Here is a 56,080-nt window from a genome sequence, read left to right on the forward strand (position 1 = left end):
ATGGGCGGGCAGATCTTTGGCCGGCTGTTGTTTCGCAACGACGACGAGGTGGGCCGCGCCCGCAAGGCCGGGATCGAGGATCTCGACCGGATCTACGCGCGTGATGAGCTTGTCACCGGCGACGTGATCTTTGCCGCGACCGGCGTCACCGACGGCAACCTCGTGCCGGGCATCCGCCGCGAGGGTGGATACCTGACCGCCGAGACGGTTCTGATGCGCTCCAAGACCGGCTCGATGCGCCGCATGAGCTACCGCAACCCGATCGAGCGCAGCCAGCCGGGTCGCTGAGCCCGTCCAAAGGCAGGGGGCGCTGCCCCCCGCCCCTCTGGGGCGCCCCCCGGAGTATTTCAAGAGCAAAGTGGCCCGCCCGTCGCGCGTGCGTGACAGGGCGGCGTCGCGTCCGGGCTTGCCATGAGAGCCGGTTTCGCGCGACACCCGCCGCATGCCCGATTTTCTGAATGTCACCACCTCGCTCACCGGCCGTCGCTGGGTGGGCCCCGCCGCAGAGGCCGACCGCCTCGCCCAGGCCATGGCCCAGGGCTGCGACCTGCCGCTGCCGCTGTGTCATGCCCTCGTCGGGCGCGGTGTCGCCGCCGAGGACATGGCAAGCTTTCTCGCCCCCACCCTGCGCGACCTGCTGCCCGATCCGCTGTCCCTGCGCGATATGGGTGTCGCGGCCGAGCGCGTCATGCAGGCGGTGGAGCGGCGCGAACGTATCGCGATCTTTGCCGATTACGACGTGGATGGCGGATCTTCCGCGGCACTGCTGCTGGTCTGGCTGCGGCAGATGGGGCTGCGCGCCACGCTATATATCCCCGACCGGATCGAGGAGGGCTATGGCCCCAACACCCCCGCGATGGAGCGGCTCGCGCGCGATCACGACCTGATTCTCTGCGTCGATTGCGGCACGCTTTCCCACGAGCCGATCGCCGCCGCCAAGGGGGCCGATGTCATCGTGCTCGACCACCATCTGGGCGGTGAGACCCTGCCCGATGCCCTTGCCGTGGTGAACCCCAATCGGCAGGACGAAAGCGGCGATCTGGCGCATCTGTGCGCCGCGGGCGTGGTGTTCCTGCTGCTGGTGGAGCTGAACCGGCGGCTGCGCGAGACGGGCAAGCGCGGCCCCGATCTGATGTCGATGCTCGACCTCGTGGCATTGGCCACCGTGGCCGACGTGGCGCCGCTCATCGGGGTCAACCGCGCACTGGTGCGCACCGGGCTTCAGGTCATGGCCAAGCGGCAGCGCGCGGGCGTCGTGGCGCTGGCCGATGTGGCGGGTCTCGACGTGCCGCCCACCGCCTATCACTTGGGCTACCTTCTGGGGCCGCGCGTCAACGCGGGCGGACGCATCGGCAAGTCCGACCTCGGCGCGCGGCTTCTGGCCACCGATGATCCGCATGAGGCGGCGGCTTTGGCCGAGAAGCTCGATCACCTCAACCGCGAACGCCGCGAGATCGAGGCACGGGTGCGCGACGCGGCGCTGGAGCAGGCCGAAGCACGCGGCACCGAAGGCCCGCTTGCCTGGGCCGCGGGCGCGGGCTGGCATCCCGGCGTCGTCGGCATCGCGGCGGCCCGGATGAAGGAGGCCACCAACCGCCCCGCCGTGGTGATCGGCGTCGAGGACGGTATCGGCAAGGGCTCGGCCCGCTCGGTGCCCGGCATCGACCTCGGGGCCGCGATCCATCGCGTCGCCGCCGAAGGCCTCCTGCTGCGGGGCGGCGGCCACAAGATGGCGGCGGGCCTCACCGTCGAGGAGAGCAAGATCGAGGCGGCGATGGCGCGGCTCTCGGAGCTCTTGGAGAAGCAGGGCGCGGGGGCGGGCGGTCCGCGCGACCTGCGTCTCGATTCGGTGCTGATGCCCGGGGCGGCCACGGTCGAGCTGATCGAGCGGATCGAGACGGCGGGGCCTTTCGGGGCGGCCGCCCCCGCGCCGCGCTTTGCCTTTCCGGACGTGATGATCCTGCACGTGCGCGAGGTGGGGCAAGGCCACCTCAAGATCTCCTTCGGCGATGGCCTCGGCGCCAAGCTCGACGGCATCGCCTTTGGCGCGATGGACAGCCCGATGGGGGCGGCGCTGGCCCGTCATGGCGGCGCGCGGTTCCACCTCGCGGGCAAGCTCGATCTCAATATCTGGAAAGGTCGCCGCTCGGTTCAGCTCAGGCTCGACGACGCCGCTCCGGCCGGTTGATTGCTGGGGTTTTTTGCCCCCACGGCAATTTCACGGATCGGCGATTTTCCCCTTGCGACGCCGAGGCGGTTTCCCTAAACACCGCCTCACCGACGAGCGGCCCGTTCGTCTATCGGTTAGGACGCTAGGTTTTCAACCTAGAAAGAGGGGTTCGATTCCCCTACGGGCTGCCATCGGTCTCCGCAAGGAGCACATACGGTTCTAGGTCGCGCGAGCGAAACCGGGACTGTCGTCAGAGTGGCCCGTTCGTCTATCGGTTAGGACGCTAGGTTTTCAACCTAGAAAGAGGGGTTCGATTCCCCTACGGGCTGCCACGACGCCTCCCTGCCCTCCCCCTGCCCTTGCGCCAATACCTGCGATGATGCCGCGAGCTTGGTTGTTCCCGTGCGCACGCGGGGATAAAGCTGCCCCGGTATACCAGACAGGGAGGCCGCGTCGTGGCTCAGCAGGACAAAGCGAAGATCGGCCTGATCGGCCTTGGCACCATGGGCAGCGCGCTCGCGCTCAACATCGCCGAAAAGGGCTTTCCCATCGCGGTCTGGAACCGCCGTGCGGATGTCACTCGCGCCTTTCACGCCGAGGCCGGTGAGCTCGCCGATCGCATCACCCCGACCGAGAGCTACGAAGACCTGGTCGCTGCCATCGCAAAGCCGCGCGCGATCATCCTCATGGTGCCCGCGGGCGCGCCGGTGGACGAGCAGATCGCGGCGCTGCGGCCCCTTCTCGACGATGACGACATGATCATCGATGCGGGCAATGCCAATTTCCATGACACCAACCGCCGGTCGCGCGAGGCGGAGGGCAAGCCGTTCTTGGGCATCGGCGTGTCGGGAGGCGAGGCCGGTGCGCGCCATGGCCCCGCGATCATGGGCGGCGGCGAAAAAGAGCATTGGGACCGGGTCGAGCCGATCCTCACCGCCATCGCCGCCAAGTTCAACGGCGAGGCCTGCTCCGACTGGATGGGCCGCGAGGGGGCCGGCCATTTCGTAAAGGCGGTCCACAACGGCATCGAATACGCCGACATGCAGATGATCGCCGAGGTCTACGGCGTGATGCGCGACGGGCTGGGCCTTGAGGCCTCCGCCATCGGCGAGGCCTTCGCGCGCTTCAACGAGGGCGCGCTGAAGTCCTACCTGATCGAGATTTCCTCGATCGTGACATCGGCTGCCGACAAGCACACCGGTCAGCCGATGATCGATCTGATCCTCGACAAGGCGGGTCAGAAAGGCACCGGCCGCTGGACCGCGATCGAGGCGCAGCATCTCGCCGCGCCGATTCCCGCGATCGAGGCCGCCGTGGTGGCGCGCAACCTGTCGAGCCGCGTGGCTGCACGGCAAGAGGGCGAAGACCTGTTCGGCGCGGCCCCGACCAAGATCCCCGAAGGCGCCGTCTCCGACGAGATGCTGGAGCGCGCCCTGATCGCGGGCAAGGTGCTGTGCTACGCGCAGGGCTTCGACATGATTGCGGCGGCCTCCGAGCAGTTCGGCTGGGCGTTGCCGCTTCCGGCGATAGCGCGGGTCTGGCGCGAGGGCTGCATCATCCGCTCGGCGATGCTCGACGACATGGCCGCCGCCCTGTCCGAGGACGAGGACCGCAACCTGATGCTGGCCCCGGTCTTTGCGCGCCACCTGCGCGAAGGCCACGTGGCGCTGCGCGAGCTGGTGGCCATCGGCGCGCGCTTCGGCCACCCGATGCCGGCGCTATCCTCGGGGCTGAGCTACTTCGATAGCATGCGCACCGCGCGCGGCACCGCCAACATGATCCAGGCGCAGCGCGACTACTTCGGCGAGCACGGCTTCGAGCGCCTCGATGGCATCGAGGATCAGCACGGGCCGTGGCACGGCCACGGCGTCTGAGGCCCCGCACAGACCAACGCCGCCCGCCCTTTCGGGCGCGCGGCGTCTAACCGGATCCGCCGGGCCACCCTATCGGGCGCCCGGCGTTTTCATGCGTGGATCAGGCGTCGAACGATGTGGAGAACACGTCCCACAGCACCAAGGCCACCGTCACGGCGAGCACCGCGCCGAGGTCGAGGCGCGGGATGTGCCACAGCATGATACCCAGAAAGCTCAGGAAAAAGGCCAGTGCCACGTAGGTCATGATACGGCTGATCATTGGTCGGTCTCCTCGGACATGAGCCCTTCGAGCCAGCGCGCGGTGCGCAAGAGCCGGGCGTCGTCGCCACGCCGACCGATGAGCTGCGCGCCCATCGGCAGGCCGGTTTCGGATTGCAGGATCGGCACGGTCACGGCTGGGGTACCGCACAATGTCCAGAGCCCGTTGAAGATCGCGTCGCCGGTGCTGGCGTGGCCTTCCGGCGCGGGGCCGAGGGCGGCAGGCGCCAGGATCGCGTCGCAGCGCTCGAAGATCTCGTCGAGGCCGGCATAGAGCACATCTGACCAGTCGAGCGCCGAGATATAATCGCGCGCGGGGATGTCCTTGCCCCGGTCGATGGCGCGGCGCACCTCGTCCGACAGCTGGTCCCTGCCCCGTTTTTCATAGCCGTAATAGGATTTGGCCATTTCGGCGAGATTGATGCGCTCGCGAATCTCCGCGGCCTCGTCGAAAATTCCCGGCAGCGCCGTCTCGAAGCACTGCTCTCCCAGCGCCTCGACCAGCTCTTCGAGCGCGGCCGTGGTGTCGGCGTCGGCCCGCTCCCAGCCCGGCGGGCGCAGGAAGGCCAGTGTCGGGCGCACCGGCGGCTTGGTCATCGCGGTGGCATGCAGGCGCGGCGGCGGCGCGAGGCTGGTCGCGCGGTCGCCTGCGTCAAAGCCATAGAGCGCCTCGGCCAGAAGCGCCGCATCCTCGATGGTGCGGGCAAAAACGCCGATCGTGTCGAGGGTCGGCGACTGGCTCAGCACGCCGGTGCGAGGGATCGCTCCAAAGCTCGGCTTGAAGCCCACCGTGCCGCAGAAAGCGGCGGGGCGGATCACCGAGCCGCCCGTTTGCGTGCCCACCGCGAGCGGCACCATGCCCGCCGCCACGGCCGCCGCCGAGCCGGAGGAGGAGCCGCCCGGCGTGCGGGTGGCGTCATGCGGGTTGCGGGTCTTGCCGGGATGCTGGAACGCCAGCTCCGCCGTTACCGTCTTGCCGATGATGATGGCCCCCGCCGCGCGCAGGCGCGTGACGATGGCGGCATCGGTTTCGGGCACGCGGCCTTCGTCGAGCAGGGTGCCGTTCTGCGTCGGCACCTTCGCCGTATCGATCACGTCCTTGAGGGCCACGGGCAGCCCATGCAGCGGCCCGGTAGGCCGCCCCGAACGCCGCAGCGCGTCGAGCGCCTCGGCCTGCTTCATCGCATAGCCGCCGTCGAGCCAGGCCCAGGCTTGGATCTCGGGCTCCAGCGCCGCGATCCGCTCGAGGCAGGCCTGGACCAGATCGGTGGCGTTGAGGGCGCCACTCGCCATCCGGTCGCGCAACTCGCGCGCCGAAAGGTCGAGCATCGACACATGGCCCTTCGGCATCGCGGCCATCTTCGGCTCACTTCCCATAGAACAGCTCCGGCAGGCCGAAGACCAGCTGCGGGAAGATATAGACCAGAACCATCGAGACCATGACCATGGCAAGGAACGGCATGATGCCCTTGAAGATCTGCGTCAGGCGCACTTCCGGCGGGGCGATGCCCTTGAGGTAGTAGGCCGACATCGCCATCGGCGGCGTCAGGAACGAGGTCTGCAGGTTCAGCGCCACGAGGATACCGAAGAACAGCGGATCGACCCCGAAGATCTCCAGCAGCGGCAGGAAGATCGGCACGAAGATGATGATGATCTCCGACCATTCCAGCGGCCAGCCGAGCAGGAAGATGATCAGCTGCGCGAGGATCAGGAACTGGATCGGGGTCAGGTCGAGGCCCGTCACGAACTCCGAGATCAGGTGCTCGCCGCCCAAGTAGGAGAAGACCGAGGAGAAGATGTAGGAGCCGACGAAGAGCCAGCACACCATCGCGGTGGTCCGCACCGTGAGATAGACGCTCTCGCGCAGTCGCTGGAAGGTCATGGCGCGGTAGAGCACCGCGAGGATCATGCCGCCCAGCGCGCCGATCGCGGCGGCTTCGGTCGGGGTGGCGAGGCCGAACAGGATCGAGCCCAGCACCGACAGGATCAGCACCGCCAGCGGGAAGAACGAGGTGAAGAGCATCCACAGGAGCTTGCCCAGCGGCACGTCGGGCACTTCTTCCTTGGTCGGACGCGGTGCGACCGAGGGCTGCAGGATCGAGCGGCCGATCACATAGGTGAGATACAGCCCCACGAGCACGAGGCCCGGCAGGAGCGCACCGGCATAGAGCCGCACGATCGACACGCCCGAGGCCGCCGCATAGACGATCAGCATGATCGACGGCGGGATCAGGATGCCCAGCGTGCCGCCCGCGCAGATGATGCCGGTGGCAAACGAGGTGTCGTAGCGCGCCTTGAGCATGGCGGGCAGCGCCAGAAGGCCCATCAGCGTCACCACGGCGCCGACGATGCCGGTGGCGGTGGCAAAGAGCGCGCAGGTGATCAGCGCGGCCACACCCATGGAGCCCGGCACGTTCTTGGAGGCGATGTTTAGCGTGGTGAACAGCCGGTCGACGATGTTGGCGCGCTCGACGATGTAGCCCATGAACAGGAACAGCGGCACCGCGGTCAGCACTTCGTTCGACATCACCGTATAGGTCTGGTTGATGAAGAGGTCGAAGACGCGGTTGTTGAGAAAGCCGTCGATCCAGGTCGATGTGCTCTCCCACCAGCTGGCGATCTCGGGGTCGAGCCGGTCGTAGTCGCGCCACATGCGACCGGCGTCGAAATAGGCGAAATAGCCAAAGCCGATGCCAAGCGCCATCAGCGTGAAGGCAATGGGGAAGCCCAGGAACACCAGGCCGATGAAGACCCCGAGCATGGTCAGGGCGATTTGCGGGTCGGTCACGTGCGTGCGCTCCGTATCAGTTCAACGCGGGGCGAGCGCGTCATTTCATGTCCGGGTGTTCGTGTTGCTGCTCGAGCTGCTTCATCAGCAGGGCCTCGGTCTCCTCGACGTCCTCGGCGGCCTCGAGCCAGACACCGTCGCGCATCGCGAGGATGCAGCGAAACAGCTGGGCCAGGCCCTGGATCGCCAGCAGCACACCGGCGACGACGATCACCGATTTGAACTGGTAGATCGGCACGCCCGCCGGGCTGTTCACCGAAACCTCGCCAAAGCGCCAGGATTTCTCGGCGTACTTCCAGCCCGCAAAGATGAGGGCGAACACACCGGGAAAGAAGAAGATGATGTAGAGAAAGCCGTCGACCGCCGCCTGCACTCTGACCGGCCAGAGCCGGTAGAGAAAGTCGCCGCGGACATGGCCGCCGCGCGACAGCGTATAGGCGCCGCCCAGCATGAACAGCGTGCCGTACATGATGAAGGAGACGTCCAGGGCCCATGGCGTGGGCGATCCCAGCACGTAGCGCACGAAGACCTCGTAGCTGACCCCGAAGGTCATCAGCACGATGAGCCAGCCGAAGACCTTGCCGAAGGCAGCCGAAAGGGCGTCGGCGAATTTGATATATCCGAGCATTCGTGTCCCGTATGGATGAGGGCCCGGCGACGCAGGCGCGTCGCCGGGCGGTCAGGTCAGGCTCAGAGGGCGAGCTTGCCGGGGTAGTAGTGCTCGTAGGCGAGCTGGTAGTCCGGCGAGTTCATCAGCGTGTAGTAGGTCACGCGCTCGACCCATTCGCGCTGGCTGTCGAGCACGCGCTTCATGAAGTCGTCCTCTTCAAGCTGCGGGATCAGCGCGTCCCAGGCATCGAGCTGTGCCGAGAGGATCTCCTTGGGGGTGCGGCGCACGGTGACGCCACCCTCGGAGAGGGCCTGCAGGTCGCGCGAGTACTGGTCCAGCGCCTGGGCGCTGTTCGCGGTGGAGGCGGCTTCGACCGAGTGGCGCAGGATCGCCTGCAGATCGGGGTCGAGATCTTCGAGGAAGCTCTTGGAGAACAGGAACTCGAAGCTCTCGGAGGCCTGGTGGTAGGACGAGAGGTAGTAGTTCTTGGCCACGTCCTGCGCGCCGAAGCGGCTGTCGGAGGTCGGGTTGTTGAACTCGAAGGCGTCGATCACGCCGCGCTCCATGGCGGGGACGATCTCGCCACCCGGAAGCTGTGCGACCGACATGCCCATCGACTGCATCAGGTCGGCCGCCAGGCCCACCGTGCGGTACTTCAGGCCCTTGATGTCGTCGACCGAGGCGACCTCTTTCTTGAACCAGCCAAAGGGCTGCGCCGGCATCGGGAAGCCGAGCATGCCCACCACGTCGAGGCCCATCGTTTCCATCAGCTCGGCGTAGAACTGCTCGCCGCCGCCGGCGTAGAACCAGCCCAGCATGGTGTCGGCGGAGCCTCCGAACACGGGGCCGGTGCCGAACAGCGAGGCGGCCTTGTTCTTGCCGTACCAGTAGACCGGCACCGAGTGGGCCATGTCGATGAGACCGTCACTCACCGCGTCCATCACCTGGAACGCCGCGACCACGGCGCCCGCGGGCAGCACGTCGACCTTGAGACGGCCGCCGGACATCGCCTCGACGCGATCCGCATAGGCCTGCGCCATTTCCTGCCAGATGTCGGAGGCCGGCCACGAGGTCTGAAGCTTGACCACGATCGGGCTCTGCGCGAGCACCGCCGGTGCCGCGAGACCGCCTGCCGCGGTGACACCCGCACCGAGCGCGCCTTTGCGCAGGAACGAACGCCGCGAGACCTGCGTGGTCTTCTTAGGGGTAACTGTCATGAACTCCTCCCAGATATTCTCACTGTGCCACGCACTCCCCCGCATGGCTCAAGCGATCATCTTGGTTTGGGTCTGCAAAGGCAACTGGTAATTTTTGTTGACCACTTCGCGATGTCGTCTACGCCTTGTTCCTCCGCGCGTGTCCGATATATCTGGCAGGCTCGCATTTTCGGAGGACAGCCGCATGGGTGTCGACATCAGCGCAGTCTTCGAATCGGCCCCCACGGCCTACATGCTGCTCGACCGCGAGTTGCGCTACGTCTGGGCGAACCGGGCCTATTACGACGTGACGCAGCGTCGTCCCGAACAGCTGATCGGTCAGCTCTACAGCGATGTCTTTCCGGCCGAGGGGGAGGCCGACACGATGCTGCGCGGCTCTTTCGACCGCGTGTTTGCAACGGCTCAGATGGATCATCTGCCATTGATCCCCTACCCGATCGCGGATGCGGCGGGTCAAATCGCGCACCGCTACTGGAGCGCCACCCATCTGCCGATCCTCGATCCGTCGGGCGAGGTCGAGTTCCTGCTGCAGAACACGCATGACGTGACCGAGCTGTATCAGAAGGCTCACAACGCGGGGGGGAAGACCTCCGGAGCCGACGCGTCCGAGACACGCGGGGAATCCGGCACCGAGAGCGGCGTCCTGTTGCGGGCCGAAACCGTGGCGCAGCAGAATTTCGAGCTCGGCATGGCCACTCGGTTCTTCGAGACCGTGTTCGATCAGGCCCCGAGCATCATCGCGATCCATTCCGATACCGATCATGTCTACCGACTCGCCAACCGCGAATATCTGAGGATCGTCGGCGCGCATCGGGATCTGATCGGCCGGCCCGCCGCGGAGGCGCTGCCAGAGATTCGCGAGCAGGGCTTCATCGATCTTCTCGACCGCGTTTACCAGACCGGCGAGGCGATCACGCTGCACGGTGTGCAGGCCTACGTCAACGTCGAGAACGGCCCGCCCCGCGAGGTCTTTGTCGACTTTGTCTACCAGCCCCTGTCGAACCCCAAGGGTGAGACCATCGGCATCCTGGTGCAGGGCCACGACGTGACCGCGCAAAAGCGCGCCGAGCGGGAGCTGCGCGAGGCCGAAGAACAGTTTCGGATGATGGCGCAGAACATGCCGTCGCATGTCTGGAGCGCCCTGCCCGACGGCGACCTCGACTGGGCCAGCGACCGGGTCTACGAATTCACCGGACGCGGTGCGGAGGACGTCCTTGGCGCGCGCTGGACCGAGGTGATCCATCCGGGTGACGTCGATCGCGTGTCCAAGGTCTGGCAGGTATCGCTCGAGACCGAGACGACCTATGAGACCGAATTCCGCCTGCGCGCCGCCGATGGGCGGTATCGGTGGTTTCTGGTACGCGCTGTGCCGGTGCGCGACGCCGAAGGCAAGATCTCGCGCTGGATCGGCACCAACACCGACATCGAGGACCGCAAGAGCACCGAGGCCGCGCTGGCCAATCTGAACGCCACGCTCGAGGAGCGGGTAGAGCAGCGCAACCAGACGCTCGAGCGGGTCAACGCCACCTTGCGCCAGAGCCAGAAGATGGAGGCCATCGGCAACCTTGCGGGTGGCGTCGCGCATGACTTCAACAACCTGCTTCAGGCGATCACCGGCAGCCTGCAACTGGCCCAGCGCGAGCTGTCGCAGGGCCGGCTCGCGGCGACGCGGCTCGATCAGGCGATGGGGGCCGTGGAGCGCGGCGCCACGCTCGCGGCGCAGCTTCTGGCCTTCGGACGACGCCAGCCGCTCGAGCCGCGCGCTGTCGATCTGGGGCGGATGCTGCGCGAGGTCGGGCCGATCCTGCATTCGGCAGTGGGCGAAGGCGTGCGGATCGAGACCGCTACCGCGCGGAGCCTGTGGAACACGCTGGTCGACATCACCAACCTTGAAAACGCGCTGATCAACCTTGTGGTCAACGCCCGCGACGCGATGGAGGGCCGCGGCCGCCTGCGCATCGAGCTCGACAATTGCGAACTCGATTCCGAGACCGCGCGCGTTCTGACCGATGTGGTGCCGGGCGAATACGTGCGGTTGTCGATCATCGACGAAGGCTGCGGCATGCCTCCCGAGGTGATCGAGAAGATCTTCGAACCGTTCTTCACCACCAAGCCCGAAGGTCGCGGCACCGGGCTGGGCATGGCGATGGTCTACGGCTTCGTCAAACAGTCGGGCGGCCATGTCGCGATCGAGAGCGCGCCGGGTGCTGGCACGACGGTGCGGCTTTACCTACCGCGGTCGCTGCGCACCGAAAAGCCGGTGCCATTGCGCCACGCGGGACCGGTCACGGGCGGCACCGAGACGGTGCTTCTGGTCGAGGACGACGCGGATGTGCGCCGCGTCGGTGCCGAGATGCTGCGGGATCTGGGCTACCGGGTGATCGAGGCTGAGGACGCCGACGCCGGTCTCGAGGCGATCGAGAGCGATCAGCGCTTCGATCTGCTGCTCACCGACGTGGTAATGCCTGGACGGCTGACCAGCCGCGCTATGGCCTCGCGTGCGCAGGATCTGCGTCCGGGCCTGCCGGTGCTCTTCGCCTCGGGCTATTCACGCGATGCCATCGTGCATGACGGCCGCCTCGACGAGGGCATCCAGCTTCTGCCCAAGCCATACCGCCGCGAAACCCTTGCGCGGCGGTTGCGCGAACTGCTCGATCCGATGGCGCTTGCCAACGGCGTGGCCATGACGTCGGACGATGTCGTCAGTGTCTCGGCTCCGGCGACACCCGCCGCCCCTGCGACCTCCGCACCGGAGGACATCTCCGGGCTCAGGATCGTCGTATGCGAGGATGACACCTTCATCCGGCTCGATCTGGTGGAGATGCTGCTTGCCGCCGGGGCCGACGTGCGCGAGGCCGCGACCGGCGCGCAGGCCTTGGCGCTCATCAAGGAGGCCCCCACCGACCGGCTGCTCATCGACGTGGGCCTGCCGGATCGCTCGGGCCTCGACGTGGCGCGCGACGCCGTGGCGCTGCAGCCGGGCCTGCCGGTGATCTTCGCCACCGGGCGCGAACGCGTGCCCGGCTCGGAGGATCTGCCCGGCGCGCGGGTGTTGACCAAGCCCTTTGGCCAAGAAGCCCTGCTGCGCATCGTGCTCGAGACACATGGTGGCGCAAAAGCAAGCTGAACGCAAAACGGGGGCGGCCTATAGCCGCCCCCGCTTGAGGGTCCGTCGAAACATGAGCTTCGTCGAGACAGGGGCTCAGTCGGTGAGCGACGCCTCACGCTCGGCGGCACCGCGCATCCGCGCCTTGACCACGCCGCCCACGAAGATCGGCAGGATGAAACCGATGATCGCCACGGCCCAGAGTGACAGCGTCAGCCAAGAGCCGAACAGCACCGAGTAGTCGCCATCGGCAATGGTCACGGCGCGGCGCATGTTGACCTCCATCGCGTTGCCCAAAAGCGTGCCGAGGATCACCGGCACCAACGGCACGTCGAGCTTCCTGAGCAGCCAGCCCGCGACACCGAAGGCCACCATCACCATCAGATCGAAGCTCGAGCCCGAGATGCCGTAGATGCCGACGAAGGAGACCATCGCCACCACCGGCATCAGGATCCGCGGCGGCACCATCAGCACCCGCACGAACAGGCCCACCATCGGAATGTTCATCGCCAAAAGCATGACGTTGCCGATGAAAAGCGCCGCGATCAGGCCCCAGACCACGTCGGGGTTCTGCGTGAACAGGAGCGGGCCGGGCGTGATGTTGAGCGACAACAATACCGCGAGCAGCACGGCGGTCGTGCCGGACCCCGGCACGCCCAGCGCCAGCATCGGCACCAAGGCCCCACCGGCGGCGGCGTTGTTGCCCGCCTCGGGGGCGGCCACGCCGCGCGGATCGCCGGTGCCGAAGGTGCCCTCCTTGTCGACCAGCTTCTTCTCCATCGAATAGCTGATGAAGGAGCCGAGCGAGGCCCCCGCGCCGGGCAGCACGCCCGCGATGAAGCCCAGCACGGTCGTGCGCAGCATCGTCGGCGTGCAGTATTTCAGCATCGCCCAGGAGGGCGTGATGCGGCCGATGTCCATCTTGGGCGCGGTGGAGGCGTCCTTGTCGGTGCCGCGATGCTCGAGGAAGATGAACACTTCGGACAGTGCGAACAGGCCGACGATGGCCACGAGGAAATCGATGCCGTCGTAGAGATGCACCTCGCCGAAGGTAAAGCGCGGCACGCCGGTCTGGGTGTCGACGCCGACCATGGCAAGGCCGAGGCCGAGGGCCGCGGCAAAGGCTGCCTTGGCCTGGTTGGTCGAGGACACGCCGCCCAGCGTCATGAAAGCCAGCGCGAAGAGCGCGAAGTATTCGGCCGGGCCGAACAGCAGCGCCACGCGGACGAGCTGCGGCGCCAGAAACACGAGGCCCCAGGTGGCAAAGAACGCGCCCACGAAGGAGGCAACGCCCGACAGGGCCAGCGCCTCGCCCGCCCGCCCCTGACGTGCCATCGGGTGGCCGTCGAGACAGGTCATCATCGCCGGTTCGTCACCGGGGATGTTCAGCAGGATCGACGATATGCGCCCGCCATACATCGCGCCGTAATAGACGCTTGTGAGCAGGATCAGCGATGGCGTGGCGCCGAGCCCCAGCGTGAAGGCGAGCGGGATCAGGATGGCGACGCCGTTCGACGGGCCGAGGCCCGGCAGCGCCCCCATGATGGTGCCCAGAAAGCAGCCCATCAGCGCAAGGCCGATGTTCTGGAAGGTCAGTGCGACGGCGAAGCCGTCCGCGAGGGATGCAAGGGTGTCCATGGCGCGCTCCTCAGATGCCCAAGGGCCCGCGGGCAAGGCTGAGCCCGAGGACGAGGTGGAAGATGACGTAGATCCCGAGCGAGGTGGCCACGCCGATGATCACGCTTTGCAGCAGCGTCGAGCCCAGCCGCCATGTCAGGTAGGCCGCCGCGAAGGCGGTCGCGATGACAAAGCCCACCTCGGGCAGCAGCTGCGCGTAGGCGATCATCACGGCGGCGGCGAGGCCGATCTCAGCCAGACGCCCCATCTGCGGCCACTCGGGCTCGGGGTCCGGCTTGAACAGGAACCACAGCGAGGCCAGCGCCATGATCGTGGCGATGCCATAGGGAAAGGCGCGCGGGCCGACGGCGTCGGACATGAAGCTGTCGGGGATGATCGTGGCGCGCCAGACATAGAGCAGCGCAAGCATCAGACCGATGCCACCGAAGATGCGATCGCTCATGCGATCCCTCCCTCAAATTGAAAGCGGGGCGCGCCCGTGGCACGCCCCACCCGACCGCGTGGGGCCGTTTACTGGATGATGCCGATCTCTTTCGACAGGTCGGTGATGCTCTGGACCGACTCGGTCACGAAGCTCTGGAACTCCTCGCCCTGCAGGTCGAGCGGCGCGAGACCGTTGGTCGCCATCGTCGTCTTCCACTCTTCGCTGTCATAGAGTTGGTCGATCGCCGAGACCCAGTAGTCATAGGCCTCCTTCGACATCTCGCCCGGACCGTAGAAGCCGCGCCAGTTGGCGCCGACCGCGTCGATGCCCTGCTCCTTGGCGGTAGGAATGTCCGAGAACTCGCCGTCCAGACGCTCGGGCGCCAGCACCGCCAGCACGCGGATGTCGCCCGATTCCACGAAGCCGGTGGATTCCGACAAGTCACCGGTGAAGGCCTGCAGCGAGCCGCCCAAGAGCTGCGTCACCGCCTCGCCGCCACCGTCGAAGGCGATGTACTTGACCGAGCGCACGTCCTCGATGCCGGATTTCTGCGCCGCGATCAGCACCTTGAGGTGGTCCCAGCCGCCCACGGCCGAGCCGCCGCCGATCGACACCGAGGTCGGATCGTTCTTGATCATCTCCATCAGCGCTGGCAGGTCCTGCACCTCGCTGTCGGCGGCCACGGCGATGACGCCGTAATCCGCGCCCAGCGCGCCGAGCCAGCGGACCTGATCCATGGTGTTGCCCGGATAGGCGTTTTGCGCAAGGCGGGTTGCGGTGGCCGAAGAGGCCGCGACGATCAGGTCGTTGTCATCCTTGCGCTTGTTGACGACCTCGGCGAAGGCCACGCCGCCGCCGCCGCCGGCGAGGTTCACCACCTGCATGGTCGAGGGGATCAGGTCGAGGTCCTGCAGAGTCTTGCCCGCCTGACGGCAGGTGAAGTCCCATCCGCCGCCCGGGTTGGCAGGGGCGATGCATTCCGGGTTCTCGGGCGTGAAGCCCTGCGCCAGAAGTGCGGCCGGGGCGGTGCCCAGAAGCGCGGCGGCGATCAGGCCGCGGCGGAACGTGTTGGTCATATCTGTCCTCCCAAAGGTCAGGGCCGTCCGGAACTCCCCCCGGCAGCCTCGTCCGCCCTTGTGACCCTCCAAGCTGTCATCAAGCTGTCATCGCGCGCGTCTGGGCTTCTTAATGCGGCGGAGCGCCCCTATGGTGGGCTGCCGGAGGATGCATGCGGATACTGATCGTCGAGGACACGTCGGATGTCGCCGAAGCCGCGAGCGCGAGCCTCGGGCGCGCGGGCTTTGCCTGCGACATCGCGCCGACGCTGGCGGATGCGCGCGCCTGCGCCGACATCACCGGCTATGCCGCCATCGTGCTCGACCTGAACCTGCCCGACGGCTCGGGCCGCGATTTCCTGCGCGAACGCCGCCGCGCCGGCGACCGGACCCCGGTGCTGGTGCTCACCGCGCAGTTCTCGGTCGAGGACCGTGTCGGCGCGCTCGACGAGGGCGCGGACGACTATCTCGTCAAGCCCTTCGATCTGCGCGAGCTTGAGGCGCGGCTGCGCGCGCTCACGCGGCGTGAGGCGGGGCGGGCCGAAAACCGGGTGACCTTGGGCGGCCTCGACTTCGACGCCGGCGCGCAGAGCCTGCGGGTGGGCGGCGCTGCCGTCACCGCGACGCGGCGCGAACTGGCGCTGTTGAATTTGCTCATCGCCAACCGAGGCCGGATCATGTCGAAGGATCGCCTGTTCGACGGGCTGTTCGGCTTTGAGAACGCCGATGTCGGTACCAACACCATCGAGCTTTACGTGGCGCGTCTGCGCAAGAAGCTTTCAGGGTCCGGCGTGGCCATCGAAACGCATCGGGGGCTCGGCTACCGGCTCGATCTCGATGGCTGAAACGCGGACCTGGTCCTTGAAGTCGCGCGTAGCGCTTGCCGTGGGCGCGGTGCTGCTCTTGGGCGGCGTCGTGGTGCTGTCGGTGGCCCTCGCCTATGGCGGCCGCGCGGCGCGTGAGGCCTATGACCGGCTGTTGCTGGGGGCGGCAAACGACATCGCCGCCTCGATCACCATCCGCGACGGGGCGGCGGTGGTCGACATGCCCGCCTCCGCGTTCCAGATGCTGGCGCTGGCTCCCGAGGACCGCATCCGCTACCGCGTCACCGGCCCGGATGGCACCACGCTCACAGGATCGGACGCGGCCCCGGCCCCGCCGCGACGCGATGCGCCGGGGCCGGTGTTCTACGACGGCGATCTCGGGGCCGAACCGGGCCGCTACGTGGCCCTGACCCGCCGATTTGCGGAACGCAGTTTTTCGGGGCCGGTGCGCGTAACCGTGGGTCAGACCCTGCGCGCGCGGCAGGCGCTGGCGCGGGACATTGCGGGCGGGGCGCTGGCGGTGCTCGCTGCCGCCGGTCTCGCCATCGGGCTCTTTGCCTGGCTCGCGACCCGCTCGGCGCTCAGGCCGCTGCAGCGGTTGGGCCGGGCGCTGGCGCGGCGCGATCCCACCGATCTCACGCCGATCACCTTGCCGATGCCCTCCGAGATCGCGCCCGTGCTGGGCGCGCTCAACGGTTTCATGGGGCGGCTCGACCGACAGGCGACGGCGAGCCGCAACCTGATCGGCGACGCGGCGCATCAGCTGCGCACGCCCGTAGCGGCGATCCGCGCGCAGGCGCAGGACGCGCAGGACGAGGCCGACCCCGAACGCCGCGCCCGGCTGCTCGCGCGCATCCACGAGCGCAGCGTCGGGCTGTCACGGCTGCTCGACCGGATGCTCGACCGCGCGATGACGATCCACCGCACCGACACCGCGCCGCGCAGCGCCTTGGACCTGCGCGACGTGGCGCTCGAGATCTATGAGGCGCTCGAGGACGTGCCGGGCGGGGCCGCGATCCGGCTCGACCTGCCCCCCGCCCCGGTGGTGGTGCGCGGCGACGCGCTGTCGCTGGTGGAGGCGGGCAAGAACCTCGCGGCCAATGCGCTGTCGCATGGCCGCGCGCCAATCCGCATCGGTGTGGCGCGCGAGAACGGCAGCGTACGGCTGTTCGCGCGCGACGCGGGCCCTGGCCCCGCGCCCGCGATCCTCGCGGGCATGGGCGCGCGCTTTGCCGCCCATGCGCCCGGCGGCGCGGGGCTCGGCCTCGCCATCGCGCGCGAGGTGGCACAGAGCCACGGCGGCGCGCTCGTGCTCGGGCCGCGCGATGATGGCTTCGAGGCGGCGCTGCGCCTGCCAAGGATCGGCGCATGATCCGCGCGGGCCTCATGGCGCTGGCGCTCTTCGCCGCACCTGTGCAGGCGCAGGAGCTGACGCGCGACTTTGGCCCCGACACCGCGACCGAGGTGCTGCGGCTGCGCTCGACCACCGACATCGCGGTGCTGGGACCGGTGGTCGAGGCGTTTCTGGACAGCCGCCCGAACATCGCGATCCGCTATGAGCAATGGGGGTCGAACGCCCTCTACCGCCTGCAGGCCGAGGACTGCGCCAGCGGGCGCGCGGGCGCGGATCTGGTGATCTCCTCGGCGGTGCACCAGATGGTCGATCTGGTGAACGAAGGCTGCGCCCGCCCGCACCGCTCGGCCCTGACCGCCGCGCTGCCCGACGCGCTGATCTGGCGCGACGAGCTGTGGGGCGTCACCCGCGAGCCCGCCGTCATGGTCTACAACCGCGATCTCGTGCAGCCCGCGCAGGTGCCGCGCTCGCGCTTCGATCTGCTCGACCTGCTGCGCCCGACCGAAAGCCCGTTTCGGGGCCGCGTCGCCACCTATGACATCGAGCGGTCGGGCTTGGGCTTTCTCTTTGCCTTCGCGGACTCGACCGAGGCCACGACCTTCGGCGGCCTGATGGAGAGCTTTGGGCGATCCGGCGCGATCGCCACCTGCTGTTCGGCCGAGATCATCGACGGCGTCGCCGAGGGGCAATATCTCGTGGCCTACAACGTGCTGGGCTCCTATGCGCTGGTGCGGGCGCGGCGCGACCCGCGGCTCGGGGTCATCGCGCCTCAGGATTACACGCTAGTGCTGTCGCGCGCCGCGATGATCCCGCGCGAGGCCGGGCAGCCGCGCGCCGCCTCGCAATTCGTGGATTTCCTGCTTTCGAGCGAGGGCCGCCGCGCGCTCGAGGCCGCCCTGCTGATCGTGCGGCTGGAGAGCGAGGACGGCACCGCCTTGGAATTAGGCGAGGCCACCGAGACGCTGCAACGCCCCATCGCCCTCACGCCTGCGTTGCTCATTGCGCTCGACGCGCACAAGCGGGCGCTGTTTCAGGCGCGCTGGCGCGATGCCTTCCCGAGGATCGGCGCCGCCGCGCCCTGAGGTTCATTTCAGATCGTCGGGCACCGTCGCCGTAATTTCGATCGCCGCGAAATAGGCCGCGATGTCGTCGATCTCGTCGTCTTCGAGGCTCTGCGCGATGAGCGTCATCTGCTCGTGTTCGCGCTCGCCCGAGCGATAGGCTTGGATCTGTTCGACGAGATAGCTCTCGGGCTGACCGGCTAGGTTGGGCGCGTCGGGGGCCATGGCGATGCCGTCGCGCCCGTGGCAGGTGGCGCAGGCGCCGACCGCCTCCCGGCCTAGCTGCGGGTCGCCCGCATAGGCCATGGGCGCGATAAGAAGAAGCGCGGCCAAGCCTGCCGCGAACTGGGTCGATGTCATGCTGGTCTCCGAGGAAAACGGGGGATCGCGGCCGCCAAAGCGGCCACGAGGGTCAGGCTTCAGTTCGAGGTTTCGGTTTCCTCGCTCTCCATCTCCATGTGCTCCATGTTTTCCATGTTCTCTTCCATGTGTTCGTCCATGGCCTCCATGTTCGCCTCTCCCATGCCGGTCCCGCCAGCCTGCGCGCCGCCGTCCGAGCCAGTGTAGGAGATCCGGTAGATCGCGCCCGCGAAGTCGTCGGACACCAATAGCGAGCCGTCCTTCATGACGGCGACATCGACGGGCCGCCCAAGGTATTCGCCGTTGTCGGTGAGCCAGCCTTCGGCAAAGACCTCGGCCTCGCCCGCCGAGCCGTCCTCGCCCACCGGGGTGAACATCACCCGTGCGCCAACAGGCGTGGTGCGGTTCCAAGAGCCGTGCTGCGCCGAGAAGATGCCGCCGTGGTATTTACTGGGAAAGCTGTCGGCCCCGTAGAAGGCCATGCCGAGATCAGCGGCATGGGCGGTCAGTTCGACCTCCGGGTTCACCACGTCGGCGGGGATCTCCGCGTCCATGTATTCATTGGTGCGCGTCGTGCCGCCGCCGTACCACGGAAAGCCGAAGTTCTGGTTGGCCGCAGTGATGCGGTTGATCTCGCCCGGCGGGATGTCGTCGCCCATGCCGTCGACCTGATTGTCGGTGAACCACAACTCGTCATTGGCGGGGTTGAAATCCATGCCGACCGAGTTGCGGATGCCGCGCGCATAGACCTCGCGGCCCGAGCCGTCGGTGTTCATGCGGATGATCCCGCCCATGCCGACCTCGTTGTAGAGGTCCATCTTCTCGGCGGGCGGCACGTTGTGCGGCTGGCCCATCGAGATGTAGAGCATGCCATCGGGGCCGATGTCGCAGACCCGGGCACCGTGGTTGAAGCTTTCCTCCTCGACCGGGATCAGCTCGCCCTGCGGGACGACTTCGGCCACGGCCACGTCGGGGGATTCGTAGAAGAATTCCGCCGCCGGGAACATCAGCACCCGGTTGTGTTCGGCCAGAACGAGAAAGCCGTCCTTGGTCATGCAAGGTCCGTTCGGCACCGCAAGGTCGAGCGCGGGGGCGAATTCCTTGACCTCGTCGGCGACGCGGTCGCCGTCACGGTCGGTCACGGCCCAGAACTTGTCCTTGCGGGTGCCCACGAAAACCACCGGCACCGAGTTGCCCAGCGCCATGTGCCGCGCATCGGGCACTACCGCGAAGAGGTCGATCTGAAAGCCCTCGGGCATCTCGATGTTCTCGAGGATGCCGCGCAGGCGGTCGGCGTTTTCGCCCTTCTGGTCGATCACAGGTATGTCGAGCGAAGTTCCCGTAGTCCGGAACTCCCGCATCTTGGACAGGCTGTCGTCGCTGCTCTGGGCCAGCGCCGACACCGGCAAGGCCGTCGCCATCAGCAGCGCGGCCGTCATTCTGGAAATACGCATCGGGTCCTCCCTCACCTTACGTTAGGTCAAGAGTAGCAATGCTCAAAAATTGGTCAACAAGTATTACCGCCTAGCCGATCAGCGCCACGCCAAGGCCAAGAAACAGCGCGAGGAACACCGTCTGCGCGGTCAGCAGCGCAATCGCTCGGCCGCCGACGTCGAGCAGTTTTCTCAGCGAGGTCTTCATGCCGACGGCGGCGATGGCGGTCAGCAGCGCCCAGCGTGAGACGGCGCTCAGGGCCTCGATGCTCCAGCCGGGCAGAAGCTGCATCGAGTTGAGCGCGGCAAGCGCGAGAAACCCCAGCACGAAGCCCGGCACCAGCGGCGGCCGCGCGGCCCCTTGCGGTGCGCGGCGGCGCATCACGAGGGCGGCCACGAGCACGATCGGAGCCAGCATGGTGACGCGGATGAGCTTCACCAGCGTCGCGATGTCGCCCGTTTCCTCGGAGACCGAGTAGCCTGCACCCACCACCTGCGCCACGTCGTGGATCGTGCCGCCCAGAAACACGCCGGTCTGGCGCGCATCGAAGCCCAGCCGCGCGGCGAGGATCGGATAGGCGATCATCGCCAGCGTCGAGAGCATGGTGACCGAGACCACGGTGAAAATCAGATCGCGTTCGCCCCCCTCGCGGCGGGGCAGCACCGAGGCGATGGCCATCGCCGCAGAGGCTCCGCAGATCGCCACCGCGCCGCCCGAGAGAAACGCAAAGAGCCTGTCGCGTCCGGTGGCCCATGCAAAGGCCAGCGACGCGCCGATGGTGGCAAAGACACCGCCGACGATGAGCGCGAAGAGCCCCAGACCCAGCTCCTGCACCATGCCGACGCTGATCCGCACGCCCAACAGCGCCACGCCGATGCGCAGCAGCATGCGCGAGGCAAAGCCGATGCCGGGGGCCGAGCGCGGCTCTTCGGAGAGGAACTGCAAAGCGATGCCCAGAAGGATCGCCATCAGCATCGCGGGCGCGCCGTAATGCTCGGACAGGAACTGCGCCGCCATCGCCACCAGCACCGCGAGGGCAAGGCCCGGAAAGAGGGTCCGGGACTGCTCGGCAAGACGGGTCATGGTGGCTCCTGAAGACAAAGGGGAGGTGTCCGGGCGATGGCCCGGCTGGGAGAGGCATCGGAATGTCGGGAAAAGCGCCTGCCTTGGATCGGTCCAAGGCAGGCGCGGGACCAAGGGGCGCCGTTGCGTCCCCCGGTCAGGTCAGAAGCGCAGGCTCACTTCATGTCGGCGGCGCGCGCGGCCTCGAGATCGCTCTCGGCCTCGGCCACGGCGGCGGTCAGCGCATCATAGATCTCCTGCCCGCCGTCGACATTGGCGGTGAACCATTCGTAGACCGGCTGCGCGGCCTCGGCGAAGGCGGCCTTTTCGTCGGGGCTCGGCACGTAGAGATCGCCACCACCGGCCACGAAATCTTCATAGGCCTGGATCGACTTGCGCTTCGGCGAGGCAAAGGTCGCCTGCTGCAGCTGGTAGAAGCCGTCGACCACGACGCGCTTGAGATCGTCGGGCAGCTCTTGGAAGCGCTGGTTCGACATCCACCACAGCGCACCCATGTAGGCGTGGCCGTCGAGGGTGACGTATTGCAGGCCCGCGTCCGGGAACTTCATCGACATGATGTCGGTGATGCCGTTCTTGGTGCCCTCGACCACGCCGGTCTGCAGCGAGGTGAACAGTTCGGGCCACGGGATCGGCGTCGGCGAGGCGCCCAGCGCGCGCACCAGCTCTTGCGGCAGATCGGCGACCACGGTGCGGATCTTCAGGCCCTCGATGTCCGAGGGTTGGGCGATGCGGCGCTTGGTGTTGGCAAAGTTGCGCCAGCCGCCGGTGTTGCCGATGGTCATGAGCCGGATCGTGTCGTCCGAATCCGCCAGAGCCATGTCGCGCATGGTGCGGGTGAAATCGCCCGACAGCACGGCTTCGGCTACGCGGTCGTCGGCCATCACGTAAGGCAGGTCGAGCACCTGCACGTAGGGAAACAGCCCCGAGGCGCCGCCCGAGGTCGAGATATAGACATCGATCGAGCCGTCGGCCACGCCTTGCAGGCACTCCGCGCCGTTCGAGCACAGCTGCGTGCCCATGAAGATCTCGACCGCCATGGCGCCGTTCGAGGCGGCCTCGACGTAGTTCTTGAAGACCACGAGGCCGTCGTAATCCTCGTCGTTCTCGTTGGAGTTGGCGGTGACGCGCAGGGTGACGTCCTGTGCCATGACGGGCAGCGCGGTGCCGGCCATGAGTGCGGCCAGTCCGGCAGCCTTGAGGGTTTTCGCGAGCATGGTGTCCTCCCTTTTGCTCATCTTCTTGTTCAGTCGGCGAAGCCCGTCAGGCGCGGGATCGTCATGGAAATCTCAGGTACGAAGGTGATCAGCATGATCACGAGGATCTCGACCGCGAGAAACGGCAGGATCGCCTTGGAAATGGTCTCGACCTTTTCGCCCGAGACCGAGGCTGCGACGAAGAGCACGAGGCCCATCGGTGGCGTTGCCAGCCCCACGGTCAGGTTCACGCACATGATGATCGCGAAATGCACCGAGTCGACGCCGAGCGAGGTGAACACCGGCCCGAGGATCGGCCCGAGAATGATGATTGCCGGGCCCGCGTCGAGGAACATGCCCACCGCGAACAGCAGCAGGTTGATCAGGAACAGCAGCAAGAGCGGGTTCTCGGTCAACGTCAGGATGAAGTCGGCCAGAAGCTCGGGCGCGTGGGAGAGCGAGACCACCGTCTTGAACGACATCGCGGCCCCCACCAAAAGCAGCACCACGGCGGAGGTGATGCCTGCCTTGGCGAGCACGTCGGGCAGTTCGGAGAGCTTCAGCGTGCGCAACACGAAGATCCCGATGATGAGCGCATAGGCCACGGCGACGGCGGCGGCCTCGGTGGGCGTGAACACGCCCGACAGGATGCCGCCGAGGATGATCACCGGCGTCAGCAGCGGGAAGAAGGCCTTGATCGAGGCCTGACCGCGTTCGCCCCAAGTGTGGCGGCGCGAGGCGACGGGAAAATCATAGCGATCTGCCATGAGCTTCACGAGCACCATCAGCCCGACGCCCACGAGGATGCCCGGCACGATGCCCGCGAGGAACAGCGCTGCGACGCTTTCGCCCATGACATAGGCATAGATGATCATGATGCCCGAGGGCGGGATGATCGGACCGATGACCGAAGATGCGGCGGTGATCGCGGCGGCGAAGCGGCGGGTGTAGCCCTGCTTTTCCATCGCCGGGATCAGCATCGAGCCCAGCGCCGAAGTATCGGCCACCGCCGAGCCCGAGAGCCCCGCGAAGAGCATCGACGACAGGATGTTCACATGCGCCAGACCGCCCCGGAAGTGCCCCATGAGGGCTTGGGAGAACTCAACCAGCCGCAAGGTGATGCCGCCGCGGTTCATCAGCTCGCCCGCGAGCATGAAGAACGGGATCGCCATCAGCGGGAAGCTGTCCATGCCGTTGTAGAGGTTGCGGTAGAGCAGCGTGATGTCGCGCTCCTGCCCGTTGAGCCACAAGAGGATGCCGGGCGCGAACAGCAGGCCGAAGAACACCGGCAGACCGACCATCAGAAAGAACAGGAACACCGGAAGGAACAGGACCAGCATTATTCGGCGCTCCCCAGAACGGGATTTCTAACCATGGGCAGCCGGTCGGCGGCCCCGAACAGCCCCATGACGGCGCGCAGCATCAATTCGAGATTGACGAGGATCAGCAGCGCGAAGCCCACCACCATCGACAGCAACATCCAGCTGCGCGGGATTCGGTACCAGCTCTCGAGGTTCCACGAGGTTGGCAGGTAGAGCGAGGCGGTGTCGAAGCGTCCGCCCAGCCCGTTCACCTCGGCCCAGCCGATGGTCAGCCCCATCACCAGCACCAGCATGGCGATGGACAAAAGGATCAGCGACAGCAGCGCAGAGAGCCGCACCGGCAGCGCCATCAGCAGGCTGTCGATCGCGACGAAGCCGCCGTGGCGCAGCGCCGTCGGGGCCATCAGCCCGGTCATCCACAGCATGCAAAAGCGCGCCGCCTCGTCAGGCCAAGGCAGCGCGTTGTTGAACACGTAGCGCATGACGACCTGCAACAGCGTCACCGCCACCATGATGGCGATGGCCACGACGCCGATGCCGCGGCCCGCGGCACACAGCACCGCGTTGAGCCGCCCCAGCGGCCCCAGCACGGCCAGAACTCCTCCCATCGATCTCCCCTTCCCTCTCGGGTTGCCGCTCCTCCCCAGGATGCGGCGATGTCTCAGTCCTGCGCGAGCCGCACGGTCTTGCCCGCGTAGAACACAAGCGGCGCGCCGTCGCGCAGCTCGCATCGATCGACCCGGCCCACCACGATCACATGGTCACCGCCCTCATGCGTGGCCTCGCGCGTGCAGTCGAACCGCGCCAACGCGCCGGGGATCACCGGCACGCCCGCCTCGTTCAGCTCCAGATCGTGCTCGCCCAGCTTCCACGCGTCTTTCGAGACACCAAAGCACAGCTCGGCCTGGCCCTCGGCCAGCACATGTATCACGTAATTCGTCGCATGGGCGAAATGCTCGAAGCGGCGCGAGCCCCGATCGGGCGACCACAGCACCAAGGGCGGGTCGAGCGACAGGCTCGAGAAGCTGTTGGCGGTGATCGCCACCGGCCCCTCCTCACCCGCCACTGTGACGATGGTGACGCCGGTGGCAAAGCGGCCGAAGGCATCGCGCAGAAGCCGGGTGTTCCCTGCGTCCGGCACAAAGCCCGTGATCTCGGCCGATGCGCTCACGGCACCTCCGCGCCGAGCGCGGCCTCGTAGAGCGAGAACCAGGCCTGACGGTCGAGATCGACCTTCAGCGCGTCGCCGATTTTGGCGATCCGCTCCACGTTGTTGGTGCCCAGCACCGGCAGGATGCCCGCCGGATGCGCCAGCAGGAAGGCCACGGCCACGGCGGCGCGGTCGACGCCCTGCGCCTCGGCGATGGCGTCGAGCTTTTCGGCCACCGGCCCCTGCCCGGTCATCAGCTCGCCGCCGCCCAACGGCGACCACGCCATGAGCGGGATGTTGCGGCGCTGATGAAAGGCGAGATCGCCGTCGGTGAAGGGATCGAGCCGCTTCAGCGAAATCTCGATCTGGTTGGTGGCGATGGGCGTCTCCATCGCGGATTGCAAAAGCTCCACGTCCCAGGGGCGGAAGTTCGACACGCCGACGGCGCGGACCTTGCCGCTCGCCACGAGGGCGTCGAGTGCGGCCCCGGTCTCGCGCGGATCCATCATCGGGTCGGGGCGGTGGATTAGCAGCAGGTCGAGATGCTCGATGTGCATGTCGCGCAGGCTCGTCTCGACCGCCTGCTCGATATAGGCGCGAGAGGTGTCGTAATGCTTGACCGTCTTGTCGGCATGGCGGCCCATGGGGGCCACGATGCCGCATTTGCTGACGATCTCGATTTGGTCACGCAGCGAAGGGTCTTCCTTCAGCGCCGCGCCCAGCACCGCCTCGGCGCCGTAGCCGCCATAGATGTCGGCCTGATCCATGGTGGTGATGCCCTGCGCGAGGCACGCGTCGATCTTGGCGCGGACGTGTTTGGGGCTGGTGTCGGCGTCGTCGGCGATGCGCCACATGCCATAAACGAGGCGGCTCAGCGCCACCTCCTTCGAAATCTCGATCCGGTTCATCAACGTCGTTCTCCCACGCCCAGCGGCGTTTTCGGTGTCTCGGCCGGCACGCGCCCATAGGCTTCGGGCAGCGAGCAGGTCTTCATCATCGGCAACACGCGCGCGCCGAAGTGCTTGGCTTCCTCGATATGCGGATAGCCCGAGAGGATGAAGGCCCGCATGCCCATCTTGCGGTAGTCTTCGAGCTTGGAGAACACCTGATCGGTGGAACCGACCAAAGCCGCGCCGCATCCCGACCGCGCTCGTCCAACGCCGGTCCACAGGTTCGGTTCGATGAAGCCGTCCATATCCGCCAGTTCGCGGTTGCGCGCCTGATGCGACACGCCGAGCGATGTAGCGTCGAGCGCGCGCTCGCGGATCGCGCGGCCCTGTTCGTCGTCAAGCTCGGAGACGAGGTGCTGGGCATACTCGCGGGCCTCGGCCTCGGTGTCGCGCACGATCACATGCACGCGCAGCCCGTAATCCAGAGTGCGGTCGTATTTCGCCGCGACCTCGTGCACGGCGCGCATCCGCCCCGCCAGCTCGTCGCGCTTTTCGGGCCACATCAGATAGACATCGCAATGCTGGCCGCACAGCTCCAGCGCGTCGGGGGAGTAACCGCCGAAGTAAAGAAGCGGCCCACCCGTCTGATAGGGCTTTGCCGGATCGGTGGTGAGGCCCGAAAAGTCATAGACCTCGCCCTTGTAGTTGATCTCATCCTGGGTCCAGGCCTGTTTGAGGATCTCGACCACCTCGCGCGAGCGCTGGTAGCGGAACTTGCTGTCGGCTTTCTCGCCCGGAAAGTCCGAAGAGATCACGTTGAGCGTCAGTCGGCCTTCGAGCATGTGATCGAGCGTCGCCACCGTGCGCGCGAGCATGATGGGCTGCATCTCGCCGCAGCGGATCGCGGCCAGCAGGTTGATCTTCGAGGTGATCGGCGCGCAGCCCGCGACGAAGCTCAGCGTGTCCTGCCCGACCTGATAGGACGAAGGGCACAGGATGTTGCGAAAGCCCTGCGCTTCGGCGGTCTTCACGATGTCCGAGCAATGCGCCCAGGAAGAGCGCAGATCGCCCTCGGGCTTGCCCAGAAGCCGGAAATCATCCGAGCAGAGCGCTGCGAACCACGACACTTCGACCGCGTCGAGATCGGGCGAGGTGATGGGGACGACGGTCATGCGGGGCTCCTCCGGGCTTTGCGATTTCCACTTGCGTAGCAGCGGGTCAAATGCAAATCAATGGTGCATCAATTTGGATCGCGAGATTTTCGAGCCGATGCCCGACGCCCCCGCCGCCCTGCCCCTGCACCTTCAGATCAGCGAGCTGCTGATCCGCGAGATCGCTTCCGGGCGGCTGGTGGACGGCGAACGCCTGCCGCCCGAACGCGGCCTCGCGGTGCGTCTGGGCACCTCGGTGCGCACGCTGCGCAAGGCGCTGGCGGACCTGTCGGACAAGGGGATGCTTGAGCGGGTGCAGGGCTCGGGCAACTATGTGCGCCGCAGCGCACGGGTCGAGAGCGTCTACTCGATGTTCCGTCTGGAGCTGCCCGAGGGTGGCGGCCTGCCGCGGGCCGAGGCGCTCGACATCACCCGGATGGACAAGCCCGCCGACCTGCCGCGCTTCGGCACGGCCGCGCAGGCCACCCGCGTTCGCCGTCTGCGGCGTCTGAACCAGACCGTAATGGCGGTCGAGGAGATCTGGCTCGACGGGGCGGCGGGGATGATCGACCCGGCGAAACTCGGCGACTCCCTCTACCTCTATTACAAGACCCACCTCGGTTTCTGGATCACCCGCGCCGAGGATCGGGTCACGATGGACGCGGTGCCCGACTGGTCGCCGGACGCCTTCGGCGTCCGGCCCGGCGCCCCCACCGGATATATCGAGCGACTGAGCTGGGCGCAGGGGCCCGCACCGGTCGAGTTCTCGCGCACATGGTTCGACACGACGCGCGCCCATTACGTGCAACGCCTGATCTGAGGGAGATCACATGACCAAGGTCACCAATTACGGAATTATCGGCTGCGGCATGATGGGCCAGGAGCATCTGCGCAACATCGCGCTGCTGCCCGGCGCCTGCGTCGCCGCGATCTTCGAACCTGACGCCGAGATGGCGATGCAGGCGCAGGCCTTGGCCCCCGAGGCGCGGATGTGCGGATCGGTCGCCGAGCTAATGGCGGTGCCGGAACTCGACTGCCTGCTGATCGCCAGCCCCAATTTCCGCCATCTTGAACAGATGGAGGAGATCGCCCGTTTGAAACCGCTGCCGATTCTCGTCGAGAAGCCGCTGTTCACCGACCCGGCCGAAACCGCCCGGCTCGCGGCGTTCCGCGACAACTATCCCGCGCCCGTATGGGTAGCGATGGAGTATCGCTACATGCCGCCCATCGCGGCCTTTTTGAAAGAGGCGCAGGCGACCACGGGCGGCATCCGCATGCTCACCATCCGCGAGCACCGCTTTCCCTTCCTGCACAAGGTCGGCGGCTGGAACCGGTTCAACCGCTACACGGGTGGCACCTTCGTCGAAAAATGCTGCCATTTCTTCGACCTGATGCGGCTCACGCTGAATGACGAGCCGGTGCGGGTGATGGCCTCGGGCAGCCAGGCTGTGAACCATCAGGACGAGAACTACGAGGGCGTGGCCCCCGACGTGCTCGACAACGGCTATGTCATCGTCGATTTCGCGCGTGGCGGGCGGGCGATGCTGGAGCTGTGCATGTTCGCGGAAGGTGCGCGCTATCAGGAGGAAGTGACGGCGGTCGGCCCATTGGCGCGGATCGAGGCGCTGGTGCCGGGGCCGGGCCGGTTCTGGCCCGAGCATCTTGGCGCGCCGCCGGTGCCGCAGCTCATCGTCAGCCCGCGCGAGCCCAAGGGCCCCGAAGTGCGCGAGATCCCCGTCGATCCGGCGCTTCTCGAGGCTGGCGATCACAACGGATCGACCTTCTACCAACACGCGCGCTTTCTCGAACTGGTACGCGGTCAACGGGCGCGGGCCGAGGTGACGCTCGAGGATGGCTGGGCCGCCGTGGCGATGGGCATCGCCGCGCAGATGTCGATCCGCGAGGGCCGCGCCGTGTCGATGGACGAAACCGGGCTGATGCCCGCGCGGCTGCGCGCCGCCTGAACCGGGCGGGGCCGTTTCAGGCCCCGCCACCTCCCTACTTACTCCGCCGCTTCGCGCATCCGCGCGTTCGCCAAAAGCGCCGCGATCTCGGGGCGACAGGAGCCGCAGTTCGTCCCCGCCCCCAGCGCCGCGCCGATCGCCTCGACGCTGAGCGCGGCACCGCTTTCGATCGCGGTCAGGATCGTGTTCACCCCGACGTTCAGACAGGCGCAAAGCACCTGGCCGGGGTCGGGCATGTCGGCCCCGGGACGGCCGCTGAGCGGCTGTGCGCCCTCGCCGCCCAAAAGCGACGCCAGATGCTCGCGCGAGACGGCGACGGGCTTGGGCGACACGAACAGCGCCGCGACCAGCCGTCCACCTTCGTGAAACGCGAGCCGCTCGATCCCGCGCGCGGGATCGCTCACCCGCGACAGACGCGCCTCGGGCAGCCCGAACAGGGTGCGGGCCTCGGCCTCCCAATCCTCGGGGGACTTCGCCCCGGCCAGTTCCAGCCGCCAGCCGCCCTCGCTGCGCGACCGGGCCCAGTATCCGGCCTCAGGCGCGGGCTTGGTCGTCGAGACGGCAAAGCCGAACCACGCTGCCGAAAACGGAGCGACCGAGACCGCCGCCGCCTTGGCTTCGGGCTGGCCCGAGAGCGGATCGACATGGCCGGCCACCAGCGCGTCGATGCGCCCCGTCGGCGCGGTCTCGCCGCTCCAATGGATCGGCGCGAAGACCTCGCCGCGCCGGGCCCTGTCGCTCACCAGCACCCGCAGCACGGCGCATGCGCCCTGCCCACGCAGCTCGGCGAGGCTGGCGGGGGCAAGCCCGAGGTCGCGCGCGTCCTCGGGGTGGATCTCTAGGAAAGGCTCGCCCATGTGACGGTTGAGCCGGGCCGAGCGGCCCGTTCGGGTCATGGTGTGCCACTGGTCGCGGATGCGCCCGGTGTTGAGCCGGAAGGGATACTCGGACGTCAGCGCCGCCACCGGCGCACGGGCACTGACGGCGATCATCCGGCCCCGCCCGGTCGGGGTGAAGAAGCGCCCGTCGCCGAAGAAGCGCCCGCCGCGCTGGGCACGGCTGATCGGCCAGCGCTGCGGGGCCAGCGCGTCGTAGGCGGCGGCGTCGAGATCGGCCAGACCCGAGATGTCGAAGTCGCGCCCGAAGCCACCTGCGATCCCCGATAGAGCCGCGTGTTCGCGCAACACCTCGGCCGGGCTCTCCCAGTCGAAGGCAGCAGCCCAGCCCATGCGCCGCCCCACTTCGGCCAAGATCGCCCAATCGGGCCGCGCCTCTCCCGGCACGTCGAGCAGCTTGCGCTGACGACTGATGGTGCGGTCGGAATTGGTCACCGTGCCGTCACGCTCGCCCCAGCCGGCGGCGGGCAGCAGCACATGCGCGAGGCGCGCGGTGTCGGTGTCTGCGGTGATGTCGCTCACCGCCACGAAATCGCAGCCCGCGATGGCGTCGCGTACACGGTCGGCCTCGGGCATGGAGACGGCCGGGTTGGTGCAGATGATCCAGATCGCCTTGATCTCGCCGCGCCCCACCGCGCGGAACATGTCGACGGCCTTGAGGCCCGGTTTTTCCGGCATCGCAGGTGCGGCCCAGAACCCCTGCACCGCGGCGCGATGCGCGGGGTCCTCGATGTCGAGATGACAGGCCAGCGTGTTGGCGAGCCCGCCAACCTCGCGCCCGCCCATGGCGTTGGGCTGACCGGTGACCGAAAACGGCCCCATGCCGGGTCGCCCGATGCGACCCGTGGCGAGGTGGCAGTTGATGATGGCGTTCACCTTGTCGGTGCCTGCGCTCGACTGGTTCACGCCTTGGCTGAACACGGTAACGACTTTCTCGGTGCCGATCCACATGTCGCAGAAGGCGTCGATCTGCGAAGCACTCAGACCGGTGACCGACGCGTCCTCGGCATGGGCCGCGGCGAGCGCCTCGTCCATGCCATCGAGGTGGCGTGCGAAGCGGGCGTCGCGCGCGCCGCGTGCGTCGATCTGCGTGAGTAGCGCGTTGAACAGCGCCACGTCAGAGCCCGCCGCGATGGGCAGGTGCAAATCGGCAATGTCGCAGCTCGCGGTGCGGCGCGGATCAATCACCACGACGCGCATTTCGGGGCGCGCGGCCTTGGCCGCGGCGATGCGCTGATAGAGCACCGGGTGACACCAAGCGAGGTTGGAGCCCGTGAGCACCACGAGATCGGCGAGTTCGAGATCCTCGTAGGTGCCGGGCACGGTATCGGTGCCGAAGGCGCGCTTGTGCCCCGCCACGGTCGAGGCCATGCAAAGCCGGGAATTGGTGTCGATGTTGGCCGAGCCGATGAAGCCCTTCATCAGCTTGTTAGCGACGTAGTAATCCTCGGTCGTCATCTGGCCCGAGACGTAGAAGGCAACGCTGTCGGGGCCATGTTCGGCTATGGTCTCGCGGAACCGGTCGGCGACGTGGCTCAGCGCCTCGTCCCAGCCCGTCCGCGCGCCGTTCACCAGCGGGTGCAGCAGCCGATCCTCGTGCCCCATCGTCTCGCCCAGCGCCGTGCCCTTGGAGCACAGCCGCCCATAGTTGGCCTGGTGTTCGGGATCGCCGCGCACCGAAAGCCCGCCCTGCCCGTCCGGCTTGGCGAGAACCCCGCAGCCTACCCCGCAATAGGCGCAGGTGGTGCGGATCTCGCCCGGCTGGGCAGAGAGATGCGCGGGCCCGGTCATGCCGCCGCCCTGCGGCCCACCGCGTCGCCGTCGAGCAGGAGACGACCGTTCTCGACCCGCAGCGGATAGGTCGGGATTGAGCCTTCGTCCGCGCCCTGCGCCACGCCAGTCTCGAGGCTGAACACCCAGTTGTGCAGCGGGCAGGTCACGGCACGGCCATGCACGATGCCCTCCGACAGCGGCCCGCCCTTGTGCGGGCAGCGGTCGGAGGCTGCGAAAACCTCGTCCTCCGCCGTGCGAAACAGCGCCACGCAGCCCACATGCGTCTTGACCAGCCGCGAGCCACGCAGCGGGATGTCGTCGAGAGCGCCCACATCGATCCAGTTCATTCCGCAGCCTCCAGCGTGAGATCGGCCAGCGGCTGGAACCGGCGCGCCGCTGCCGGTTCGGCCCGTTCGGCCCAAGGGTCTTTTTGATAGATCGTCTGGCTCAGATCGAAACGCGCCACGAGCGCCGCGCGCTCCTCTGCGTCCGACAGCGCCGCGCGCACCCAGTCCATGCCGACCTTGGCGATCCACTTGTAGGGCCGGTCGAGATACTTGGCGTGCTCGCGGTAGAGCTGCACGAAGGCCACCGACCATTCCTCGGCCTCGGCCTCGGTCGCGACCTTTACCAAGGGCTGGATCTCCTTGAGATCCATGCCGGCCGCGCCACCGACCCCGATCTCGAAGCCCGAATCCACGCAGATGATGCCCAGATCCTTGCAGGTCGCCTCAGCGCAGTTGCGCGGGCAGCCCGACACGCCCAGCTTGACCTTGTGCGGCGTCCACGAGCCCCAGAGCCGCTTTTCGAGCTTCACCCCGAGGCCGGTGCTGTCCTGCGTGCCGAAGCGGCAATGCTCGCGGCCGACGCAGGTCTTCACCGTCCTGAGCCCCTTGGAATAGGCGTGTCCCGACACGAGGCCCGCCTCGTTCAGATCGGCCCACATAGCGGGTAGATCCTCCTTGCGCACGCCTAAGAGATCGATGCGCTGGCCGCCGGTGACCTTGACGGTCGGCACGCCGTACTTGTCGGCGGCATCGGCGATCGCGCGCAGTTCGCGCGGGTTGGTCAGCCCGCCCCACATGCGCGGCACCACGCTATAGGTGCCGTCCTTCTGGATGTTGGCGTGGTTGCGCTCGTTGACGAAGCGCGACTGCGGGTCGTCCTGGTATTCGAGCGGCCAGTCGGCGAGCAGGTAGTAGTTCACCGCCGGACGGCAGACATGGCAGCCATTGGGCGTGGTCCAGCCCAGCTCCTGCCAGACCGCGGGCTGGGATTTCAGCTCCTGCGCCTTGATCAGGCGGCGCACGTCCTCATGGGTGAGGTCGGTGCAGCCGCAGACCGGCTTGGCGGTCGGCATGACGAAATCATCACCAAGCGAAAGCGCCATGACCTGTTCGACCAGCCCGGTGCAGGTGCCGCAGGAGCCCGATGCCTTGGTCACGGCGCGCACGTCCTCAATGGTCGTGGCGCCGCCTTCGACGGCCTCCACGATCCGGCCCTTGCACACGCCGTTGCAGCCGCAGATTTCTGCGTCAGCCGGTAAGGCTGCAACGGCCGCCATAGGGTCCGCTTGGGCACCCCCCTGGAAGGCGGGCCCGAAGATCAGCGTGTCGCGCATCTCCGAGACGTCCTCGCGGTCCTTGATCAGCCCGTGGAACCACGCCCCGTCGGCGGTGTCGCCATACATCACCGCGCCGATCAGCCGTTCGCCCTCCAGCACGAGGCGCTTGTAGACGCCGCGCGCCGGGTCGCGGAACACGATGTCCTCGCGCCCCTCGCCTTCGGCGAAGTCACCTGCCGAAAACAGGTCGCATCCGGTGACCTTGAGCTTGGTCGCGACTTCCTTGGGCTGGAACGCGGCCTCCTGGCTCAGCAGTGTCTGGGCCATGACTTTGGCCTGATCGTAAAGCGGGGCGACGAGGCCGAAGACCGCGCCGTTGTGCTCGACGCATTCGCCAAGCGCCAGCACGTCCCGATCGGAGGTGACCATCTGGTCGTCGACATGCACGCCGCGCCCGACGGCGAGGCCCGCGGATTTGGCAAGCGCGACGCTGGGCCGGATGCCCACGGCCATCACCAGCAGGTCGCAGGGCAGCTCGGTCCCGTCGTCGAGCAAGAGCGCCTTCACATGACCGTTTTCGCCCAGGATTTCCTTGGAGTTGGCCGAGCAGCGCACGGTGATGCCCTTGTCGATGAGCGCGCGACGCAGCAAATACCCCGCCGCCTCGTCGAGCTGGCGCTCCATCAGATGGCCCATGATGTGCACCACGGTGACATCGACGCCCCGCGCGGCCATGCCGGCGGCGGCCTCAAGCCCGAGGAGCCCGCCGCCAATGACCACCGCCTTCGCGTCCGGCTTGGCCGAGAGGCCCATCATCCGCTCGGTGTCTTCGAGATCGCGATAGGGGATCACGCCTTCGAGGTCGTGGCCCGGCAGCGGGATCATGAAGGGGTCGGAGCCGGTGGCGACGACGAGCTTGTCGTAAGCCACCTCGCCCTTCTCGCCGACGACGATCTTGCGCCCTCGGTCGATCTCGATCACCCGCTCGCCAAAGCGGCAGGTGACGCCATGGCTCTCGTACCATTGGTCGTCATGGGTGACGATCTCGGCATAGGTCTTGTCGCCAGACAGCACCGGCGAGAGCATCAGCCGGTTGTAGTTGCCGCGCGGCTCGGCGTTGAACAGGGTGATCTCATAGGCGGAGGGATCGCTTTCGATCAGGCTTTCCAGCATCCGGCCCGAGGCCATGCCGGCGCCGATGACGACGAGTTTCTTGGTCATGGCGGTCACTCCGCTGCGATGGCGCTTTGCGCCGGTTTGGAGGGGGTGCGGCCGTGCTCGTATTCCTCAAGGAAATCGAGCACCTCTTGCCGGTAGTGGTAGTAGTCCGCGTGCTCCAGCAGCGCCTTGCGAGTGCGCGGGCGCGGCAGCTTCACATCGACGATCTTGCCGATGGTGGCGCGCGGGCCGTTGGTCATCATCACCACGCGGTCGGCCAGAAGGATCGCCTCGTCGACGTCATGGGTGACGCAGACGGCGGTGGTCTTGGTGCGGTCCCACACCTCCATGAGAACCTCCTGAAGCTCCCAGCGGGTGAGTGAGTCGAGCATCCCGAAGGGCTCGTCGAGTAGCAGCAGCTTCGGGGAGAGCGCGAAGGCGCGGGCGATGCCGACGCGCTGGCGCATGCCGTTCGACATCTCGGACGCCATCCGGTCCATCGCGTTGCCCAATCCGACCCGCTCGAGATAGTGCTCAACCACCTCCTGCCGTTCGGACTGCGAGGCGCGGGGATAGACCCGGTCGACGCCCACCGCGACGTTCTCGCGCGCGGTGAGCCAAGGAAACAGCGAGGGGCTCTGGAACACCACGGCGCGCTCGGGGTCGGCGCCCTCGACATGGCGACCGTCGAGCTTGATCGCGCCCTTGGATATCTCGTTGAGACCGGCGGCCATGGTCAGCACGGTGGACTTGCCGCAGCCGGAGTGGCCGATCAGCGAGATGAACTCGCCCCGGTTCATCTTGAGATTGAAGTCCTCGACCACCGTGAGCGGCCCCTTGGGGGTCGGGTAGACCTTGTGGAGCTGGGAGAAATCGAGAAATCGCTCATCGATCAGCCCCTCTTGCGCCTGCTTCTGCGCGGCGGGGAGGCCGTGGATCGGCGTGACGTTGGGCAGGCGGCGCGTGCCCTCGATCTTGGAGGCAATGCCGACATCCATGAGATAGCCCGTGACCTGCGCGCGCAGCGCCTTGAAGGCCGGATCGGTGTTCATCGCGGAGCGGTCGCGCGGACGCGGCAGCGTGACCTTCACCGCCTCGCCCAAGGTGCCATCGGGGTTCAGCGGCACGATCCGGTCGGCGAGCAGGATCGCCTCGTCGACGTCGTTGGTGATCAGCACGCAGGTGGTGCGCTCGCGCTCCCAGATCTCGAGGATCTCGTCGGCGAGGTTGGCCCGCGTCAGCGCGTCGAGCGCCGAGAGCGGCTCGTCGAGAAGCAGCACCTCGGGCTCCATGGCGAGCGCGCGGGCCACCGAGACACGCTGGCGCATACCCCCCGAAAGCTCTGCCGGACGCCGCCCCGTGGCATGGCCCAGCCCCACCATCTCGATGTAGCGCTGGGCCTTGGCGGCCTTCTCGGCGCGGGGCAGTTTGGGGTGCACCGCCTCGACCGCGAGCATCACGTTGCCCGCGACCGTGAGCCACGGCATCAGCGAGTAGCTCTGGAACACCAGCCCGCGCTCGGGGCCAGGGCCGGTGACGGGCGCGCCCTTGAAGGTGACGGCGCCTTTGTCGGGCGTCACCAGACCGGCCATCAGGTTCATCAGCGTCGACTTGCCGCTGCCCGAAAAGCCCAAGATCGCCACGAATTCGCCCTGTGCTACGTCGAGGTCGATGCCTTTCAGCACTTCCTTGCGCGCTTTGCCCTCGCCGAAGCCCTTGGAGACGTTGTCGAATGTGAGAATGCTGTTCATGGCGATCACCGGTTCGGGGCGTAGGTGAAGAGCGATTGCAGCGCGAACATCACCCTATCGAGCAGGAAGCCGATGATGCCGATGGTCAGCACCGCGACGATGATCCGCGCCAGCGAGGACGACGAGCCGTTCTGGAACTCGTCCCAGACGAATTTTCCAAGGCCGGGGTTCTGCGCCAGCATCTCGGCGGCGATCAGTACCATCCAGCCGACGCCAAGCGACAGGCGGAGCCCGGTGAAGATCAGCGGCAGCGCCGAGGGCAGCACCAGCTTGGTGATCTTGGCGTAGGGCGACATCTTGAGCACCTTGGAGACGTTCACCAGATCGCGGTCGACCTGCGCCACGCCGAGCGAGGTATTGATCAGCGTCGGCCAGAGCGAGCAGAGCGTCACGGTGATCGCCGAGACGAGGAACGACTTGGCGAAGAGCCCGTCGCCGCCCGCCGAGGCGGCGGAGACGACCATGGTGACGATCGGCAGCCAGGCCAGCGGCGAGACCGGTTTGAAGATCTGGATCAGCGGGTTCAGGGCGGCGTTGGCGGTGGCCGAAAGGCCCGCCATGATCCCGAGCGGGATCGCCACGGCGCTGGCCACCAGAAAGCCGAAGAACACGGTGACGATCGAAGTGCCGATCTGGTCGTAGTAAGAGGGCGAGCCGGTGAAGGCGATCTCCTTGACCTCGTCGGCGCGGCCCGCCTCGATCAGCCGCTCGTTGCGCAGGTCCACCTGCGCTTCGAACTTGGCCTTCTTTTCGGCGGTGCGCACCGCGTCCTCGTGCAGGCCCACGGCCTCGGTCCAGACCTGCGCCGGTCCCGGGATCGCGCCGAGCGAGGTCTGCACCTGCGGCGCCAGCACCGACCAAAGCGCCAGAAAGCCCGCGATGGCCAGAAGTGGCACGCCCAGGAGACGCCAGACATCGCGCATCTGGGCGCGCGGGTTGTCGCCCGCGGCGGCCTTGATGAGCGGGGTGAGCCAGGCCAGGCCGAGAACCTGGAACCAGCGATCGGCAACTCCGAGGCGGGCAAAGAGCTTGGCGCGGCGCGCCTCGCGCTGGCCGGTCTCGAGGGCGGTGGGATCGACTGCGGTCATGGGGTGTCTCCGGGGGGTTCGCTGCGCGGAAAAGGGGTGCGGGGCCTAGGGGCGGCCCCGCATGGGGGGCCTCAGCCTTGGATCTCGGAGCCGACGACCGTCTGGTCGCCCTTCAGCCCGATCGGCAGGCTGTCGAGATAAGCGTTGGGGGTGCGGCCGTCGTAGCCGATGCCGTCGATGATGTCGGCGGCGGGCGTCGGCGCCTTGTAGCCATCGCTGTCCCAAGGGAAGTCGGCTTCGGAGGCGAGGCCCTCATCGACCAGCATCCGCGCGGCTTCGAGATAGATCTCGGGCTTGTAGACGGATTTGGCGACCTCGTCGTACCAGCCGTCGTCCTTGGCCTCGGCGATCTGACCCCAGCGGCGCATCTGGGTGAGGTACCACACCGCGTCCGAATAGAAGGGATAGGTGGCGTGGTGGCGGAAGAAGGTGTTGAAGTCGGGCACCTCGCGGATGTCGCCCTTCTCGTATTCGAAGGTGCCGGTCATCGAGGCGGCGATCACCTCCGGGTCGGCGCCGACGTAATCGGGGCGCGACAGGATCTCGACCGCTTCTTCACGGTTGGCGTTGTCGTTCTCGTCGAGCCAGATCGCCGCGCGGATCAGCGCCTTGGTCAGCGCGATGGTGGTGTTGGGGTTGGCTTCGACGAATTCGGCGGTCAGGCCGAAGACCTTCTCGGGGTTGTTCTTCCAAAGCTCGTAATCGGTGATCACCGGCACGCCGATGCCCTTGGCCACGGCCTGCTGGTTCCACGGCTCGCCCACGGAGTAGCCGTGGATCGTGCCGGCTTCGAGCGTCGCGGGCATCTGCGGCGGCGGCGTCACCGACAGGTAGACATCCGCACCCACGGTGCCGGTGGCGTCGCCATTGCCGTAAAATCCCGGGTTCAGGCCACCGGCGGCGAGCCAGTAGCGGATCTCGTAATTGTGGGTCGAGACCGGGAACACCATGCCCATGTCGAAACGCTCGCCGCGCGCGGCAAAGGATTCGACCACCGGAGCCAGCGCCTCGGCCGAAATCGGGTGCTGCGGACGGCCTTCGGCGTCGGTGGGAATGTTGGGCTTCATCTCGGCCCAGACCGCGTTCGACACGGTGATGCCATTGCCGTTGAGGTCCATCGAGAAGGGCGTGACGATATGTGCCTCGGTGCCATAGCCGATGGTCGCGGCAAGCGGCTGACCGGCGAGCATATGCGCCCCGTCGAGCTGGCCGTCGATGACGCCGTCGAGCAGCACCTTCCAATTGGCCTGCGCCTCGAGCGTGACGAAGAGCCCCTCGTCCATGAAATAGCCCTGCTCATAGGCGATCGCGAGCGGCGCCATGTCGGTGAGCTTGATGAAACCGAAGGTCAGCTCGTCCTTTTCCAAGGGCAACATCTCGGCCATGGCGGGGCTCGCCAGAAGGGTCGTGGTGGCGAGGATGGCGGAAAGCCTGGTCATGCGCGTCGTTCCCGTCTCAGGGCCCGGGGGGAAGCACCGGGCAAATATCAAAAAAGCCGCCGACTCCGTTCGCGGGACCGCCCCGAAGGGAGGTCGCGAAGAGTCGAGCGGCTTTGCTCGGATCACCCAGCGTGGTGGGGGATATCTGTCGACCGTGCCCCGTTGCCCGGCCTGTATGTTGATCTGACCGTCTTCTCCGCGATGCCGCAAGGGCAATGCTGCAAAGCAGCGTAGCCTCGGGGCCGGAGTCCGCGAACTGCCGATTTTTCGGTCAGTCCGGGAGCGAAAGGTCGAAAACGCGGCCATCGAAGAACCGATCGCGCCGCAGCACCAGCCGACCCGATTCCGACGACGCAGGCGTATCAGCGAGAATCGTGCCTTCGAGCTTTTCGGAGGCGCCGGGCATTTCGGCCCCGGTGCCTTGAAGCAGGCGGCGATACAGATCGGTGCGAAACACGGCCCGCGCCTGCCCCATCGCGGCCTGCGGGTCCTGTCCCGCGCGTTCGGCCAACCGCTCCGCGATCCAAGCGGCCTGACTGCGCCAGGGAAAGCTCGCGGCGCCCGCGTGAAACTCGACGAAGGCCTCCACCCGCCGCGTCTCGCCGCGCGGAGAGACGGTGAGCCGTCCCGACAGGGCGCGGTCGATCACCTCGGCGGGCAGGTTGAGATGCTCGCGCCGTGCCATGATCTCGGCTGCCGTGGTGCGGCTTCCGGGCCGGTCGAGCCAGCGCCCCGCGCGCCAGACCGCGCGCATCAGCCGACCCAAGCTGTCTTCCTCGCGCGCGGCCCAATCGGTGCGCACCGCGAGCACCTTGCCCGGCGCAAAGGCCCAGATCGCGGCACCGGGCAGCAAAAGCTCGCCCACCCCGTTCTCGACCGCGATCGACCCCCATGGCTCGCCCACGCAAAAAGCGTCGATCTCACCGGCGGCGATGGCCTCGGCCATCAGCGGCGGTGGCACGGTGCGGATGTCGATGGCGGGCATGCCCGGCTCGGAAAGCCAGTAGTGCAGAAGCTCGGCATGCATGGAGAAGGGAAACGGCACGCCGATGCGCAGCCCCGTTCCCGCCGCCGCGCGCAACGCCGCACGCGCGGCCACCGCATCCGCGAAATCGAAATTGAACCCTTGGTCGCGCATCCGCTCGGCCAGCGCGCGGCTGACGCCGATCACGTCGCCGTTCACCGCCAGCACCGACACTGCCGAAAGCGGCACCGACACGCCGCCCAGCCCCAGCGCCATGGCGATGGGCACCGGCGACAGCATATGCGCCGCCTCGACGCCGCCAAAGGCCAGCATGTCGCGCAAGGTCGACCACGAGGGCGCGCGCTCCAGCCGAAGCGCGAGGCCCTCCTCGCGCGCAAAGCCCATCTCATGCGCCGCGATCAGCGGGGCCGCGTCGACCAGAGGCATGAAGCCGATTGAAAGCTCGATGCTCATGACAACAGCCCCGCCGCCGTGACCAGCGCCTCGGCCACGTCGGCGACGCGGCGGCCCTGATCCATCGCGGTGCGGCGCAGCAGCGCATAGGCCTCGCCCTCGTCGATGCCGCGCGCCTTCATCAACAGCCCCTTGGCGCGGTCGATCACCTTGCGCTCCTCAAGCGCGCGGCGCGTCGTGGCCAGCTCTGTACGCATCTGGCGGAACACGTGAAAACGGGTGACGGCGGCGTCGATCACCGGCTTGAGCCGCTCTGCGCGCAGCCCGTCGACGACATAGGCCGACACGCCCGCCTCGATCGCGGCCTTGGTCAGCCCGGCTTCGCTGCGGTCGACGAACATAGCCACTGGCCGGTCGAGGGGGCTCGAGGCCAGCGTCAGTTCCTCGAGCGTGTCGCGCGACGGGTTTGCGATGTCGATCAGCACGATGTCGGGGTCGCGTTCGGAAATGCGCCGCGCGAGGCCGGTCTGCTCGCCGATGACATGAATGTCGTAATCGCCCGCCTCACGCAGGCTGTCGACGATCAGCAACGCGCGATCGCGGTCCTTTTCGACCACGACGATAGAAAGCCTGTCCTTGCCTTGGCGTGCCAGAGCCCCGCCTCCCCGATGAGATCAGCCCTCTCCTGCCCGATCCTTGCGCAAAGACCCACGCGCACGCACGAGCGAGAGGCGATCCCGCGCGACGTCGCTCGATTAACAGGCACAGCGGCGAGCATCTGCCTGATTAGCAGGACATTGAAGGATCAGCGCGGGATCAGCGCAGCGCGTAGCCGTGCTTGAGCCGCAGCCGCAAGATCCGGGTCGCGAGATCTTGCGCTTCGCGCACCGTGCCCGAACCCGCGATACGGACCCGCCCGCGCCCGCCGATCCGGCCCCAGCGCACCACCAGCGCGGTCTGCGCAAAGAGATCGGGCTCGAGGCTGATCTCGTAGAAGCGGTAGCAGTTGCGCGCCGCGTCGATCTTTTCGAGGTGGATCTCCATGAAGGCGCCCTGCCCTGCGATGCCACCCCATAAGAAGGGCCCGCCCCCTGTCTGGCAAGGGGCGGGCCGGTCACGTTCGCGCAACGGGCTCGAGGTTTGGCGATCAGCGTCGCGACGCCAGCGTCGGTTCAAGAGGTCAATGCCGAGGAGACCGGCCTGTCATGCCCCTCGCGCCGGGGCATGCGAGAGCGCCGAGGGGCAGGCCCGGCACCGTCGGACCCGGCTGGGCCAGTGTCAGTTCAGGCCGAACAACACGCCGCCCAAGCTCAGCGAGCGGTCGAAGCCTCCCTCGCGCAGGAAGGCCAGCACCTGCGCCATGACCAGCGGGTTGTTCATCATGAAGGTGTGGCTGACCGGCAGGACGATGTGGTCGCGCGCCCCTTCGAGCCGGGTCGATGCGACCGAGACCTTGCCGTCGTCCGGCCCCTCGATCAGCCCCGAGAACACCGGGTTGAGCGAGGAATCCCCCGCGATGATGCCGACCTCGTAGGACGGCAGTGGTTCGAGCCGGTTGGGCAGGCTGCCCGGACCGGTGCCGAGTTGCAGCCCGGCGGGGCCGTTGATCCATTCGAACGGTTCGAATTCGCCGAAGATGTCGACCAGCTCGGAGCCCTTGTTGGGCGGGGCCAGCATGACCACGCGACCCATCTTGGCAGGGCGATGGTCGGTGAGCCAGAGCCGCGCGAGGATGCCGCCCATCGAATGCGTGACGAAATGCACGGTGCGGTCGCCGCAAGCCCGCACGTCGTCGGGCAGAGCATTGACCAGATCCTCGATCCGTGCCTCGGTAGAGGGATAGCCACGGTTGACCACCCGGTAGCCATTGGCCTCGATCACCTCGGCCATCGGCGCGAACGACAGGTCGGTGCGCGCCAGACCGTGCAGGAACACGACGCAGTCCTGCGCCTCCTCGGGGGCGGCGCGCAGGCATCCCGCGAGCAGCGCGAGACAGGCGGTCAGAAGGATCAAGGGGCGTTTCATGGCGTTGATCTAGGCGGCGCGGCGCGCGCGAACAGGGCAGACTTGCCTGCGCCGCGCGCCTTGGCCATGGTCGCGCCATGACAGCCCCCGTCCGCCTTGCCGTGCGCGCGATCCTGATGCGCGAGAACCGCCTGCTTCTGGTCAACGCCTACAAGGGGCGCGACGACCTGTGGTGCGCGCCGGGCGGCGGCGTCGAGCCGCATGCCTCGCTGCCAGACAACCTCGCGCGTGAGTTGCGCGAGGAATGCGGGCTGGAGATCTCGGTGGGCGCACCGTGCCTCGTGAACGAGTTTCATCATGCCCGGCGCGGCTTTCATCAGGTCGATCTCTATTTTCGCTGCGACATCGTCGCGGGCGATCCCGAGGGCGACTGGATCGACCCCGAGGGCGTGGTGAGCCACCGCCGCTGGGTCACGCGCGGCGAAATGGCGGGTCTGCGGGCCAAACCCGACAGCCTCGCCGCCGTGGCATGGAATGATGCGGATGCGCCGGGCTATGATCCTCTGGAACCGATCGTGCTCTAGAGCGCGAAGAACAGCACCGTCATCACGAGGCCGACGCCGGTGATGCCGAGGCGCAAATACTGCATCGGCACGCGCTTGGCCCCGCGCGCGCCGAGGTAGCCGCCGATGGTCGTCGCCACTGCCATGATCAGCGCCGCGTCCCACTCGATCAGCCCCGCGGCGGCATAGGCCACGGCCGAGACCAGCGAAAGCACCGCCGAGAGCAGCACCTTGAGCCCGTTCATGCCGTGCAGGTTCACAAAGCCGATCAGGCCGAGCATCGCCAGAAGCAGGATGCCCAACCCGCCGTTGAAATAGCCGCCATAGATCGACACCGCGAGCACCGCCCCCCCCGAGAGCACCGGCCCCGCCGGGCCAAAGCCGCGCGCCCGCACGAAGGCCAGCACGCGTGGACCGGTGGCGAAGAGGAGCGTGGCGATGAGCAGCAGCCAAGGCACCAGCCCCTCGAACACGGCCCCCGGCGTGACCAGCAACAGCCCCGCCCCGATCAGACCGCCCAATGCCCCGAGCGCGATGATCATGCGCAGCCGCAGCGTGCCCTCGGCCGCCACGTCCGCGCGGTAGCCCCAAGCCGAGCTGGCGTAGCCCGGCAGCGCGCCGATGGTGGCGGTGGCGTTTGCGGCGATGGGCGGCACGCCAAGCCAGATCAGCGCCGGAAAGGTCAGGAAGGTGCCGCCGCCCGCGACGGCGTTGAGCGCGCCTGCGAGGATGCCCGCGACAGTGAGCGTGACAAAGAACAGCATGAGACCTCCCGGCGGCCCCGTCCGATACTCGACCGGGGCCGGGTGATGCATGACGCGCGCATGCACCGGGCGCAAGGCCGTTTGCGCAAACGGAAAAAGGGGGCCTTTCGGCCCCCTTCCCCAGTCTGGATCGATGGTTGATCCGGCAGATTACATCATGCCGCCCATGCCACCCATGCCGCCCATTCCGCCCATGTCCGGGGCACCGCCCTCGTCCTTCTTGGGCTTGTCGGCGATCATGGCTTCGGTGGTGATCAGCAGGCCGGCGACCGAGGAGGCATCCTCGAGCGCGGTGCGGGTCACCTTGGCCGGGTCGATCACGCCGAACTTGAACATGTCGCCATATTCTTCGGTCTGCGCGTTGAAGCCGAAGGTCAGGTCGGTCGACTCGCGGACCTTGCCGGCCACCACGGCGCCGTCGACGCCGGCGTTTTCGGCGATCTGACGCAGCGGCGCTTCGAGCGCACGGCGCACGATGGCGATGCCGGCGTTCTGGTCCGAGTTCTCGCCGGTGAGGCCTTCGAGCGACTTGCCAGCCTGAACGAGAGCGACACCGCCGCCGACGATCACGCCTTCCTGAACCGCGGCGCGGGTCGCGTTGAGCGCGTCATCGACGCGGTCCTTGCGCTCCTTGACCTCGATTTCGGTCATGCCGCCGACGCGGATGACAGCGACGCCGCCGGCGAGCTTGGCAACACGCTCCTGCAGCTTCTCTTTGTCGTAGTCCGAGGTGGTCTCTTCGATCTGGGTCCGGATCTGGGCGACGCGCGCTTCGATCTCGGCCTTCTCGCCGTGGCCGTCGACGATGGTGGTCTCGTCCTTGGTGATCGTCACCTTCTTGGCGGTGCCGAGCATGTCCATGGTGACGTTCTCGAGCTTCATGCCGAGATCTTCCGAGATCACCTGGCCGCCGGTCAGGATCGCGAGGTCCTGCAGCATGGCCTTGCGGCGATCACCGAAGCCCGGCGCCTTGACGGCGGCGATCTTCAGGCCGCCACGCAGCTTGTTGACGACCAGCGTGGCCAAAGCCTCGCCCTCGACGTCCTCGGCGATGATGAGCAGCGGCTTTTGCGACTGGATCACCTGCTCGAGCAGCGGCACCATCGGCTGCAGCGACGAGAGCTTCTTCTCGTGCAGCAGGATCATGCAGTCTTCGAGATCCGCGATCATCTTGTCGGGGTTGGTCACGAAGTAAGGCGACAGGTAACCGCGATCGAACTGCATGCCCTCGACGACCTCGGTCTCGGTCTCAAGGCCCTTGTTCTCTTCGACGGTGATGACACCCTCGTTGCCGACCTTCTGCATCGCGTCGGCGATCTGGCGGCCGATGGCGGCTTCGCCGTTGGCCGAGATGGTGCCGACCTGGGCGACTTCGTCGCTGTCGTTGACGGGACGTGCGGCGGCCTTGATGGCCTCGACGACCTTGGCGGTGGCGAGATCGATGCCGCGCTTGAGGTCCATCGGGTTCATGCCGGCGGCGACCGACTTCAGGCCTTCGCGGATGATCGCCTGGGCCAGAACGGTGGCGGTGGTGGTGCCGTCACCCGCTTCGTCGTTGGTGCGGGAAGCGACTTCCTTCACCATCTGCGCGCCCATGTTCTCGAACTTGTCTTCCAGTTCGATTTCCTTGGCGACGGTGACGCCGTCCTTGGTGATGCGGGGCGCACCGAAGGATTTCTCGATGACCACGTTGCGGCCCTTGGGGCCGAGGGTCACCTTGACCGCGTTCGCGAGCGTGTTGACGCCCTTGAGCATGCGGTTACGGGCATCGGTGTCGAACTTGACGTCCTTGGAAGCCATGTGAGTGCTCCTTGATCTGAATTCAGGTGGGAAAGGTCAGCGAGGGTCTCAGGCGATGATGCCGAGAATGTCGCTTTCCTTCATGATCAGCAGCTCTTCGCCGTTGACGGTGACCTCGGTGCCGGACCACTTGCCGAACAGGACGCGATCGCCTTCCTTGACGGCCATCGCGATCAGTTCGCCGTTGTCCTTGCGGGCGCCGTCGCCACAGGCGATCACTTCGCCTTCGGCCGGCTTTTCCTTGGCGTTGTCGGGGATGATCAGACCGCCCTTGGTCTTCTCTTCGCCCTCGACGCGACGCACCAGGACCCGGTCGTGAAGCGGTTTGAATGCCATCTCTGCAGCTCCTCAGCAGTATTATGTGTTCTCATGCCCCCGATGTCGGGGGCATTAGCACTCCCATCAGGTGAGTGCCAACGACGAGAGAGGTAAGCAGCGCTCACGGAGCTGTCAAGCGGCATGGGACGCGCAAATGTCACGCCTCGCGCGCGCGTATATGAATCTAGAAAAAGGGGGTTCTCACACAGGCGCGTTCGTGCACAATACCGCGCAGGACAACCCCGGATCGGAAGGCGGCTTATGACTCGAGGATATTTTCTCATCGGCTAGATGCCGTGCCGCCGCCTGTCGCGGAGGGACGGCTTTGCCCCCGCCTCCGTACGCCGTTTTCTACAGTTCCAGGGCCTGGCCCATGACCCCCCATAATAACGTGGTCGATCGCTTGACCGCTGCCCGCCGCCGCTTCGCGCGATGCGTCTCGTGCTGCTTGGCGTCGCATCATGCGCCGCTTGGCCGTGTTGGCAGCGCCTTGATTGGCCACCATCCGCGCGCCTCACCCGTCTAGGGCCGAGACCGCCAGCGACCCTGCCCCGCCCCCGGTGACGCCACGCGCGCCACCGTCGGGATGAGGCTTGGCCGCTATCCTGACCGGGCATGGCCTGTCCACGCCCATCAAATCAACCACTGGATGAAAAAGGAAAATCCAATGCATCCACCATTCTACATCGTCGATCACCGCGCCCAGCCCGAGACCCGCGAGCCTTGGGAAGACCACCCCCAGATGCGGCGCGGCGGGCCTGCACGGCTCGATCTGAGCCAACCGCATCCGGGCACCGGCTTTGCCGTGCTGCGCGCCCCAAGCGACGATCCCCCCAAACCCCGCACCGGGGCGGGCGGCGTCTGGCCGCGTCTGCGGGCGATGCTGGATCGCAGGCCGAAGACGGAGCCTGCGCGGTGAAACGAGGGGCGGCGCGCAAAGCCGCGTCGCCCCCGCCCCCGGCCCAACGGAGACCCTCCGGGCGGGTGACAAGCCTTGCGCCCCTGCCTATAAGGCGCGCGACCCGTTCATCCGTATCTCTCCGAAGGATTTTCCCCATGACCACGCTCGTCTTCGGCCACAAGGCGCCCGACACCGATTCGACCGGCTCGCCGCTCATCTGGGCCTGGTACATGTCGCAGCGCGGCGAAACCGCCGAAGCCCGCCTGCTGGGCACCCCCAACACCGAAGCCAAGTTCGTGGCCGAGCGCTGGGGCTTCGAGCTGCCGCAGATCATCGACGACGTGGACGAGGGCCAGAAGGTCGTCATCGTCGACACCAACAACCCCGCCGAGCTGCCCGCCTCGATCAACAAGGCCGACATCACCGCGATCATCGACCACCACAAGCTGTTCGGCGGCCTCGAGACCAAGGGCCCGATCGACATCACCATCAAGCCGGTGGCCTGCACCGCCACCATCATGCATGAGCTGATGGGCCACGTGGCCACCGAGATGCCCGAAGGCATCAAGGGCCTGATGCTGTCGTGCATCCTGTCGGACACGCTCGAGTTCCGCTCGCCCACCACCACTCCTGCCGATCAGGCGCTGGCCGAGCGTCTCGCCGCCGATCTGGGCCTGAACGTGTCGGATTACGCCACCGAGATGTTCGCCGCCAAATCCGACGTCTCGGCCTTCTCCGAGGCCGAGCTGCTGCGCATGGACAGCAAGGAAGTCACCGTCGAGGGCAAGAAGCTGCGCGTCTCGGTGCTCGAGACCACCTCGCCCGAGCAGGTGCTGTCGCGCAAGGCGGCGCTGCTCGAGGCGATGCCGAAGGTCGCCTCCGAGGACGGCGCCGACGAGGTGCTGCTGTTCGTGGTCGACATCCTCGCCGAGCAGGCCACGATGCTGATCCCCAACGCCACCGTGAAGACCATCGCCGAAAAGAGCTTTGACGCGACGGTCGAGGGCGACGCTGTGGTGCTTCCGGGCGTGATGAGCCGCAAGAAGCAGATCATCCCCGCGCTGAAGGTCTGAGGCACATGACCAGGATCATCGAGAGCTTCACCGATATCTCGGGCAGCTATGACGCGGCCTTCGTCGATCTGTGGGGCTGCATGCATGACGGCGTGCGGGCCCATGAGGCCGCCGTCGCCGCGATGCGCGGCTTTCGCGCGAGCGGAGGCAAGGTGATTCTGGTCACGAACTCGCCGCGGCCGCGCAGTTCGGTCGAGGGCCAGATCGAGGGCCTCGGCGTGCCGCGCGATTGCTGGGATTCCATCGCCAGCTCCGGCGATTCGGCCCGCGCCGCGATGTACAAGGGCGCGGTCGGAGAGATGGTCTGGTTCATCGGAGACGACCGCGACGAGACCTTCTTCGAGCCCTTGAAGATCATCAAGGACCCGGTGGAGATCACCCGCACCGATCTGGGGGCGGCGGACGGCATCGTCTGTTGCGGCCCCGAGGACGAGCATGCCGACCCCGAAGTCTATCGCGAGCCATTCGAGCAGGCGATCGCGCGGGGGCTGAAGCTGCTTTGCGCCAACCCCGACATCATCGTCGATCGCGGCGATGAGAGGGTCTGGTGCGCGGGTGCCTTGGCGCGGCTCTACACCGAGATGGGTGGCGAGAGCCTCTATTTCGGCAAGCCGCACGCGCCGATCTACGATCTCGCGCGGCGCCGGTTGGCCGAGATCGATGCCAGCATCGCCGACGACCGTATCATCTGCATCGGCGACGGGCCGCAGACCGACGTGTCGGGGGCTGCCAACGCGGGGCTTGATGGTCTGTTCATCACCGGTGGGCTTTCGGCCGAGGAAACCGGCACCGCACCGGGCGGTCAGCCCGATGCCGACAAGCTCGACGCGCATCTGAAGGGCGAGCGGCAGGCCCCGGCCTATGCCATGGGCTTCCTACGCTGAGGACACGAGGGGCGCGCGCCCGCTTGCGCGCGCCCCGCCTCGCGGCTACCCAAGGCGCCATGCGCATTCTCAGCGACCTTTCAGACATCACCCCCACCGACCGCGGCGCCGCCGCGGCCATCGGTAACTTCGACGGTGTGCATCTGGGCCACCGCGCGGTGATCGACCTCGCCCGCGACAAGGCCGCGCGACTGGGCGCGCCCTTGGGCGTGATGACCTTCGAGCCGCATCCACGCGAGTTCTTTGCCCCCGACGCCCCGCCCTTCCGGCTGATGAACCGCGCAGCACGAGCGCATCGGTTGGAAAAGATCGGCGTCGAGCGACTGTTCGAGCTGCCCTTCGACGCGGCCCTCGCGGCCCTCACGCCGGAGGATTTCGCCCGCAACGTAATCGCCCATGGCCTCGGCCTGCGCCACGTGGTGATCGGGTCCGATTTCCGCTTTGGCAAGGGCCGCGCGGGCGACGCCGCGATGCTCGTGGCACTGGGCCGCGATCATGGCTTTGGCGTCACCGTCTCACCGCTCGTGGCGCTCGATGTGGGAGAGGTCAGCTCTACCGCGATCCGCCACGCCCTGAGCGAGGGCCGCCCCCGCAAGGCTGCCGCGATGCTGGGCCACTGGCACCGGCTCGAGGGCGAGGTGATCCACGGCGAAAAACGCGGTCGCGAGTTGGGCTACCCCACCGCGAACATGGACATCTCCGGCCTGCATATGCCGCGTTTTGGCGTCTATGCGGTCAAGGTCGACGTGCTGGACGGGCCGCATGCGGGCACCTATGACGGCGCGGCCTCGATCGGCGTGCGTCCGATGTTCGGAGAGAACCAGCCCAACTGCGAAACCTTCCTGTTCGACTTCAAGGGCGATCTCTATGGCACCGAGATCTCGGTGGCGCTGGTCGAATACCTGCGCGGCGAGGAAAAATTCGACGGGCTCGACACGCTGATCACCCAGATGGACGCCGACTGCGCCCGCGCGAGGGAGGTGTTGGCCGATGCGTGAGAAGTTCTGGGAGCTGCCGATCGAAAGCCTCGACCGCGCCGAATGGGAGGCGCTCTGCGACGGCTGTGGCAAGTGCTGTCTCAACAAGATCGAGGACGAGGACACCGGCGAGGTGGCGCTGACGCGCATCTCCTGCCGCCTGCTCGACGGGTCGACCTGCCTGTGTTCGAAATACGAGACGCGCCACAAATACGTGCCCGAATGCATCGTGCTGACGCCAGAGAAGATCGCTGAGACGATGTACTGGCTGCCGCAGACCTGCGCCTACCGGCTGCGCGCCGAAGGCCGCCCGCTCTACGGCTGGCACCATCTGATCTCGGGCGATCGGAACACCGTGCACAGCGCCGGAGTCTCGATGATCCACCGCACCGTGCCCGAAACCCAGGTCGATGACGACGATTGGGAAGATCACGTGATCGAGGAGCCGATCTGATGCAGTTTGCTTCCGACAACGCAGGCCCCGCACATCCCGCCGTGCTCGACGCCATCGCGCGGGCCAATGACGGGCATCAGCGCGCCTATGGTGCGGAAAGCGCGATGGAGCGGGTGCGGGATCGCATTCGCGAGATCTTCGAGGCGCCACAGGCCGAGGCGTATCTCGTGGCGACCGGCACGGCGGCGAATTCGCTGATCCTGGGCTGCATGGCGCGGCCCTGGGACGCGATCTTCTGCTCAGAGCACGCGCATATCGAGCATGACGAGGGCAACGCGCCCGAGTTCTACACCGGCGGTGCCAAGCTCAGCCTTGTCCCCGCCCCCGATGGGCGCATCTCGGCGGCGGATCTCGAGAGGGTGATCGGTGCCCCCGGCGCGCGGTCGTTCCACAACGCACAACCCGGCCCGATCTCGATCACCCAAGTGGCCGAAACCGGCAGCGTCTATTCCCTCGACCAGATCCGCGCCATCGGCGATCTCGCCCGCGCGCGCGGCCAGCGGGTCCACATGGACGGCGCGCGATTCGCAAACGCGGTGACGGCCTTGGGCTGCACCCCCGCCGAGATGACGTGGAAGTCGGGCGTCGACGCGCTGAGCTTTGGCGGCACCAAGAACGGCTGCCTCGGAGTCGAGGCGGCGGTGTTCTTCGATCCGACTCTGGCACAGGATTTCGCGCTGCGCCGCAAGCGCGGCGGGCATCTGTTTTCAAAGCACCGGTTTCTCTCGGCACAGATGGAGGCCTATCTGTGCGACGATCTCTGGCGCGACCTTGCCGCCCGAGCCAACGCCGCCTGCGCGCAGCTCGTCGCGGGGCTGGAGCGGCACAGTGACGCCGAAGTGGTCTGGCCCGCCGAGGCCAACCTCGTCTTCGTCACCCTGCCCCGCGCCACCTGCCAGCGGCTGATCGAAGGTGGCGCGGATTTCTACGTGATGGACGGCGATCCGATGAACGGCGCCCCGGACACCCGGCTCACCGCACGCCTCGTCTGCGACTGGTCGCTTGGCGAGGCGCGGGTGGCGCAGTTCTTGTCGCTGCTGGGCTAGGCTGCGACGTCAGAGCTGTCCCGACAGGTGCAGGTCCAGATCTCCGAGACGGTCCTGCCCCCAGAACCGCTCATCGGTATCGGTGATGTAGAAGGGCGATCCGAAGACACCGCGGCGCACCGCCTCCTCGAGGTTCTGGCCGTACTGGTCGGCTGCCATCATCAGGTTGCTCTCGGCGAGGCCCGGATCGAACCCGGCCTCCTCGAGCGCATCGCGGATCACCTCCTCGAGCGCGATGTCCTTTTCCTCGGCCCAGCAGGCGCGTGTGATCGCGTGCACCAGCGTCCCCATGTCGCCGCCGCCCGCCTTCTGGGCGTTGATGATCGCATAGGAGGACGGCGCGCCGTTGGTGGGCCAGTTGGCGGGACGCATCACCAGCGGCAGGCCCGCCTTCTTGGCCTGACGGCGCATTTCCTGCGCGCGGTACTCGAGCCGGCTCGGGTGCCGGTCCTTGGGAAGTTGGCCGCCGGAGCGCGGAAACAGCGCCATCACGTCCATCGGGCGATAGGCGATCTCGGCACCGTGCTTGGCGGCGATCTCCTCGAGCCTGCGCCCGGCGATGTAGACATAGGGCGACAGCGTCGCAAAAAAGTAATCGATCTTCGGCACGTGCGCCCTCCAAGGCTTCCAAGCCCATCGGGCAGGTTTGCGCCATGCTAGGGCTGTGCTAGGCGGTGTCAATCTCCCGCCGCCCCACCCCGGGGCCGCCCAAGCCTGCCAAGGATGCCGCTTGATGCCCACCCTGAACGAGCCGAAGCTGATCGCCGGTAACGCCAACCAGCCCCTCGCCCACGCTGTCGCGCGCCGCATGTCGATGCACCGCGGCATGAACGTCGGTCTCGTCGACGCGCGGATCGAGCGGTTCAACGACCAGGAGATCTTCGTTGAGGTCTATGAGAACGTCCGCGGCGAGGACATGTTCATCATCCAGCCGACCTCGAACCCGGCCAACGACAACCTCATGGAGCTGCTGATCATGGCCGACGCGCTGCGCCGGTCGTCGGCGGCGCGCATCACCGCCGTGATTCCCTACTTCGGCTATGCAAGGCAGGATCGCCGCGCCAAGGCGCGCACGCCGATCTCGGCCAAGCTCGTGGCCAACCTGATCGCCGAGGCCGGGATCGAGCGGGTGCTGACCATGGATCTGCATGCCGCCCAGATCCAGGGCTTCTTCGACATCCCCGTCGACAACCTCTACGCCGCACCGATCTTCGCGCTCGACGTGGCGCATCACTTCAAGGACCGCCGGGGCGACGTCATGGTGGTCTCGCCCGACGTCGGTGGCGTGGCGCGCGCGCGCGAGCTTGCCAAGCGCATCGGCGCGCCGCTCGCCATCGTCGACAAGCGCCGCGAAAAGGCGGGCGAAGTGGCCGAGATGACGGTGATCGGGGACGTGTCGGGCAAGGCCTGCATCATCGTCGACGACATCTGCGACACCGCCGGCACACTGTGCAAGGCAGCCGAGACGCTGATGGAGGCGGGCGCCACCGAGGTGCACAGCTACATCACGCACGGCGTGCTGTCGGGCCCGGCGGTGAGCCGGATCGAGAAGTCGGTGATGAAATCGCTGGTGATCACGGATTCGATCGCGCCGACCGAGGCCGTGAAGAACGCGCCCAACATCCGCATCGTGCCGACCGCGCCGATGTTTGCGCAGGCGATCCTCAACATCTGGAACGGCACGAGCGTCAGCTCGCTGTTCGAGCACGAGACGCTGACCCCGATCTACGAAGGCATGTACGCGACCGAGTGAGGCCGCAACGGCGGGGGCCTCAGCCGAGGAGCCCCGCCAACACCTGCGACAGCAGCGCGGTCACGGCCTCGGGCTGCATCGCCCAAGCCAGCGCGCGCCCCAAGGGGCCCATGGCTTCGAACCGCGACAGCATCTCGGCCAGCGCCGCCATGTCGAGCCGCGCCAGCAGCAGGCTCTTGGCGCCCAGACCCACGAAAATCGGAAACATGGCCAAAGCCAGAAGCACCACACCGGCGCTGCGCTCTTGCGGGAGCGGGGCAAGGGCCACGAAATCGCCATCGTAGACGCTGCGCATCGCGGTGCCATCCGTCTTGCAGACTTTGGCTGCGCTTTGCGGAAAACGGGATTCGATGGTGTGCGACGCGCTGAACATGGCAACTGGCCCTGGCAAGGTGCCCCCACCTCACGGTGTCATGACTATTGCCGGATCATGGCGGAAATGTGGCAAGGGAACCGCTTTCCGGCAGAAAAGTGTTCCCCCGCCTTCTGGCCGACACGCTTGGCTCAACCGCGCTGCATGTCCAGCGTGGTCCATTCGCCGTGGCTTTCGCGGCCCGCGCGCGCAAAACCGTTCGCGACATAGACCGTCTCGACCGCATCGGCCTGCTCGTTGAGAATGCCCGACAGGATCACCCTTCCGCCCGGCGCCACCTTGGACGCCATTTCGGGGGCCAGCGCCACGAGCGGCCCTTTGAGGATGTTGGCGAAAACCAGATCGAAGGGAGCGGCCGCCTCGAGGCTCTCGTGCTCGAAGCCAGCGGCCTCCAGGCATTCCACCTGCCCCGCCATGCCGTTGGCCGCGAGGTTGGCTTCGGCCACCTCGACGGCGACGACGTCGATATCCGAGGCCATCACCCGCGCCTCGGGCCAGACCTTGGCCGCCGCCATAGCCAGCACGGCGGTGCCGCAGCCGATGTCGACGATCCGCGCGGGCATCGCCCCGGCGGTCGCCTGCGCGTCGAGCGCCTTGAGACAGCCCAGCGTGGTGCCGTGGTGTCCGGTGCCAAAGGCCATCGCCGCCTCGATCAGCAGCGGAATGCGCCCCTCGGGCACGCGGTCGGCGTCATGGCTGCCATAGACGAAGAACCGCCCCGCCTCGACCGGGGCCAATTCGCGGCGCACCTTGGCGACCCAGTCCTCGTCGGGCACCTCGGAGACGAGAAAGTGCCCAGCCCCGTGGCTCGCCGCCAGCAGGTCGAGCGCCACGGCATCGGGCGCCTCTTCGAAATAGGCGGTGACCTCGTAGAGCCCCGAGCCGTCCTCGATCTCGAACACGCCGGTGCCGTAGGGCGCGGGCTCGAGGTCCTCGAGCGCCTCGGAGAGCACCTCGCCGCGGCGCTGGTCGTCGAGCTTGGTGATCGCGGTATAGACGGGCATCGGGGTTCTCCGGGCAAAGGGGCTGGGGTGCGGCATAGGCGCAAGCGAAGGGGGCGGTCAATCGCCGCCCCCTGCATGGTGTCGCTAACGGACCGGGGTGGCGCCCCGGAGCAGGCTCAGACGCCGACGCCGACGCCGACGCCGATCGGGCAGGTCACGCCGGTGCCGCCAATGCCACAATAGCCCGACGGGTTCTTGTCGAGATACTGCTGGTGGTAGTCCTCGGCCATGTAGAAGGCGGGCGCATCGACGATCTCGGTGGTGATCGCCCCAAAACCCGCCCCGGTCAGCCGCGGCGCGAACGCCTCGCGCGAGGCTTCGGCGGCGCGCTTCTGGCTCTCGCTGAAGGTATAGATACCTGAGCGGTACTGCGTGCCACGGTCGTTGCCCTGCCGCATGCCTTGGGTCGGGTCGTGGTTCTCCCAGAACACGCGCAGCATCTCGTCATAGCTGGTCTTGGCGGGATCATAGATCACGCGCACCACTTCGTTATGCCCGGTCTTGCCGGTGCAGACCTCTTCGTAGGTCGGATTCGGGGTGTAGCCGCCCGCGTAGCCCACCATGGTCGACTGCACGCCGGGCAGCGTCCAGAACATCCGCTCGACGCCCCAGAAGCAACCCATGCCGAACATCGCGACCTCGAAGCCTTCGGGGGCCTCGGGATCGAGCGGCGTGCCCAGCACGTTGTGGGTGGTGGCGGTGGGGATCGGCTGCGGGCGGCCCGGCAGCGCGTTCTCGGGGGTGACCATCTCGGTCTTGGTCGAACTCAGGCCGAACATCGGGCTCTCCTCGTGTGGTGGCTTGATCGCGATATAGGCATCGCGGCGCCGGAGTTCTACTCCGCCGCGAGCGGCAGCGCGGGGCCTGCGAACACGGTCTCGTGGCCGGGCGCGGGATGGCGTGGGATCATCAGCGCCAGCGCCAGAGATACCCCCGCCATCGCCGCCGCCAGGATGAACACCGCGTCGGGGGCCACCAGCCACAGGTAGCCAAGGCTCGCGGGCAGCACCACGGCCGCGATGTGGTTGATGGTGAAGGCCACGGCGGCGGTGGGGGCGATGTCGCCGGGATCGGCGATCTTCTGGAAGTAGGTCTTGAGCGCCAGCGCCAGCGCGAAGAACACGTTGTCGATCACGTAGAGGATCGCCGCCACCATCACGCCCCAGCCGAACCAGTAGAGCCCGCCATAGGCGAAAAACACCGCCATCAGGCCCGCGTATTCGATCATCAGCGCCTTTTTCTCGCCCCAGCGGGCCACGGCGCGGCCGATAAGAGGCGCGCCGAAGATGTTGGTCAGCAGCGTCACGAGAAACAGCGCCGTCACCTCGTGCACGTCGTAGCCGAACTTCTCGACCATCATGAAGCCTGCGAAGACCACGAAGATCTGCCGCCGCGCGCCTGCCATGAACTGCAGCGCGTAGTAGAGCCAGTAGCGCCGACGCAGCACGAAGCTCTTGGTCTGCGGATGCGGCGCGCGAAAGCTCGGGAAGGCGATCCAGCAATAGAGCGCCACCAAGGCGGTGAAGCCGCCTGAGACAATGTAGACGAAGTCATAGGACAGCTCGAGGCTCTCCCACGTGAGAACGATCGCAAGATAGGCGATGAGCGTGGCCCCCGCCCCCGCCGAGACGATCCAGCCCAGCATCTGCGGCGCGCGGTCCTTGGGGAGCCACTGAAGCTGCAGCGACTGGTTCACCGTCTCGAAGTAATGAAAGCCGATCGACGACAGCATGGTGATCGTCAGGATGCCGCCCATCGAGGGAAATTGCGCAGTAAGCGCGGTGGCGACACCCAGAAGGCCCAGCGCCACCAGCGCCAGCGTCTGCTCGCGCACGAAGATCAGGATCGCGATAACGCCGATGGCGAGAAAGCCCGGCACCTCACGCACCGTGTGCAGCCAGCCGATGTCCGAGCCGTCAAAGCCCGCCGCCTCGATGACGAAGTTGTTCAGAAGCGCCGACCATGTGGCGAAGGCCACTGGCATCGCCATCGCCATCAAGAACAGCAGCGTGATCGGACGGCGCCAGATCGGCAGGGTCCGGGCGTCGGACAGGGGCATCGGAATACGTGTCATCCGCAAGCATTACGCCGGTCGCGCGCGCATGGCGAGAGGGTATGCGCCGCGACACCCCGCGTGGGGGACACGGCGGGCGGAACGCAGTCTTGGCGCATCAGCGGTCGTGGATGCCCTTGCCCGCAAAGATCTGCGGCGTCCATTTCTCGATCCGGGCA

Annotated in this window: 53 protein-coding genes and 2 tRNA genes (2 of these 55 running past the window's edge); 19 read left to right on the forward strand and 36 right to left on the reverse strand. The window is 67.2% G+C overall.

The window, feature by feature from the left end; genetic code table 11:
• The 5 genes from glpX to gndA form a co-directional block, all read left to right on the forward strand.
• On the forward strand, positions 1-288 hold the final stretch of the coding sequence (gene glpX / locus AADJ02_RS03305) for a class II fructose-bisphosphatase (RefSeq protein ID WP_341211562.1). 696 nt of this gene lie to the left of the window's left edge; the window shows 288 of its 984 coding nt (coding positions 697-984); the start codon falls outside the window, past its left edge; its stop codon occupies positions 286-288.
• 154 nt (positions 289-442) lie between these two features.
• Positions 443-2,188 carry a single-stranded-DNA-specific exonuclease RecJ gene (gene recJ / locus AADJ02_RS03310; protein WP_341211563.1) on the forward strand — a complete coding sequence of 582 codons (1,746 nt, stop codon included), beginning with the start codon at positions 443-445 and terminating at the stop codon, positions 2,186-2,188.
• 98 nt (positions 2,189-2,286) lie between these two features.
• Positions 2,287-2,361: transfer RNA gene (locus AADJ02_RS03315), tRNA-Glu, on the forward strand.
• Positions 2,362-2,427: 66 nt separating this feature from the next.
• Positions 2,428-2,502, forward strand: a tRNA-Glu gene (locus tag AADJ02_RS03320).
• 123 nt (positions 2,503-2,625) lie between these two features.
• Positions 2,626-4,044: an NADP-dependent phosphogluconate dehydrogenase gene (gene gndA / locus AADJ02_RS03325; RefSeq protein ID WP_341211564.1), complete on the forward strand. Its 1,419-nt coding sequence runs from the start codon at positions 2,626-2,628 to the stop codon at positions 4,042-4,044.
• 100 nt (positions 4,045-4,144) lie between these two features.
• Here the strand turns inward: gndA and AADJ02_RS03330 are convergent, their stop codons facing one another.
• The 5 genes from AADJ02_RS03330 to AADJ02_RS03350 all read right to left on the reverse strand — a co-directional run bounded on the left by AADJ02_RS03330 (position 4,145) and on the right by AADJ02_RS03350 (position 8,917).
• Complete coding sequence (locus AADJ02_RS03330) at positions 4,145-4,303, reverse strand: hypothetical protein (RefSeq protein WP_341211565.1); 159 nt, start codon at positions 4,301-4,303, stop codon at positions 4,145-4,147.
• The gene (locus AADJ02_RS03335; RefSeq protein WP_341211566.1) at positions 4,300-5,661 is read right to left on the reverse strand and encodes an amidase; all 1,362 of its coding nucleotides are present in this window, start codon (positions 5,659-5,661) and stop codon (positions 4,300-4,302) included. The genes AADJ02_RS03330 and AADJ02_RS03335 overlap by 4 nt, the downstream gene beginning before the upstream one ends.
• Before the next feature lie 7 nt (positions 5,662-5,668).
• Entirely contained in the window at positions 5,669-7,090 is a 1,422-nt protein-coding gene (locus tag AADJ02_RS03340) for a TRAP transporter large permease subunit (protein WP_341211567.1), read from the reverse strand.
• A gap of 40 nt (positions 7,091-7,130) precedes the next feature.
• Positions 7,131-7,718 carry a TRAP transporter small permease subunit gene (locus AADJ02_RS03345; protein WP_341211568.1) on the reverse strand — a complete coding sequence of 196 codons (588 nt, stop codon included), beginning with the start codon at positions 7,716-7,718 and terminating at the stop codon, positions 7,131-7,133.
• A gap of 62 nt (positions 7,719-7,780) precedes the next feature.
• Positions 7,781-8,917, reverse strand: a complete 1,137-nt coding sequence (locus AADJ02_RS03350) for a TRAP transporter substrate-binding protein (RefSeq protein WP_341211569.1) — start codon at positions 8,915-8,917, stop codon at positions 7,781-7,783.
• A 184-nt stretch (positions 8,918-9,101) separates the two neighbouring features.
• Between AADJ02_RS03350 and AADJ02_RS03355 the strand changes: the two genes are divergently transcribed.
• A complete protein-coding gene (locus AADJ02_RS03355; RefSeq protein ID WP_341211570.1) occupies positions 9,102-12,044 on the forward strand; it encodes a PAS domain-containing protein in 2,943 nt (980 codons plus the stop codon).
• A 75-nt stretch (positions 12,045-12,119) separates the two neighbouring features.
• Here the strand turns inward: AADJ02_RS03355 and AADJ02_RS03360 are convergent, their stop codons facing one another.
• The 3 genes from AADJ02_RS03360 to AADJ02_RS03370 form a co-directional block, all read right to left on the reverse strand.
• The gene (locus AADJ02_RS03360; RefSeq protein WP_341211571.1) at positions 12,120-13,661 is read right to left on the reverse strand and encodes a tripartite tricarboxylate transporter permease; all 1,542 of its coding nucleotides are present in this window, start codon (positions 13,659-13,661) and stop codon (positions 12,120-12,122) included.
• Between the two features lie 10 nt (positions 13,662-13,671).
• Positions 13,672-14,103 (reverse strand): tripartite tricarboxylate transporter TctB family protein, encoded by a 432-nt coding sequence (locus tag AADJ02_RS03365; protein ID WP_341211572.1) that lies wholly within the window; start codon positions 14,101-14,103, stop codon positions 13,672-13,674.
• A gap of 68 nt (positions 14,104-14,171) precedes the next feature.
• Entirely contained in the window at positions 14,172-15,161 is a 990-nt protein-coding gene (locus tag AADJ02_RS03370; RefSeq protein ID WP_341211573.1) for a tripartite tricarboxylate transporter substrate-binding protein, read from the reverse strand.
• A 152-nt stretch (positions 15,162-15,313) separates the two neighbouring features.
• Between AADJ02_RS03370 and AADJ02_RS03375 the strand changes: the two genes are divergently transcribed.
• From AADJ02_RS03375 to AADJ02_RS03385, 3 genes are read left to right on the forward strand one after another with little or no spacing between them, the layout of a single operon-like run.
• On the forward strand, positions 15,314-15,985 hold the full coding sequence (locus tag AADJ02_RS03375) for a response regulator transcription factor (protein ID WP_341211574.1): 672 nt from the start codon (positions 15,314-15,316) through the stop codon (positions 15,983-15,985).
• A 16-nt stretch (positions 15,986-16,001) separates the two neighbouring features.
• Complete coding sequence (locus AADJ02_RS03380; RefSeq protein ID WP_341211575.1) at positions 16,002-17,336, forward strand: sensor histidine kinase N-terminal domain-containing protein; 1,335 nt, start codon at positions 16,002-16,004, stop codon at positions 17,334-17,336.
• Positions 17,333-18,400: an ABC transporter substrate-binding protein gene (locus AADJ02_RS03385; RefSeq protein WP_341211576.1), complete on the forward strand. Its 1,068-nt coding sequence runs from the start codon at positions 17,333-17,335 to the stop codon at positions 18,398-18,400. The genes AADJ02_RS03380 and AADJ02_RS03385 overlap by 4 nt, the downstream gene beginning before the upstream one ends.
• A gap of 3 nt (positions 18,401-18,403) precedes the next feature.
• Here AADJ02_RS03385 and AADJ02_RS03390 read toward each other — a convergent pair whose 3' ends face one another.
• The 9 genes from AADJ02_RS03390 to AADJ02_RS03430 all read right to left on the reverse strand — a co-directional run bounded on the left by AADJ02_RS03390 (position 18,404) and on the right by AADJ02_RS03430 (position 26,983).
• Positions 18,404-18,739, reverse strand: coding sequence for a cytochrome c (locus AADJ02_RS03390; protein ID WP_341211577.1), 336 nt, complete (start codon positions 18,737-18,739; stop codon positions 18,404-18,406).
• Between the two features lie 59 nt (positions 18,740-18,798).
• Complete coding sequence (locus tag AADJ02_RS03395; RefSeq protein WP_341211578.1) at positions 18,799-20,193, reverse strand: PQQ-dependent sugar dehydrogenase; 1,395 nt, start codon at positions 20,191-20,193, stop codon at positions 18,799-18,801.
• Between the two features lie 70 nt (positions 20,194-20,263).
• Positions 20,264-21,256, reverse strand: a complete 993-nt coding sequence (locus AADJ02_RS03400) for a putative sulfate exporter family transporter (protein WP_341211579.1) — start codon at positions 21,254-21,256, stop codon at positions 20,264-20,266.
• A 155-nt stretch (positions 21,257-21,411) separates the two neighbouring features.
• Positions 21,412-22,470: a TRAP transporter substrate-binding protein DctP gene (dctP, locus tag AADJ02_RS03405; protein ID WP_341211580.1), complete on the reverse strand. Its 1,059-nt coding sequence runs from the start codon at positions 22,468-22,470 to the stop codon at positions 21,412-21,414.
• Positions 22,471-22,499: 29 nt separating this feature from the next.
• A complete protein-coding gene (locus AADJ02_RS03410) occupies positions 22,500-23,789 on the reverse strand; it encodes a TRAP transporter large permease (RefSeq protein WP_341211581.1) in 1,290 nt (429 codons plus the stop codon).
• Positions 23,789-24,379, reverse strand: coding sequence for a TRAP transporter small permease subunit (locus AADJ02_RS03415; RefSeq protein ID WP_341211582.1), 591 nt, complete (start codon positions 24,377-24,379; stop codon positions 23,789-23,791). Before AADJ02_RS03415 ends, AADJ02_RS03410 begins: the two co-directional genes overlap by 1 nt.
• A 53-nt stretch (positions 24,380-24,432) precedes the next feature.
• The gene (locus AADJ02_RS03420; RefSeq protein WP_341211583.1) at positions 24,433-24,942 is read right to left on the reverse strand and encodes a flavin reductase family protein; all 510 of its coding nucleotides are present in this window, start codon (positions 24,940-24,942) and stop codon (positions 24,433-24,435) included.
• Positions 24,939-25,829, reverse strand: coding sequence for an aldo/keto reductase (locus AADJ02_RS03425; protein WP_341211584.1), 891 nt, complete (start codon positions 25,827-25,829; stop codon positions 24,939-24,941). Before AADJ02_RS03425 ends, AADJ02_RS03420 begins: the two co-directional genes overlap by 4 nt.
• Positions 25,829-26,983: an LLM class flavin-dependent oxidoreductase gene (locus AADJ02_RS03430; RefSeq protein ID WP_341211585.1), complete on the reverse strand. Its 1,155-nt coding sequence runs from the start codon at positions 26,981-26,983 to the stop codon at positions 25,829-25,831. Before AADJ02_RS03430 ends, AADJ02_RS03425 begins: the two co-directional genes overlap by 1 nt.
• Before the next feature lie 97 nt (positions 26,984-27,080).
• On the opposite strand from AADJ02_RS03430, the gene AADJ02_RS03435 reads away from it, so the two are divergent.
• On the forward strand, positions 27,081-27,782 hold the full coding sequence (locus tag AADJ02_RS03435) for a GntR family transcriptional regulator (protein ID WP_341211586.1): 702 nt from the start codon (positions 27,081-27,083) through the stop codon (positions 27,780-27,782).
• A gap of 10 nt (positions 27,783-27,792) precedes the next feature.
• Positions 27,793-28,926: a Gfo/Idh/MocA family oxidoreductase gene (locus AADJ02_RS03440; protein ID WP_341211587.1), complete on the forward strand. Its 1,134-nt coding sequence runs from the start codon at positions 27,793-27,795 to the stop codon at positions 28,924-28,926.
• Positions 28,927-28,964: 38 nt separating this feature from the next.
• Here AADJ02_RS03440 and AADJ02_RS03445 read toward each other — a convergent pair whose 3' ends face one another.
• From AADJ02_RS03445 to AADJ02_RS03490, 10 genes are all read right to left on the reverse strand, one after another.
• Entirely contained in the window at positions 28,965-31,613 is a 2,649-nt protein-coding gene (locus AADJ02_RS03445; RefSeq protein ID WP_341211588.1) for a molybdopterin-dependent oxidoreductase, read from the reverse strand.
• Entirely contained in the window at positions 31,610-31,942 is a 333-nt protein-coding gene (nirD, locus tag AADJ02_RS03450) for a nitrite reductase small subunit NirD (protein WP_341211589.1), read from the reverse strand. The genes AADJ02_RS03445 and nirD overlap by 4 nt, the downstream gene beginning before the upstream one ends.
• Positions 31,939-34,380: a nitrite reductase large subunit NirB gene (nirB, locus tag AADJ02_RS03455; protein ID WP_341211590.1), complete on the reverse strand. Its 2,442-nt coding sequence runs from the start codon at positions 34,378-34,380 to the stop codon at positions 31,939-31,941. Before nirB ends, nirD begins: the two co-directional genes overlap by 4 nt.
• 5 nt (positions 34,381-34,385) lie before the next feature.
• Entirely contained in the window at positions 34,386-36,068 is a 1,683-nt protein-coding gene (locus AADJ02_RS03460; RefSeq protein WP_341211591.1) for an ABC transporter ATP-binding protein, read from the reverse strand.
• Between the two features lie 5 nt (positions 36,069-36,073).
• On the reverse strand, positions 36,074-37,156 hold the full coding sequence (locus AADJ02_RS03465) for an ABC transporter permease (protein ID WP_341211592.1): 1,083 nt from the start codon (positions 37,154-37,156) through the stop codon (positions 36,074-36,076).
• Positions 37,157-37,227: 71 nt separating this feature from the next.
• A complete protein-coding gene (locus tag AADJ02_RS03470) occupies positions 37,228-38,595 on the reverse strand; it encodes a CmpA/NrtA family ABC transporter substrate-binding protein (RefSeq protein ID WP_341211593.1) in 1,368 nt (455 codons plus the stop codon).
• 271 nt (positions 38,596-38,866) lie between these two features.
• Positions 38,867-40,033, reverse strand: a complete 1,167-nt coding sequence (locus AADJ02_RS03475; protein ID WP_341211594.1) for an ABC transporter substrate-binding protein — start codon at positions 40,031-40,033, stop codon at positions 38,867-38,869.
• Positions 40,030-40,590 carry an ANTAR domain-containing protein gene (locus tag AADJ02_RS03480; protein ID WP_341211595.1) on the reverse strand — a complete coding sequence of 187 codons (561 nt, stop codon included), beginning with the start codon at positions 40,588-40,590 and terminating at the stop codon, positions 40,030-40,032. The genes AADJ02_RS03475 and AADJ02_RS03480 overlap by 4 nt, the downstream gene beginning before the upstream one ends.
• A 199-nt stretch (positions 40,591-40,789) precedes the next feature.
• Positions 40,790-41,017, reverse strand: a complete 228-nt coding sequence (locus tag AADJ02_RS03485) for a WGR domain-containing protein (RefSeq protein ID WP_341211596.1) — start codon at positions 41,015-41,017, stop codon at positions 40,790-40,792.
• Between the two features lie 234 nt (positions 41,018-41,251).
• Positions 41,252-41,998 (reverse strand): alpha/beta fold hydrolase, encoded by a 747-nt coding sequence (locus tag AADJ02_RS03490; protein ID WP_341211597.1) that lies wholly within the window; start codon positions 41,996-41,998, stop codon positions 41,252-41,254.
• A 77-nt stretch (positions 41,999-42,075) separates the two neighbouring features.
• Between AADJ02_RS03490 and AADJ02_RS03495 the strand changes: the two genes are divergently transcribed.
• A complete protein-coding gene (locus AADJ02_RS03495) occupies positions 42,076-42,522 on the forward strand; it encodes an NUDIX hydrolase (RefSeq protein WP_341211598.1) in 447 nt (148 codons plus the stop codon).
• On the opposite strand, the gene AADJ02_RS03500 is transcribed toward AADJ02_RS03495, so the two are convergent.
• The 3 genes from AADJ02_RS03500 to groES all read right to left on the reverse strand — a co-directional run bounded on the left by AADJ02_RS03500 (position 42,519) and on the right by groES (position 45,401).
• Positions 42,519-43,265 carry a sulfite exporter TauE/SafE family protein gene (locus tag AADJ02_RS03500; protein ID WP_341211599.1) on the reverse strand — a complete coding sequence of 249 codons (747 nt, stop codon included), beginning with the start codon at positions 43,263-43,265 and terminating at the stop codon, positions 42,519-42,521. The two genes, AADJ02_RS03495 and AADJ02_RS03500, sit on opposite strands and share 4 nt — an antisense overlap.
• 150 nt (positions 43,266-43,415) lie before the next feature.
• On the reverse strand, positions 43,416-45,065 hold the full coding sequence (groL, locus tag AADJ02_RS03505; protein ID WP_341211600.1) for a chaperonin GroEL: 1,650 nt from the start codon (positions 45,063-45,065) through the stop codon (positions 43,416-43,418).
• A 48-nt stretch (positions 45,066-45,113) separates the two neighbouring features.
• Positions 45,114-45,401: a co-chaperone GroES gene (gene groES, locus AADJ02_RS03510; RefSeq protein WP_085896098.1), complete on the reverse strand. Its 288-nt coding sequence runs from the start codon at positions 45,399-45,401 to the stop codon at positions 45,114-45,116.
• Positions 45,402-46,050: 649 nt separating this feature from the next.
• On the opposite strand from groES, the gene AADJ02_RS03515 reads away from it, so the two are divergent.
• From AADJ02_RS03515 to AADJ02_RS03540, 6 genes are all read left to right on the forward strand, one after another.
• Positions 46,051-46,302 carry a hypothetical protein gene (locus tag AADJ02_RS03515; RefSeq protein ID WP_341211601.1) on the forward strand — a complete coding sequence of 84 codons (252 nt, stop codon included), beginning with the start codon at positions 46,051-46,053 and terminating at the stop codon, positions 46,300-46,302.
• 137 nt (positions 46,303-46,439) lie between these two features.
• Positions 46,440-47,357, forward strand: a complete 918-nt coding sequence (locus AADJ02_RS03520; RefSeq protein ID WP_341211602.1) for a manganese-dependent inorganic pyrophosphatase — start codon at positions 46,440-46,442, stop codon at positions 47,355-47,357.
• A gap of 5 nt (positions 47,358-47,362) precedes the next feature.
• Positions 47,363-48,241: a TIGR01459 family HAD-type hydrolase gene (locus AADJ02_RS03525; RefSeq protein ID WP_341211603.1), complete on the forward strand. Its 879-nt coding sequence runs from the start codon at positions 47,363-47,365 to the stop codon at positions 48,239-48,241.
• Between the two features lie 59 nt (positions 48,242-48,300).
• Positions 48,301-49,239, forward strand: coding sequence for a bifunctional riboflavin kinase/FAD synthetase (locus tag AADJ02_RS03530; protein WP_341211604.1), 939 nt, complete (start codon positions 48,301-48,303; stop codon positions 49,237-49,239).
• Positions 49,232-49,672, forward strand: a complete 441-nt coding sequence (locus AADJ02_RS03535) for a YcgN family cysteine cluster protein (protein ID WP_341211605.1) — start codon at positions 49,232-49,234, stop codon at positions 49,670-49,672. The genes AADJ02_RS03530 and AADJ02_RS03535 overlap by 8 nt, the downstream gene beginning before the upstream one ends.
• Positions 49,672-50,718 carry a beta-eliminating lyase-related protein gene (locus tag AADJ02_RS03540; RefSeq protein ID WP_341211606.1) on the forward strand — a complete coding sequence of 349 codons (1,047 nt, stop codon included), beginning with the start codon at positions 49,672-49,674 and terminating at the stop codon, positions 50,716-50,718. Before AADJ02_RS03535 ends, AADJ02_RS03540 begins: the two co-directional genes overlap by 1 nt.
• A 9-nt stretch (positions 50,719-50,727) precedes the next feature.
• Here AADJ02_RS03540 and AADJ02_RS03545 read toward each other — a convergent pair whose 3' ends face one another.
• Complete coding sequence (locus tag AADJ02_RS03545; protein WP_341211607.1) at positions 50,728-51,327, reverse strand: 2-hydroxychromene-2-carboxylate isomerase; 600 nt, start codon at positions 51,325-51,327, stop codon at positions 50,728-50,730.
• A gap of 124 nt (positions 51,328-51,451) precedes the next feature.
• Here AADJ02_RS03545 and AADJ02_RS03550 point away from each other — a divergent pair, with 124 nt between their 5' ends.
• Positions 51,452-52,471 carry a ribose-phosphate pyrophosphokinase gene (locus AADJ02_RS03550; RefSeq protein ID WP_341211608.1) on the forward strand — a complete coding sequence of 340 codons (1,020 nt, stop codon included), beginning with the start codon at positions 51,452-51,454 and terminating at the stop codon, positions 52,469-52,471.
• A 19-nt stretch (positions 52,472-52,490) separates the two neighbouring features.
• Here AADJ02_RS03550 and AADJ02_RS03555 read toward each other — a convergent pair whose 3' ends face one another.
• The 5 genes from AADJ02_RS03555 to AADJ02_RS03575 all read right to left on the reverse strand — a co-directional run.
• On the reverse strand, positions 52,491-52,844 hold the full coding sequence (locus tag AADJ02_RS03555; RefSeq protein WP_341211609.1) for a hypothetical protein: 354 nt from the start codon (positions 52,842-52,844) through the stop codon (positions 52,491-52,493).
• A gap of 131 nt (positions 52,845-52,975) precedes the next feature.
• Complete coding sequence (locus AADJ02_RS03560) at positions 52,976-53,848, reverse strand: 50S ribosomal protein L11 methyltransferase (protein WP_341211610.1); 873 nt, start codon at positions 53,846-53,848, stop codon at positions 52,976-52,978.
• A 116-nt stretch (positions 53,849-53,964) separates the two neighbouring features.
• Positions 53,965-54,627: a peptide-methionine (S)-S-oxide reductase MsrA gene (gene msrA, locus AADJ02_RS03565; protein WP_341211611.1), complete on the reverse strand. Its 663-nt coding sequence runs from the start codon at positions 54,625-54,627 to the stop codon at positions 53,965-53,967.
• 56 nt (positions 54,628-54,683) lie between these two features.
• A complete protein-coding gene (locus tag AADJ02_RS03570; RefSeq protein WP_341211612.1) occupies positions 54,684-55,922 on the reverse strand; it encodes an MFS transporter in 1,239 nt (412 codons plus the stop codon).
• A gap of 97 nt (positions 55,923-56,019) precedes the next feature.
• Positions 56,020-56,080: the 3' end of a YdeI/OmpD-associated family protein gene (locus tag AADJ02_RS03575; RefSeq protein WP_341211613.1), read on the reverse strand. 527 nt of this gene lie beyond the right edge of the window; 61 of the gene's 588 nt are visible here — the last part of the coding sequence; its start codon lies off the right edge, out of view; the stop codon is at positions 56,020-56,022.

It is taken from the genome of uncultured Limimaricola sp. (genome assembly GCF_964022235.1).
Lineage (GTDB): Bacteria > Pseudomonadota > Alphaproteobacteria > Rhodobacterales > Rhodobacteraceae > Limimaricola.

Coding starts and splice junctions, on each gene's coding strand:
- AADJ02_RS03570 (WP_341211612.1), bottom strand. CDS start 55,922: ATGACACGTATTCCGATGCCCCTGTCCGACGCCCGGACCCTGCCGATC.
- AADJ02_RS03485 (WP_341211596.1), bottom strand. CDS start 41,017: ATGGAGATCCACCTCGAAAAGATCGACGCGGCGCGCAACTGCTACCGC.
- AADJ02_RS03410 (WP_341211581.1), bottom strand. CDS start 23,789: ATGCTGGTCCTGTTCCTTCCGGTGTTCCTGTTCTTTCTGATGGTCGGT.
- AADJ02_RS03525 (WP_341211603.1), top strand. CDS start 47,363: ATGACCAGGATCATCGAGAGCTTCACCGATATCTCGGGCAGCTATGAC.
- AADJ02_RS03495 (WP_341211598.1), top strand. CDS start 42,076: ATGACAGCCCCCGTCCGCCTTGCCGTGCGCGCGATCCTGATGCGCGAG.
- AADJ02_RS03535 (WP_341211605.1), top strand. CDS start 49,232: ATGCGTGAGAAGTTCTGGGAGCTGCCGATCGAAAGCCTCGACCGCGCC.
- AADJ02_RS03425 (WP_341211584.1), bottom strand. CDS start 25,829: ATGAACCGGATCGAGATTTCGAAGGAGGTGGCGCTGAGCCGCCTCGTT.
- AADJ02_RS03515 (WP_341211601.1), top strand. CDS start 46,051: ATGCATCCACCATTCTACATCGTCGATCACCGCGCCCAGCCCGAGACC.
- AADJ02_RS03465 (WP_341211592.1), bottom strand. CDS start 37,156: ATGACCGCAGTCGATCCCACCGCCCTCGAGACCGGCCAGCGCGAGGCG.
- AADJ02_RS03520 (WP_341211602.1), top strand. CDS start 46,440: ATGACCACGCTCGTCTTCGGCCACAAGGCGCCCGACACCGATTCGACC.
- AADJ02_RS03530 (WP_341211604.1), top strand. CDS start 48,301: ATGCGCATTCTCAGCGACCTTTCAGACATCACCCCCACCGACCGCGGC.
- groES (WP_085896098.1), bottom strand. CDS start 45,401: ATGGCATTCAAACCGCTTCACGACCGGGTCCTGGTGCGTCGCGTCGAG.
- AADJ02_RS03360 (WP_341211571.1), bottom strand. CDS start 13,661: ATGGACACCCTTGCATCCCTCGCGGACGGCTTCGCCGTCGCACTGACC.
- AADJ02_RS03350 (WP_341211569.1), bottom strand. CDS start 8,917: ATGACAGTTACCCCTAAGAAGACCACGCAGGTCTCGCGGCGTTCGTTC.
- groL (WP_341211600.1), bottom strand. CDS start 45,065: ATGGCTTCCAAGGACGTCAAGTTCGACACCGATGCCCGTAACCGCATG.
- AADJ02_RS03385 (WP_341211576.1), top strand. CDS start 17,333: ATGATCCGCGCGGGCCTCATGGCGCTGGCGCTCTTCGCCGCACCTGTG.
- AADJ02_RS03500 (WP_341211599.1), bottom strand. CDS start 43,265: ATGCTGTTCTTTGTCACGCTCACTGTCGCGGGCATCCTCGCAGGCGCG.
- AADJ02_RS03555 (WP_341211609.1), bottom strand. CDS start 52,844: ATGTTCAGCGCGTCGCACACCATCGAATCCCGTTTTCCGCAAAGCGCA.
- AADJ02_RS03440 (WP_341211587.1), top strand. CDS start 27,793: ATGACCAAGGTCACCAATTACGGAATTATCGGCTGCGGCATGATGGGC.
- nirD (WP_341211589.1), bottom strand. CDS start 31,942: ATGAACTGGATCGATGTGGGCGCTCTCGACGACATCCCGCTGCGTGGC.
- AADJ02_RS03365 (WP_341211572.1), bottom strand. CDS start 14,103: ATGAGCGATCGCATCTTCGGTGGCATCGGTCTGATGCTTGCGCTGCTC.
- AADJ02_RS03550 (WP_341211608.1), top strand. CDS start 51,452: ATGCCCACCCTGAACGAGCCGAAGCTGATCGCCGGTAACGCCAACCAG.
- AADJ02_RS03540 (WP_341211606.1), top strand. CDS start 49,672: ATGCAGTTTGCTTCCGACAACGCAGGCCCCGCACATCCCGCCGTGCTC.
- dctP (WP_341211580.1), bottom strand. CDS start 22,470: ATGCTCGCGAAAACCCTCAAGGCTGCCGGACTGGCCGCACTCATGGCC.
- AADJ02_RS03330 (WP_341211565.1), bottom strand. CDS start 4,303: ATGATCAGCCGTATCATGACCTACGTGGCACTGGCCTTTTTCCTGAGC.
- AADJ02_RS03475 (WP_341211594.1), bottom strand. CDS start 40,033: ATGAGCATCGAGCTTTCAATCGGCTTCATGCCTCTGGTCGACGCGGCC.
- AADJ02_RS03345 (WP_341211568.1), bottom strand. CDS start 7,718: ATGCTCGGATATATCAAATTCGCCGACGCCCTTTCGGCTGCCTTCGGC.
- AADJ02_RS03460 (WP_341211591.1), bottom strand. CDS start 36,068: ATGAACAGCATTCTCACATTCGACAACGTCTCCAAGGGCTTCGGCGAG.
- nirB (WP_341211590.1), bottom strand. CDS start 34,380: ATGACCAAGAAACTCGTCGTCATCGGCGCCGGCATGGCCTCGGGCCGG.
- AADJ02_RS03415 (WP_341211582.1), bottom strand. CDS start 24,379: ATGGGAGGAGTTCTGGCCGTGCTGGGGCCGCTGGGGCGGCTCAACGCG.
- AADJ02_RS03560 (WP_341211610.1), bottom strand. CDS start 53,848: ATGCCCGTCTATACCGCGATCACCAAGCTCGACGACCAGCGCCGCGGC.
- recJ (WP_341211563.1), top strand. CDS start 443: ATGCCCGATTTTCTGAATGTCACCACCTCGCTCACCGGCCGTCGCTGG.
- AADJ02_RS03400 (WP_341211579.1), bottom strand. CDS start 21,256: ATGACCCGTCTTGCCGAGCAGTCCCGGACCCTCTTTCCGGGCCTTGCC.
- AADJ02_RS03370 (WP_341211573.1), bottom strand. CDS start 15,161: ATGACCAACACGTTCCGCCGCGGCCTGATCGCCGCCGCGCTTCTGGGC.
- AADJ02_RS03470 (WP_341211593.1), bottom strand. CDS start 38,595: ATGACCAGGCTTTCCGCCATCCTCGCCACCACGACCCTTCTGGCGAGC.
- AADJ02_RS03375 (WP_341211574.1), top strand. CDS start 15,314: ATGCGGATACTGATCGTCGAGGACACGTCGGATGTCGCCGAAGCCGCG.
- AADJ02_RS03435 (WP_341211586.1), top strand. CDS start 27,081: ATGCCCGACGCCCCCGCCGCCCTGCCCCTGCACCTTCAGATCAGCGAG.
- AADJ02_RS03445 (WP_341211588.1), bottom strand. CDS start 31,613: ATGACCGGGCCCGCGCATCTCTCTGCCCAGCCGGGCGAGATCCGCACC.
- AADJ02_RS03430 (WP_341211585.1), bottom strand. CDS start 26,983: ATGACCGTCGTCCCCATCACCTCGCCCGATCTCGACGCGGTCGAAGTG.
- AADJ02_RS03395 (WP_341211578.1), bottom strand. CDS start 20,193: ATGCGTATTTCCAGAATGACGGCCGCGCTGCTGATGGCGACGGCCTTG.
- AADJ02_RS03355 (WP_341211570.1), top strand. CDS start 9,102: ATGGGTGTCGACATCAGCGCAGTCTTCGAATCGGCCCCCACGGCCTAC.
- msrA (WP_341211611.1), bottom strand. CDS start 54,627: ATGTTCGGCCTGAGTTCGACCAAGACCGAGATGGTCACCCCCGAGAAC.
- AADJ02_RS03490 (WP_341211597.1), bottom strand. CDS start 41,998: ATGAAACGCCCCTTGATCCTTCTGACCGCCTGTCTCGCGCTGCTCGCG.
- AADJ02_RS03390 (WP_341211577.1), bottom strand. CDS start 18,739: ATGACATCGACCCAGTTCGCGGCAGGCTTGGCCGCGCTTCTTCTTATC.
- AADJ02_RS03335 (WP_341211566.1), bottom strand. CDS start 5,661: ATGGCCGCGATGCCGAAGGGCCATGTGTCGATGCTCGACCTTTCGGCG.